This window comes from Bifidobacterium parmae (assembly GCF_002860365.1).
GTDB lineage: Bacteria > Actinomycetota > Actinomycetes > Actinomycetales > Bifidobacteriaceae > Bifidobacterium > Bifidobacterium parmae.
Map to the genome: position 1 here is coordinate 115,129 of NZ_NMWT01000003.1, position 56,621 is coordinate 171,749.

Consider the following 56,621-nt stretch of genomic DNA (forward strand, 5'->3'; position numbering starts at 1 on the left):
CATGAGACGACTCAGTTCGCCGCCGGACGCGCTTTTGCCCATCGGCAGCTGCGGCGAGCCCTCGTAGGGGGTGAACAGGAACGCGATGTCGTCGCCGCCGTTCGCGTCGAGCGCGTCGTCGCCTTCGCGCGGCGTGACGCGGATCTCCAGCGAGGCGCCGTCCATGGCGAGCGAGGAGAGCTCCTCGGTGACGCGCGAGGCGAGACGGCCCGCGGCCGCGGCGCGCGCCTCATGCAGACGCGCGGCGGCCTTCGCGGCGGCCTCGTGCAGCCGGTCGCGTTCGGCCTCCAGTTCGGCGAGCTTCTCCGGCGAGGCGTCCAGATCCTCGATGTCGAACGCGGCCTTGTCGCGCCATGCGATCACGTCCTCGATGCCAGGCCCCCAGCGGCGGGTGAGCTCGTCGAGGTCGTGGATGCGCGCGTTGAGCGTGTCGAGGTCGGCCTCGCCGACATCCTCGCCGAGATGCCCGGACAGCGTGAAGACGATGTCGGCGAGGTCGGCGTTCACCGATTCGAGTCGGTCGGCGAGCTCGTCGAACCCGCCGTCGGACACGTGGATGGAGCGCAACGCCTGCGCCGCTTCAAGGATCCGGTCGGAGGCACCGGGCGCTTCGGCGGGAGAATCGGCGAGTTCCAGCTGCGATGGGTCGAGCGCGGCGAGCGCGTGGGACACGCCTTCGGCGATGTCCGCCGCGTTCTCGATGCGGTCGCGTTTCGCCTTCAGTTCCTCCAGTTCGCCCGGATGCGGGTCGACCGCGTTGATGCGGTCGACGGATTCGCGCAGGTAGTCGGCCTGCGCACGTGCGGAGGATTCCTGCGAGCGCAGGCGTTCGAGACGGGCGTCCATGTCGGCCAGTTCGCGCCATGCCGCATGGTAGGCGGCGAGTTCGCGCCCGTCGTCGGCGGCGTGGTCGAGGAAATCGCGTTGGCGGGCGGCGGAGGCGATCCGCAGCTGTTCGGCCTGCCCGTGGATGGTGACGAGTTCGCCGGCCACGGCGGCGAGCACGGAACGCGGCACGGTCTTGCCGCCGAGCACGGCGCGCGAGCGTCCGGTGGCGCGCACGGTGCGTGCGAGGAACAGTTCGCCGTCCTCGGGTTCGACGCCGGCGCGGCGGGCGATGGCGAGCACGCCGCCGGCGAGCGCCTCGTCGTCGTCCGCGTCGTCGCCGACCGTCTCGTCCGCCGCGTCGGCGGCGTGGGTCCCGTCGTCCGTCCCGTCGACGGCGAAGATGCCCTGCGCCCATGCTTCGGACGCGCCGACGGAGATGCGTTTCGCGTTGGCCGGACCGCCGGAGATCAATGACAGTGCGCTCAGCAGCATGGACTTTCCGGCGCCGGTCTCGCCGGTGATGGCGGTCATGCCTGAGGCGGGGGTGATGACGGCGGACCTGATCGGGCCCAGGTCGCGCAGGGAGAGTTCCTCGAGCATCAGCGGCGCGCCTCCCCGTCGCCGTCATGGCGATCGTCATGACCGCCGTCATGGTGGTGGTAGTCGGAGTGGTCGGTGTACGCGGACCGGAAGTCGGCGGCGACGCCGTGCTGGGCGTGGTTCGCGCCGGCGGCGCCGCCGTGCGCTGCCTGTTCGCGCCATCCGACGACGGGCAGGTCGAATTTGGTGACGAGCCGTTCGGTGAACGGCGCGCCGGAGAGGCGTGCGAGGCGCAGCGTGCCGTGCGAGGCGCGCACGTCGACGCGCGTGCCCTTCGGCAGGGCGCGTTGGCGGCGGCCGTCGCAGCAGATCCATCCGCCGGACATCGAATCGTCGAGGATGGTGATCGTGAACGTGGAGTCGGCGCCGATGACGAGCGGACGCGCGAACAGGGCGTGCGCGGCGAGCGGCACCAGTTGGAGCGCCTTCACGTTCGGCCACATGATGGGGCCTCCCGCGGAGAACGCGTAGGCGGTGGAGCCGGTGGGCGTGGACACGATGACGCCGTCCGCGCCGAACGAGCTCATCTCCACGTCGTCGACGCTGATGGACAGTTCGACCATCTTGCCGCGGTCGGCGCGTTCGAGCGTGATGTCGTTCAACGCCCAGTTCTCGATGGGCGTCGACGCGCCCGGCAGCCACACGTCCACGTGGGCGATCATGCGCTCGTCGATCGAATAGTCGCGGGTGGCGATGCGCCGGATCGCCTCGTCCATCTGGAAGCTTTCGAACTCGGCGAGGAACCCGACGTGCCCCATGTTGACGCCGAGAATCGGCGTGCTCGTGCACCGGACGAGTTCGGCGGCGCGCAGGATCGTGCCGTCGCCGCCGAGCACGACGACGATCTCCGTGTCGTCGCCGACGACGGGCGGCTGCACGTCGAACGCGGGAGGTTCGAGGTTGTCGATGATGGAGACGTCGAATCCGGCGTCGCGCAGCCTGCCCACCACGTCGGACACGACGGTGCCGCTCTGCCTGAGCCGCGTGTGGGTCACCACCACCGCATGACGAACACCGGTCATCGACTCCCCCTTGGATGGACGGAACAGTACAACTGCCACCCATCCTAACCGAATCGAACGGATGTTGGAAACCCCGTTCCCGAACGCCGGCGCACGCGGTTTCTCGACATGCACGCCTACAATGGCTTCACATACGCCGGCGCACGCCGGGAACACCATGACAGACACGGCACGAACGGACAAGGAGGGGCGAGGGTACATGGCGGATCCCGTCTTCGACCAATCCTCCTCCAACCGGGAGGCCTCGCGCGGCTACGCGTGGTGGTTCTCCGGCAACACGTTCGCGCAGGCGGCGGACGGCGACGGACGCCCGCCGCGCCAGCGCACCATCATCCAGCATCTGGTCTCCCACCCGGGGCGCCTGACCATCATGTACTTCATCGTGCTGGTCGTCGCCGCGACGACCATGCTGCTCATCCCGCCGTCCACGCCGGAGGGCGAGACGACCACGTTCTCGACGGCGATGTTCACCGCCGTCTCCGCGCTGTCCACGTGCGGCATCTCGATCGTCAACTCGACCACGCACTGGACGACGTTCGGGCAGGCGGTGCTGCTCGTCTCCGTGCAGCTGGGCGGCATCGGCGTGATGACGTTCGCCTCGCTGATCACGCTCGCCATCAACCATCACATGAAGTCGACGCAGCGTCTGCTCACGGCGAGCGAATTGGGCACGTCGAAGCTCAGCGAGATCCGCGGCGTCCTCACCGTCGTCATCGGCACGACGATGTTCATCGAGTCCGTGACGTTCGTCGCCCTGTTCCCCGGCCTGCTCAAGGTCAACGAGGGCGACTGGCGCAAATCCCTGTGGGAGTCGCTGTTCTTCGCGGTCATGTCGTACAACAACGCGGGCTTCACGCCCGACACGGCCGGCCTGCACGTCAACAGCTGGGGCGTGGGCCTGCCGATCATGCTCTCCGCGTTCCTCGGCACGCTCGGATTCCCCGTGATCCTCAACCTGCTCAAATGCGCGCGCGGGCACGTGCCGCCGAAACGCTGGAGCCTGCACACGAAGATCACGCTCTCCGTCACGTTCATCATCGTCGCCATGTCGCTCACATGGTTCCTGCTCGTCGAATGGGACAACCCGTTCCTGTTCAAGGACGCGGACTTCAACACGCGCATGCGCTACGCGATGGTCGCCGCCGTCATGCCGCGCAGCTCCGGATTCGACCTGTCGTGGGTGCCGCAGGTAAACGAACCGACGAAGGTGTTCATGAGCGTGATCATGTTCATCGGCGGCGGCAGCACGTCCACGGCCGGCGGCATCCGCGTGACCACGTTCGCGGTGATCCTGCTCATCTGCAAGGCGTCGTTCACCGGCCACAAGGACATCAACACGTTCCACCACCGCATCCACACGAACGTGGCGATGACGGCGGTGAGCATCACCAGCACCTGCCTGCTGCTCGTGCTCGTCTCGTCCCTGTCGCTCATGCTCGTCTCCGGCGCGTCGCTGACGAACGCGCTGTTCGACTCCTGCTCGGCGTTCGGTCTCGGCGGATACACGGTGGGCGTGGCGCGCGAGGACAATCCGGCCGCGCTGGCGATCCTCGCGGCGACGATGGTCGTGGGCCGTCTCGGACCGATGACCATCGCGTATTCGATCAGCCGCCCCCGCTCGCTGGAGGCGGTGCGCTACCCGACCGAACCGATCGTGGTCGGCTGAACCTTCGCAACATACGGAAAGGACTGCAAGGCAATGGCGAAATCAGGCAAGAGCGTGCTGGTCGTGGGATTGGGCCGTTTCGGCAGCGCCGTGGCCATGACCCTCGACGCGATGGGCCAGGACGTGCTCGCCGTCGACAGGGATCCGGATCTGGTGGCCCGCTGGTCGGCGCACGTGCCGGTCGTCCAGGCGGACATGACCGACGTGCTCGCCATCGAGCAGATCGACGCCTCCCAGTTCGACACGGCGGTCGTCGCGATCGGCGACAGCGTCGAGGCGTCGGTCATCACGACCGGCAACCTGCTGGACGCGGGCGTGACCGACCTGTGGGCGAAATCGGTGTCCGTGCAGCATGCCCGCATCCTGCAGCGCATCGGCGCGCGGCACATCATCAACGCGGAGACGGACGCGGGCAAGCGCGTCGGGCATCTGGTGAGCGGCAACTATCTGGACTACATCGAGATCGAGGGCGCGCACACGGTCGTGAAGATCCACACGCCCTCGCATGCGGTGGGCCATTCCATCGAGGACGCGCAGGTGCATGAACGCTACGGCATCACCGTGGTCGGCATCAAATCGCCGGGCAAGGAGTTCCAGTACGGTTCGAAGGAGCTCATCATGCACCGCAACGACGAGCTGGTCATCATGGGCAAGGAGGACCAGATCGACCGCTTCATCCACGCCGGCAACCGCTGATCGTTCTCTCCCTCAGGCGCGCGCGTAGAGGAGGTATTCGGCGTTGCCGTGGGTGCCTTCGATGGGGCTCGGGGCGGTGGCGACGACCTTCAGGCCGTGCTCGCGCGCGCATGCGGTCACGTCGTCCAGAGCCTTGTCGCGCAACGCCGCGTCGACGACGACGCCGTGGCGGTCGAGTCCCGCACGCCCCACTTCGAACTGGGGTTTGACGAGCAGCACGATGTGCGCGCCGGGCGCGGCGATCCGCGCGATCACGGGGATCACGTAGGTGAGGGAGATGAAGGAGACGTCGGAGACGATCATCGCCGGCGCGTACGGCAGGCTGTCGGCCGTGACGTCGCGGACGTTGACGCCGCTCATCTCGATGACATGCGGGTCGCCGGCGACGCGCGGGTCGAGCTGTCCGTGGCCGACGTCGAGCGCGATGACCCGCCTCGCGCCGCGGCGCAGCAGCACCTGCGTGAACCCGCCGGTGGACGCGCCGATGTCGAGGCAGTCGGAGCCCGTCGGTTCGGGCAGTCCGTGCGCGGCGAACGCGTCGAACGCGCCGACGAGCTTGTATGCGCCGCGCGAGACGTAGTCGTCGCCCTTGTCGACGACGATGCGCGTGTGCGCGGCGTCGCCGATCGCGTACGCGGGTTTGGTCACGACCTTCCCGTCGACGGTGACGTGGCCGCCTTTGATGAGCCGTTGCGCCTTGGAGCGCGAGTCGACCACTCCCCCGGCGACGAGCCACAGGTCGAGGCGGTCGGGCATGTCGATCGGCTCGCCATCGGCCTCGTACGAGTCGATGCCGTCGTTCGTCATTCTCGTTCCCTCCCGTTCCATGGTTCCATGGCTGGTACGCCGGTGTCGTGCGTCGGTGTCAGTCGCCGATCGCGTCGAGTTCGCGCTTCAGCTCGTCGAGCAGGCCGCGCAATGCGGCGATGCGCCCGTCGTCGTCCATCTGGTCGAAGCCGGGCAGCACGTCGGCGATGTCGCCGGTCGCGGGCGCCGCCGTGGCGTCGCCCGCGTTGCCGTTCATGGTGCGGTCGTCGTTCACAGCGTGAACTCCGGCAGCGTGATCGTACTCATGTCGACGCCGGAATCGGCGGCCTGCCATGCGGCGCAGATCGCGGCGCGCAGCGCGTCCACGCTCGCCGCGTCGGAGACGGCGAGCGTGCCGGCGGCCGCGTCCAGCACGGCCTCGGCGTCGCCGCACGTCCAGCGTCCGTCGCCGTGGTCATGCGGTTCGGGCATGGTCTCGCCGAGCGCGCGCAAATCCGGCGCCACGTAGGTGGGACGCAGGTGCGCGGGCGCGAGCATCAGCTCATGCGGGTTCGTGACGCCGGTCAGCACGGCGAGGGAATCGTAGCCGCCCCGGTTGCCCGCCTCGATGTCGGTGTCGAGCCGGTCGCCGATGGCGATGGACGCGTCCTTCGGGACGAGCGACTGGCCGCCGGACGCGTTGAGTTCGCGCGCCTCGTCGTACATGTACGATTCGGGTTTGCCCGCGGAGGCGACCGGTTCGACGCCGGTGGCGGCGATGACCGCGCGGATCATCGAGCCGCAGCCGGGCGCGATGCCGAGCTCGCGCGGGATGGTCAGATCGCGGTTGGTCACGAAATACGTGGCGCCGGCCTCGACGGCGAACGCGGCGTTCGCCATCATCTGCCAGGTCATCTCCGGGAACCAGCCCTGGATGACGGCCGCGGGCTCGGCGGTCGGATCGTCGGTGACGACGAGTCCGGCACGCGTGACCTCCTCGCGCAGATGCTCCGCGCCGACGACGAGCACGGTCGAGCCGGCGGGCACGGCCTTGGCGACCATGCGGGCGGCCACCACCGAGGAGGTGATGACCTGCCAGGGTTCGACGTCGAGGTCGAAGCCCTTCAACTGGTCGGCGACGACGTGCTGGAAGCGCGACGAGTTGTTCGTCGTGTATTCGATGGTCATGCCGGCCCGTTCGGCGGCGCGGATGGACGCCGCGGCGTGCTCCACCGGGTTCTTGCCCCGGTAGACCACGCCGTCGAGGTCGAGCAGCGCGAGCTTGTAGGCTTCGGCGATCGGCTTCGTGGTGCCTTTGAGGAATCGCGTCATGCGTCCGCTCACGCCTCGGTCGTCTCGGATCCGTCGGAGGCGGTCTCGTCCGAGGTCTCTTCCGGCTCGGCGTCGGATTCGGCGCCCTCGGCGGCCTCCTCGGCCGGAGCCTGGGTCTCGTCGGTGTCGGCGGTCTCGCCGTCGGCGGACTCCTCGGACTCCTCCTGGGTCTCCTCCTCGGCGTGGGCCTCGGTCTCGGACTCGCCTTCGGCGGCGTCCTCGGCGGCGTCCTCATCCTCGGATTCGGCGGTCTCGGAATCCTCGGATTCCTCGTCGCCTTCCTCGGTCTCGTCCTCGGGCGCGTACTGGGCGTCGTCCTCGGAGATGCCGAGCTCGGCGAGCACGTCCGGATCGTCGAGATGCTCGAGATCGTGGTCGATGATCACGTCGTCGCTCTCCTCGTCCTCGTCGAAGTCCGCGTACTGGTTCTCCAGCTTCTCGATGATCTGGTCGAGGGCGATGGCCTCGTCGGAACGGCCGGCCTCCTCGAGGAACAGCTGCTCGGCCTGCAGGGCGCGCATGCGGTAGCTGCCGGCCAGACCCTTGGAACGGCCGAGCGTATGCACGATCTCGATGGCCTTGTCCCAATGCTCCAGATCGCCGAGCGCGCCGGCGTACACGAGGAACATCTCGGCCTTGGACTCGCCCTTCAGGTACTTGGCGTCGTCGGAGACGGCCATCTCGATGGCCTTCTTCGGGTTGCCGAGACCGCGCTCGCAGTCGGCCATGAACGGCAGGTAGTCGAGGTAGCCGTTCATGCGGTACGCGGTGCGGAACTCCTTGAGCGCGAGCTTGTAGTCGCCCTTGCGGTAGGCGACGAACGCGAGCGTCTCACGCGCGAAGTCGATGCGGGAGGCCTGCTTGGCGACCCACTGGGCGTGCTCGAGCGCGGCCTGCGGGTCGTCGTCGAGCAGCGTGTACGCGGCGAGGATGTGCAGGCCGATGTTCTCGGCGTGCTCCTTGGACAGGCCGCGCAGACGCTCCTTCTCGTCCTTGGAGAGCATGCCCCACACCATGCCCTTCGGCATGCGGGGCTCGTTCGGACGACGGTCGGTGTACGGGTTCTGCGAGGGGAAGCTCACCGCGCCTTCGCCGTTGCGGCGCGGAGCGCCCTCGCGACGGTCGTCGAAGCGACGGGAGTCGTCGCGCTGGTAGCGCGGGTTGCCGCCGCGATCACCGCGATCGTCACGGCGCTCGTCGCGACGGAAGTCACGATCGCCGTCACGACGGAAATCACGACGGTCATCACGATGGAAGTCGCGGCGATCGTCCTTGTGGAAGTCCTTGCGGAAGCCCTGACGCTCGCCGTCACGACGATCGTCGCGACGGAAATCACGATCGCCGTCACGATGGAAGTCCTTGCGGAAACCGCCCTTGCCGCCGCGACGGTCGTCACGGTGGAAGTCGCGGCGGTCATCACGACGGAAGCCGCCGTTGCCGCGACGCTCGCCGTCACGACGGAAATCACGATCGCCGTCACGACGGAAGTCCTTGCGATAGCCGCCGCGGCGATCATCATCGCGACGGAAGCCGCCGCGCTCGCCGTCCTTGCGGAAACCGCCCTTATGGAAGCCGCCGGACTTGCCGTAGCCGCGACGCTCGCCGTCACGACGGAAGTCACGGTCGCCGCCCTGACGCGGACCCTTGTGGAAATCACGACGCTCGCCATCGCCGTCACGACGGAAATCACGATCGCCGTCACGATGGAAGTCCTTGCGGAAACCGTCCTTGTGGAAGTCCTTGCGGTAGCCGCCGCGACGCTCGCCGTCACGGCCCTCGCCGTCGCGACGGAACCCGCCGCGCTCGCCGTCCTTGCGGAAACCGCCCTTATGGAAGCCGCCCTTGCCGCGCGGCTTGAAGCCGTTGCCGCCGCGGGAGCCGGGACGGCCGGAACCGTGGCCGTAGCCGCCCTTGCGGCCGCCGAACGACTTGCCGGAACGCTCGTTGCCTTCTGCCATGTTGTGTATGCCTTTCTCTACTACGAAAGTCTTGTGTTATGCGCGTATGCGCGACCGGATGCGGATGCGCGCCGGTTCAGCGCTTCTCGACGGCGCCGAGCGCCTTCTTGCCGCGGCGGATCAGCGCGAAACGGCCCTGGAGGAAGTCGTCTTCGCCGAGCGTCGCCTCGTCGCTCTCCACGCGCGCGTTGTTGAGGTACACGCCTCCGGACTTGATGGCGCGGCGCGCCTCGGAGACGGTCTTGAACAGGCCGGCGGCCTGCGCGGCGTCGATCACGCGCACGCCCGCATCGACGGACGGGAACACGTGTTCGCCGTTCTCGTCGACGACCTTGAAGCCGTCGAGCACCGATTCGAGCGTCGCCGCGTCGATGTCGGCCAGATCGCCGCCGCGGCCGAACAGGGCGGCGGAGGCGTCGATCGCGGCCTGCGTCGCGGCCTCGCCGTGCACGAAGCTGGTGACCTCCCAGGCGAGCGCCTTCTGCGCCTCGCGACGGCCCGGATTGGTCTTCGACTCCTCGACGAGACGCTCGATCTCCGCCTTCGGCAGGAACGTGAACGCCTTCAGGAGGCTCTCCATCTCCACGTCCGGACGGTTGATCCAGAACTGGTAGAACTTGTACGGCGAGAGCATCGTCGGGTCGAGCCAGACGGCGTTGCCCTCGGACTTGCCGAACTTCTTGCCGTTGGCGTCGGTGATGATCGGGCTGGTGAACACGTTGACGTCCACGCCGCGCACCTTGTGGATGAGGTCGAGGCCGGAGGTGAGGTTGCCCCACTGGTCGGAGCCGCCGAGCTCGAGCGTGCAGTGGTATTCGTCGTACAGGTGGAGGAAGTCGTTGCCCTGCAGCACCTGATAGCTGAACTCGGTGAAGGAGATGCCCTCCTCCGAGTTGAGGCGGCGGGCGACCGTGTCCTTGGCGAGCATCGTGCCGAGACGGAAGTTCTTGCCGACGTCGCGCAGGAAGTCGATGACGCTCATCTGCGCGGTCCAGTCGTAGTTGGAAACGAAGCGCACCGGGTTGTCGCCGTCGGTGACGAGGATGCCGCCGATCTGCTTCTTGAGGCGTTCGGCCCAGCCGGCCACCACGTCCTTCGGGTTGAGCGTGCGCTCGCCCGACTGGCGCGGGTCGCCGATCAGGCCCGTGGCGCCGCCGACCAGCGCGATCGGATGGTGGCCTGCCGCCTGGAGGTGGCGCATGTTGATGAGCTGGACGAGGTTGCCGATGTGCAGGGAGGCGGCCGTCGGGTCGAAGCCGCAATAATAGGCGATCGGCTCCCCGTTCAACGCTTCTGCGAGTCGATCGCGGTCCGTGGACTGCGAGATCAACCCGCGCCATTCCAGCTCATCGAGCAGGGTGTCGAACCCCGCTTCTTTGAAGTCGATGACGTGAGCCATAACTGGTCGCTCTCCCTATCGAATTGTGGGTATTGTCTTGGATGCGCCCGGATTCCGAGCGTCTACCAGTCTCGCATGCCGCGGCGACAGTCCCGCGCGGCACGCGTGCGTCGCGCCCGCGGCTCCGCGTGCGCCGTGCGCGCGACGCGACGTGCGCCGTGACGCACGCCGTCACCGGCCGTTGCGGCGCAGCTTCTCGAACGCCTCGCGCAGCTGCTGGAGGGCCTCGTCGTTGCGCGTCGCCTTGAGGCGCGGGAAGGACGCGATCATACGGCGCTGCTGGCGGTTGAAGGCCTTGCCGGCGGTCTCGCGGATGCGCAGCATCAGCTCGGTGGACATCTCCCTGCCGGAATGCCACGTTCCGCCGACCGTCTGACCGACCTTCTCGCCCACCTTGCCGGGCACGCCGCCGAGGCGCTCGTTCGCGCCGGCGGCGACGCCCGCGGCGAGTTCGGCGGCGCGGTCGGTCGCCTCGCCCATCGCGTCGCCGACCTTCTCGCGCATCTCGTCGAACGCGTCGCCGTACTTGGCGACGGCGGTCTGGAAGCGTTCGAGGCTCTTCTCGAAGTCGACGATGCCGACCACGGTGACCACCGCGTCGACGGTGATGGCGACGAGGAACACGGCGCACATCACGTGGATCATGACCAGAGGGATCATCGCCGTGACGCGTGCCACCTGCGGCTGGACGACGTCGACGATGGCGACGCCGCCGACGCCGAACACGATCGCGCCGAGCAGGCAGATGCGGCCGTTGAGGTTGAAGCGGAAATGCGAATAGTCCCACCAGCGGGCGTGGAACAGCTTCTCCATCGCCCAGGAGGTGAAGTATTCGAGGATGCACGCGCCCACCGAGGAGACGAGGAACACGACCACCGGATTGCGCTGGCCGCCGAACACGACGACGGCGAGCACCGCGCCCGTGCCGTAGATCGGGCACAGCGGGCCGTTGAGGAAGCCGCGGTTGACGGGTCGGCGCTGCTGCACGGAGACGAGAATCGACTCGTACACCCAGCCGCAGAAGCTGTAGAACAGGTACCACAGGAACAGGTATTCGAGGAAGAGCATCGTCATCGCGCGCGCTCCCCGCCCGTGCCGTTCCGGCCGTCGTCGTTCCGGCCGTTCGCGCCGTCTTCGGCGTCGTCCCTGCCTTTGTTGAACCGGTCGAGCGAGAACGTCTCGCGCGTGGCGGACAGCTTGTCGGCGGCGGTGACGAGCCACCCCTCCACGTAGCTGGGCGCGGTGGGCGTCATCGGGAACATGTGGCAGGAGATCGAATCGCGTTCGATCGCGTTGAGACGGAAGTCGCGCATCGCGTTGAGCAGCGCGGCGTTGCCGTGCGTGAACCCGTGCAGCCGGTGCGCGCCGCCGTCCCAGTCATGCCAGTCGTAGAGGAAATAGTCGTGCAGGAGCGCGGCGCGCACGAGCGACTTCAGGTCGACGCGGCCCCACAGGTGCGCGCGGTCGGCGAGCCAGACGGCGAGGCACGCCACGCGGATGGAGTGCGCGAACGTCGACACGTTGCCGTGCTGGTAGTTCGCGCGTTCGCGCTGCATGTTCGGATGCGCGAGCACTTCGCGCCCGTTTTCGGCGACGATCCGCCGTATCTGCGTTCGGGTGAGCAGACGTCCCACGATGTCGATCCCCTATCAATCGGTTTGCGTTCGGTGCCGATTGTACGAAGGGGACGTGTCGGGCGCGCTCGTCCGCGGGGATGATTCACAAGGCGATTGCAGACGGGCGGGTCCGGGGGTCTTGGCGGATCGCCGGGTTTGGTCGTTTCCTGGTCATTCGGCCGGCGTCTGCCGGTCCAGATAGTCGCGGTAGGCGCGGAACCCGCCTTCGAGGCTCGCCACGTCGTAGCCGCGGTCGGCGAGGATCTCGGCGACCTCCTCGCTCCACCAGCCTTCCGCGCAGAAGACGACGACGGTGCGTCCCGTCGGCACGGTCTTGAGGACCTGTGCGAGCGGGTCGAGCGGCGCGTTGATCGCGCCTTCGATCGGGTGCGCGGCCACGTCGGCCGGCTCGCGCAGGTCGAGCAGCGTGACGTCCCGCTTGTCGAGCGCGGCGAATTCTGCCGGTGTGATGCGGCGGATCTTCGATTCGCCGTCGGTCTCGGCGTCGGCGGCGTTATCGGCATGCCATGCGATGGGCATTGGTTCCCTTCTCTCTGTCAGATGGCGCAGGCGGGCTGGATGTAGCGGTCCGGGTCGAGCGCGGTGATGGTCGGGTTGTCGCCGCACACCGGACAGTCGGGCACGCGCTTGGGCAGCGGCACGCGACGAATGTTCATCGTGAGCGCGTCGACGGTGAGCATGCGCGCGACGAGCGGCTCGCCCACGCCGGCGATCAGTTTGACCGCCTCCGTCGCCTCGAGGCTGCCGATCACGCCGACGACCGCGCCGAGCACGCCCGCCTCACGGCAGGTGGGAATCTCGCCGGCCGCCGGCATGTCGCGGAAGATGCAGCGGTAGCAGGGGCCCGCGCCCGGCACGACGTCCATCACCTGTCCGGCGAAGCCGACGACGCCCGCGTGGACGAACGGCTTGCCGGCGAGCACGCACGCGTCGTTGACGAGGAACTTCGCGGAGAAGTTGTCGGTCGCGTCGATGACCAGATCGTATGGCGCGATGAGGTCCGCGACGTTGCCGGCGTCGACGAGCGTGTGATGCGTCTCGACGGTGACGTCCGGGTTGAGCGCACGGATCGCCTTGGCCGCGGATTCGACCTTCGGTTCGCCGACGGACGCGGTGGTGTGGATGATCTGGCGTTGCAGGTTGCTCAGGTCGACGACGTCGCCGTCGACGAGGCCGATGCGGCCCACGCCAGCGGCCGCGAGGTAGAGGGCGGCCGGCGAGCCGAGCCCGCCCGCGCCGACGATGAGCACGCTGGACTCCAGCAGCCGCTTCTGCCCTTTGACGCCCAACCCCTTGAGGATCAGATGCCGCGAATACCGTTCAAGCTGTTCATCCGAAAACGCCATCAGTGCAGGTACCCCGTCGTTGGGCTGGACGGCACGGCCTGGCCTTCCGTCACCTTGCCGAGTCCTGCGAGGTAGGCGGCGCGGCCCGCGTCGATGGCGTGCTTGAACGCCTCGGCCATGAGCGGGATGTTGCCGGCGGAGGCGACGGCCGTATACGCCATGACCGCGTCCGCGCCCATCTCCATCGCGTCGGCGGCCTGGCTGGGCCGGCCGATGCCCGCGTCGATGATGACCGGCACGTTCGCGTTGGCGATGATGATCTTGATGAAGTCGCGCATCCTCAGGCCCATGTTGGAGCCGATGAGCGAGCCGAGCGGCATGACGGCGGCGGCGCCCGCCTCCTCGAGCTGGCGTGCGGCGATCGGGTCGGGGAACATGTACGGCATGACGACGAAGCCCTCCTTGGCCAGCATCTCGGTGGCGCGGATGGTTTCGGCGTTGTCCGGCAGGAGGTACTTGGTCTCGTGCTCGATCTCCACCTTGACGAAGTCGGTGTGGCACACCTCGCGCGCGAGGCGGGCGATGCGCACCGCCTCCTCGGCGTTGCGCGCGCCGGACGTGTTCGGCAGCAGCGTGATGCCTTCGGGGATGTAGTCGAGCACGCTGTTCTCGGTGGTGGTGGCGCGGCGCAGCGCCATCGTGACGATCTCGGTGCCCGCATGCTCGACGGTCGCCTTGATGAGGTTCAAATCGTAGCGGCCGGAGCCGAGGATGAAGCGCGAGTGGAACTCGTGGCCGCCGAGGTTCAACGGCTTGTCTTCGACGGGCAGGATCGGCGCGGCGGTGCCGACCGGGTTGACGACCGAAGGCTGCGGCGGCAGCGGCGTCGCCTCGACGGACGCTTCGGTGACCGGATTGATGTTGCTCATGATATTCCCCTTCCTTGGGTTGATGTCTAATTGCGCTCCCGCCGGCGGGAGCAGGACCTTGATTCCTTCCCGCTCCCGCTGGCGGAATCGGACCGCGTAGCGGAGCGAGGGCGGAGTCCCTTCCCGCTCCCGCTGGCGGGAGCTGTCCGCGAAGCGGACTGAGGGTGGTCAGCGGACCGGCTCCCTCAAACCTCAGCCGCCCTGGACGAACTGGACGATCTCCATGACGCTCTGGTCGTCGAGCATCGCCTCGCCGCGCTTGTCGCGCGGGATGATCTCGCCGTTGAGTTCGATGGCGACGCGTTCGGCTCTGAAGCCGTGCGCTTCGAGATAATCGGCGACGCTGACGGGCGCGTCGAGCGTGACCTGCTCTCCGTTGACCTGCATATGTCCTCGTTCTCCCTTCCGGATGATTGGTCCGGATATCAAAAAAGGGCGCACGAAAGGAACCGTACCCTAAGTGGTGCGCCCATTCATGAACCCGGTCATGCGACCATGCGGCGCGGATGCCCGGCCACACGGCTTGGTTATCTGGTGCGAACGAGGGCGTTGGGACGTTCGAGGCTCCCGAGGCCTTGGCGAAAGAAGACGATTCCTTACGGCGGCATGACCCGCGTCAAGTTCCCCGGTCGAAGCTGGCGCTTCCTCTCAGCCTTGCGGCTCCCGTTCGTGCTGTCCCCCAGTGTAGATGTCGACGATGACATCCTCCCCGCTCCCGCTGGCAGAAACCAGACCAAGCCCTTCCCTCCCCGCTCCCGCTGGCGGAATCGGACCAAGGCATTCCCCTTCCCGCTCCCGCTGCCAGAAACTAGACCGAAGCCTTCCCTCCCCGCTCCCGCTGGCGGGAGCTGTCGTCGCAGACGACTGAGGGTGGTCAGGAGACCAGCCCCGAACCACCCTCAGTCCCGCTACGCGGTCCAGCTCCCGCCGGCGGGAGCGACGACACGCCTTAGAACGTGCCGGGCGCCTTGTACGACGGGCCGTCGGACGTGGAGTCGGCGAAGACCTTGAGCTCCTCGACCTCGCGCTTGGCGTCGGCGATCTGCTCGCGCACGCGGCCGTAGGCGGTGCCGCCCTTGCCGTTGCGGGAGTCGACGGAGCCGTGGCTGGAGAGCACCTCGCGCACGCCCGGGGCCTTTTCGGCCGGCAGGAACGCGGCGAACGTGGAGATGAAGTCCTCGTCCGTGAGGTCCCACAGCTCCTGGCCGCGGCCTTCGGCGATCTTCACGCACGCGCCGGAGAGCTCGTGCGCGTGACGGAACGGCACGCCGTTCTTGACGAGCCATTCGGCGATGTCGGTGGCGAGCGCGAAGCCGGTGGGGGCTTCGGCTTCGAGACGTTCCGCGTCGAAGCGCATGGTCTGGATCATGCCGGTGAACGCGGGCAGCAGCACTTCGAGCGTGTCGACCTGGTCGAACACGGCTTCCTTGTCTTCCTGCAGGTCGCGCGCGTACGCGGTGGGCAGGCCCTTGAGGGTGGCGAGCAGGCCGGTCAGGTCGCCGATGAGACGACCGGACTTGCCGCGCGCCAGCTCGGCGATGTCCGGGTTCTTCTTCTGCGGCATGATCGAGGAGCCGGTGGAGTAGGCGTCGTCGAGCTTGACGAACGCGAACTCCTGCGTGTTCCAGATGATGATCTCCTCGGAAAGGCGGGAGATGTCGACGCCGGTCATGGCGGCGACGAACGCGAATTCGGCGACGAGGTCGCGCGCGGCAGTGCCGTCGATCGAGTTGTCGGTCACGCGGGAGAAGCCGAGTTCGCGGGCGACGGCCTCCGGATCGAGTCCGAGCGTGTTGCCGGCGAGCGCGCCGGAGCCGTACGGGGAGGCGTTGATGCGCTTGTCCCAGTCGATGAGGCGTTCGATGTCGCGCAGCAGCGGCCAGGCGTGGGCCATGAGCTGGTGGGCGAGCAGTACGGGCTGGGCGTGCTGCATGTGGGTGCGGCCGGGCATGACGGTGCGGCCGGCCTTCTCGCTCTGGGCGATGAGCGCGTTCACGAGTTCGATGAGGAGCTTCGCGATGACGCGCGCGTGACGGCGCAGCCACATGCGGATGAGGCAGGCGATCTGGTCGTTGCGGGAGCGGCCGGCGCGCAGTTTGCCGCCGAGTTCGTCGCCGGCGATGTCGATGAGGCCGCGTTCGAGCGCGGTGGCCTCGTCCTCGTCGTCTTCGATGGGCGCGAAGGTGCCGTCGTCCACGTGGCGCTGGAGCGTGTCGAGCGCGTCCTCCATGCGCTTGAGCTCGTCGTCGGTGAGGAGTCCGGCGCGGCCGAGGGCGCGCGCGTGGGCGCGGGAGCCGGCGATGTCGTCGTCGGCGAGTCGCCAGTCGAACTGGGTGGACTTGGACAGGCGGGCGAGCGCGGCGGACGGTCCGGAGGTGAAGCGGCCGCCCCACAGGGCGAGATGTTCGGTGTTTTCGGCCATGCAGGTCTCCTAAAGATTGGTGTTCTAACGTTTCAGACCGTATGCCAGCCTATCAGCGTCGGACTACATCGCCGGAGCCGGCGGACGGTCCGTTGTACGTATCGATGTCGAATCCGCCTTCGAGGACGAACCGTTCGAGCAGACCTCTCGCGGCCATGCGAGCTTTGCGCAGAGGCAGGCTTCCATGTTCCCGTTCCCCGAAGAACGCTCGCATCTTGTCACGATCGATGCTGGACAGCAGCATATCGAAACGGCCGAATTCGTTGATGTTCATTTCGTTGACGAGTCGCAGCGTGAACTCTTCGACGAGCGAACGGTCCACGCCGAGCCGGTCGACGAGTTTGTCGATCTGCTCGTCCTTCTCACGTTTCGCATACCGGGTGATGTAGTCGCGTAGCGTGTACCCGTCCTCGACGGTCACGTCGCCGCGTTCCACGTCGTGCAGGAACAATTCGGCGAGCCTCTGCTCGTCTTTGGAAAGCGCTGCGAACGACCGGTGCAGCTGCGCGGACATTTCCGCCAACTCCGGACTGTCCTCCTTGAGTGCTTTGAGCCACTTGTCGAAGTTCGCGTTCATGTAGTCGGTGTCGATGAGTCCGGTGTCGATCGCGGTGAGGTAGCCTTCCAGCTCATAGGGTGCTTCCGGCTCGTCGTCTCCGCCGTCACCCGGACCGTTGCCCCCATCGTCGTCACTCTCGAACAATTCCTTATACCGTTGCGCGAGGATGAGGTACGTGTGTTCGTCGATCTGCGGGCGGACGATTCCAACGTGGTCCGCATCCTCGTTTCCGTCTCCATCGTTCACGACTTCGCCGTCACCGTCGATCCGGTACTCGTCCGTGTCCCAGCTGAAGCCCTGCACCTTCGCCGATTCCAGGAAACGGTTCAACGCGACGAACTCCTTGGCGAACTTGCGTTTGGTCTCCACCGATTCGGGCAGACGCATAAGATCCGTCTCTCCCCCGTCGGCGAACAGGCTGAGTATCTCCTGATACCGCGAGTCCATGGACCGGATGTTCTCGGGGAGCTTCTGCACGAACAGGTCGAGCGGTCGGTCTCCGGAATAGAGTTTTACGGCCCGTTCGATGTTGCCGTGCATGGTGTGCGGTTTGCGGTAGTAGCGAATGACGCCGAACGGTTTGTCCGGTCCGAACAGCCGGTTCGTGCGGCTGAACGCCTGGATGATGCTCTCGTATCGGATGATCTTGTCGAGGTAGAGCGTGTTCACCCATTTCGAGTCGAAGCCGGTGAGCATCTGGTCGACGACGATGAGCAGGTCGAGCCGTTGTTCCCGGTTCCTGTCGATGTTCCCGTAGGGTGCTTTGTGGGATAGACGCGAGGAGATGTCCTTCTTCATGGCGGGCCAGTCGACGATGCCGAAGTCCTTCCCGTACATCATGTTGTAGTCGGTCGTGATTTCGGCGAGCGCATCCTCTTTGACCGTGGCGCCCTCGGTGTTGTCCACGTTCGGATCGAACAGGGCGGTCACATGCAGTTCGGGCGCGAGTTCCCTGAACCGGTGGTAGTAGTCGATGGCTTCGGGGATGGAGCTGGTGGCAAGCATGGCATGGAACCTGCCGCCATGGCTGAGTATGGGGAACTGGTCGAGGATGTCGGCAACGACCATACCGGGGTGTGGCGTGTCGCTGCCGTACTGCTCCCCGCCAAGCTCATCCTCGATGCCGTGGATGATGGTTCCCGAGTCATCGACCATTGGTCCCATGGGCACCTCGGACTTGTCCATGTAACGCTCGTACACGTCGGCTTTCACGGGATCGGCGAGTGCTTCCTCGACGTTGCCGACCTTCGCCTTGTGGAGTGCCACCTGGAGGCGCACTTCGTTGTCTTTGTAGGTGGTGACCATGGTCGGGTCGAAGCCGAGCACGTTGTGGTCGCGGATACCGTCGGCGATGCTGTAGCGGTGCAGGCATTTGCCGAAAATCATGGACGTGGTGGAGTTCTTCCTCTGGTTCTCGTCGAGGATGGGAGTTCCGGTGAAACCGAAGAACAGCGCGTTCGGGAAGGAGCGGCGGATGTCCTGCAGCATGTCGCCGAACGTGGAACGGTGACATTCGTCGACGATGAACACGATCCGTTTGGCGGCCATCCGGTCGAGTTCCGCTTGGGTGACGCCGCGTTCCCCGGGTTTCACGTTGCTCATCTTCTGGATGGAGGTGACGATGAGCGTGTCCTTCGGGGCGGTGCTGGCGAGCTTGTCACGCAGCACGCCCGTGTTCTCAGTGCCTTGCACGTCGTCCTCGTTGTCGGCGAAACTGCGGTATTCCTTGAGCGATTGCGTGCCCAGTTCGATGCGGTCCATGAGGAACACGACCTTGTCGGCATCGTGCGAGTCGGCGATGAGCTGCGCCGATTTGAAGCTGGTCATGGTCTTGCCGGAACCGGTGGTGTGCCATACGTAGCCTCCGGGCCGTCCGGGTGTGGAGGGACGCTGCTCCCAATCGGTCTTGCGTACGACGTCGGAGATGGCGTTCGCCGCGATGTACTGGTAGCTGCGCAGCACCTTGAGGCATGCGTCCGCCGAGTCGGCGATGGTGTAGAAGCCGATGAGCTGGTGCGCCATGGGGATGGAGAGCAGCCCGGCGGTACCGGATGTGCCGCCGATGAACAGCTTCCACTCGTCCTTGCCGGGATTACGGCCTCCGCAGATGGGTTCATTGTTGAAATCGGCCCAGTGGAAGTAATAGCTCGGATTGAATTTGTCGGGTCCGGGGTTGGCGAAGTACACGGCGTCGTCGGGGTTCATGGCGACGAAGATCTGCACGAGACGGAACAGACCGGTGAACACGCCTTCATGCGAGTACTTCTCGATCTGGCCGGTCGCCTGACTGACGGGCACGCCGCTTTTCTTGAGTTCGATATGAATGAGCGGCATGCCGTTGATGAGGAGGACGAGGTCTCCACGCCGCGCGTGCCTCATCTTGTTCTTGGCTGGATAAACGGGTTGCTGCGCAATCTGGTAGGTGCTTTTACCGCCGGCGATCTCCTTGCGGTCGTAGATGTAGAGGCTCACTTCCTTGCCGAAATGCGCTTCATCATCCTTGTTGTCGCGGGTGATGGACACGGTGCGTCCGTTGACGAACGAGTTGAGCGCTAGCGGCGTACGAAGATTCTCGATCTGTTCGATGATCTGCGCCATTTCGCCGTCGGTCAACGGGTATTCGCCGAGCCGGTCGATGCCGCTGTTGTTGCGGTACAGGATGGTTTTCCAGTTGTCGAGCAGCTGTTGCTCGGTCGGGTATCTCAGGAGGCCGTCCTTCCACCCGTGCTGTTGGAGCACCGAAATGACGCTCTCCTCGAAATCCGATTCCTTGTCGAAGATCATGCGCGGCTTCCTTACCACTTGTGTTCGCCGGTGGCCACGAGGTGGTCGATGTCCTCGTAGGCGTTGCGGATGCTTTCCTGATGGTACATCTCGTACATGTCGTAGATCTCCTGCGTGATGCCGTGTTCGTCCCATTCACGCAGTACGTCTGAGGTGGAACGGCTGTTGTCCCCCGCGTACTGTTCCAGCAGGTAGATGAAGAAACTCATTTCACGAGTCAATCTCATCCCTCCTCAGATACAACGAGTTTCTGGGTTCTCCCGTGACCTGCTCGACCTCCCACATGTCGAAGATGCCGGCCGGAGGAAAATCCGTCATTCGCAATTCCGGATCGCGCAGCATGGCGTAGGTCTGCGAATGGATGAAGGATTCCAACGCCTTCATGGGAGGAAAACCGTATTTCTGGCATATCCGTTGGACGACCTCGTGATCGTAGTGGATCAGCAGTTCACGTTCCAATGTGGTCATGGCCGAATCACCTCGATGCAGGTCAGGGCGTCGATCGCCCGTTGCGTGCGAAAAGCATACTGGTCTTTCAGATTTTGCGGCATCAGACGTTCCAAGGTCTCTTCCGTAGTATAGATCCCTGCGAAGAACCCGTTCAGGGTAGGCATGGTGGCATCATCCGCCACCGGACCGAACACCACGTCGTAATCGTCGTTGAACGGTTCCCCGCTCCGATTCGCCGCGATATAGTCCAGCCAGTCGGCCGTCGCACCGGTGAATCCCAACGTGTCGAATTCGTCAAGCAGCCGTTCGTCGAATTCATACACGGTGACGAACGGGCTGCCTTTCCGCCGACGTCTGGCGGACAATACCGCCCACCGCGAGGCCTGCTCCAGACTGCTGGTCAAGTAGAATCCGGGGCCGAAATCCAAGCGACGATCCGAACGCAGCAGCCTCGGATTCCGGACCTCGACGTTGCTGCCATGATACAAACGCATGATGCCGGGCTCCTTCCTAGACGAACATCTTGTCGAGCATGGATTGCTTGATGTTCTTCAGCAATTCCAACTTACGCTGATGAAGGGTGATGAGGTCGTCAAGTCGGGAGAAGAACGCACCGATGGTCTGCTGCTCAACAAGAGTCGGAAGGCTCAGCACCAAGCTCTTTACAATGCTTCCGGATAAGTTCCCCTGTCCGCCCTGTAAGTATGTATCTACAATGTTTGCTTTCTCCTTGCGCAACCAGCTTGCGATGAATATTGAATCGTTCCCGGCATTAGGGAGAATGGCGAGGACGGCCTGATTTATTGCACCGTCCAGCCTTGCGATACCTACTTCTCCGCTAGTCGCACCATATAGCGCATAAAGTATTGTGCCTCGCCTCACAAGCCGCGTAGCGGAGCTGCCCAATCCTTGCTGAGTTAGGGAAAGCTCAGTTGAATCTGAGTTGATCTCAGCCGAACGAATGAACGGAATAGAACCTCCGTAATATGCCGAATTACTCACGTCAGGAGTGCCACCTGAAAACGAATCCGCGATGTCGCCCAACTTACGCTGTTCCCAAGGGTCAGCGAAACCAGCGAAACGAACCTCCGGAACGGACTCCCCCTCCTTCGGGAACATTTTTTCAAGCATCGATTTTTTGAGTACCACAAGTTTGTCATGCTTACGCTGATGAAGGGTGATGAGGTCGTCAAGTCGGGAGAAGAACGCACCGATGGTCTGCTGCTCAACAAGAGTCGGAAGGCTCAGCACCAAGCTCTTTACAATGCTTCCGGATAAGTTCCCCTGTCCGCCCTGTAAGTATGTATCTACAATGTTTGCTTTCTCCTTGCGCAACCAGCTTGCGATGAATATTGAATCGTTCCCGGCATTAGGGAGAATGGCGAGGACGGCCTGATTTATTGCACCGTCCAGCCTTGCGATACCTACTTCTCCGCTAGTCGCACCATATAGCGCATAAAGTATTGTGCCTCGCCTCACAAGCCGCGTAGCGGAGCTGCCCAATCCTTGCTGAGTTAGGGAAAGCTCAGTTGAATCTGAGTTGATCTCAGCCGAACGAATGAACGGAATAGAACCTCCGTAATATGCCGAATTACTCACGTCAGGAGTGCCACCTGAAAACGAATCCGCGATGTCGCCCAACTTACGCTGTTCCCAAGGGTCAGTGAAACCAGCGAAACGAACCTCCGGAACATTCCTCTGCTCGCTCATCGCGCACCTCCCAGCAGGGTTTTGAGTTCGGCGATGCCTTTCATGTCGAACTCATCGCCGACCAACCGGTCGAGCATGGACCCGAGTTCGGCCTCCGCGCTCGTGATTTCGTCGCACACGTCGGCATAGGTGGTCGCATACTTCTCACCGAGCGCGACAATACGGTTCACCAGATCGTCGAGAATTCCGTATGGCAGCTGCTCCAACTTGCTCTGCAACGGCTCCACCCACTTGTCTTCCAGCAAGTCGCGTGCCTGTTCGTCGCTCAATCCTTCGATGGTCGCCTTGGTCTTCTCCTCCAACGCGAGCCGTCGTTCCTTGAGGTTTTTCTTGACCTTCCGCTCCTCGTCGAAGAGCTTGCCCGCGGCCACGAGCACACGGTCAAGCTCGGTTTCGGGATGCTTGCCGATCGCCTTCACCGCCTTCTTCAGTTCGGCGGTGACGAAACCGTCACCCTCTTCGTTGATCGCGTCGGAATCCTTGTCGTCCTCATCAAGGTTCTCCAGGAGACCGTCCAATTCCTGTCCGATCTCGGCCAGACGACGTTCCTGCGCATCGATGGCTTTGAGATCGTCGGCAAGCAGATGCCGCTGCACGAGGTCGAACGGCAGGATACGGCCGGTCCAGCCATCCTGCACTTCGACGTCCTTGCCGCCCTTCTTCTTGACGACCATGTCGGGGTCCACGGCACGGACCGCATCGAACCCCTCGTTCTGCAGGGTCTCCAGGTCGATGGAGACCGTCTGCCATCCATCATCGAGCGCCTGGTACGCCTCGTACACGTCCACAAGAGGGATATCGGCGAGACGACGCATGAGATCGTCGGCGAGCGTCTCCTCCTCGGCGGCGATGATGACGTCCGTGCTCCGGTCGATGAGCGAACCACGCAGGAAACCGCGGTAGTCGGCGAACGCATCGCAATACCGGTCGATATACGCCTTCACCTGCGCGTCATCATGGACCGCCGGGGCCACCTCGGCCACTGCAATACGCGCGGCATGACCGTCAGTCGTATCGAACAGACGATCGCGCAGCCGCGGGAACACATCCCAGTACTGTTGCAGCGCGTCGATGTCGCGAACGGGGATGCCGCCGAACATGGTGGCGTAGATATCCCAGCTTTCCGCCGGTTCGGAGGAGTCCACATATCGCGGGATGTTGAGGTTGTAGTCGTTGTCGCGAATCTCCTTGATGCCCACCAGACGGCTGAACTTGTCGATGGTGCGGTTGCCGGCGACCGCGTCCACGATGCGTTTGATGTCGCTCGCGCGCAGCCTGTTGTTCTTGCCGTCCTTGGTGAAATGCTTCGAGGCGTCCACGATGAGCACACCGTCATCATTGCGATGCTTGCGCAGCACCATCACGATGGTGGGGATGCCGGTGCCGAAGAAGATGTTCGCCGGCAGACCGATGATGGCCTGGATATGGTGGTGCTCCACGAGGTTGCGGCGAATCTCGCCTTCCTCGCCTCCACGGAACAGCACGCCGTGCGGCAGGACGATGGCCATCATGCCGTCATCACGCAGATGGTACAGGTCGTGCAGCAGGAACGCGTAGTCGGCCTTGGACTTGGGCGCGATGCCGTACTCGAATCGGATGTCCTCACCGGCCTCCGGAGGCTCCCAGTTCTGCGAGTATGGCGGGTTCGAGACCACCGCGTCCACGAACAGCGGATCATAGGTCTCGTCCTTGGTCTCGTCGGTATCGAACCACGGCCAATCATCCTTAAGGGTATCGCCGTTGCGGGCCACGATGTTGTCCGGCAGGATGCCGCGCATGACAAGGTTCATGCGCGTGAGGTTGTACGTGTTCTCCTTGAGCTCCTGCGCATAGTATTTGATGTCATTCGGATTGCCGTTGCGGCGAGCCACGGCCTGACCGATATGGATGAGCAGGGACCCCGAGCCGGACGTGGGATCGTAGATGGTGATCTCCTTGCGCCCCTTCAAGTGCCCGGCGATGATCTCGCTCATCAGCTGGGAGACCTCGCTCGGCGTGTAGAACTCGCCGGCCTTCTTGCCCGCGTTCGAAGCAAACTTGTCGATGAGGTATTCGTAGATGTAGCCGAGTACGTCGTAGCCTTGACGGGCATCCATCGGAATGTCCTTGATGAGGTAGATCAGGTCGCGGGCCGCCTTGCTGCGGCTTTTCTCGTCCGTGCCGAGCTTGGAGAGGCCTGTCTGCAACGTGTCGAAGATGCCGGCGAACACGCGTTTGCGTGCCGGATCGATGTTGCGGTCGAACGCGGAGAGCGCGTCGCGCACGTCGGAGATATGGAAGTCGGAACCCTTGTCGATCCACGTGGAGAACAGATCGTCGTAGGCGATGAAGTATCCGCACATGCCACGCACGTACTTCACGGTTTCGACATTGTCCTCGACCAGTTCGGGAAGATCATCATCCGTCCAATCCTCGGCGCGCAGGCGGGCGACTTCGGTTTCGGACAGGAACTTGTAGAAGATGAAGCCGAGGATGTAGTCCTTGTACTCGTTGGCTTCGATCTTCGAACGCATCCGGTTCGCGGACTCCCAGATCTTGGCGGCCAGCTGCTGCTTATTCATTCCCTTGCTCCTTGCTTCTGTACACGTAATCGAGGGTCTGTCCGTGATCGTTCACCCATTCGGTCCAGCCGTTCTGGCTGCCGCCGAGTACGAACACCGCCGCGGCGGATGGACTGGCGAACTCGACATCATCGGCAAGCTTCTCTCTGCCTGTGCGATCTCCGAATAGACGCGCACGGGCTTCGATGGCACCCTGGTTCTTGATGACGCGACGGCCAAGCTCTACTTCGGAACCGGCGAGGACGAGGAAACGACCCGTATCCTTGTCGTACCGACCGGATGCGCGTACGCCGTTCTTTCTGGTATGGAACAACGTGCTCGTCATAATCTGCGCCGTTTCCTTGCGGTCGAGATCGTAGCCAAGTACTTTCATGCGAAACAGGATGCCGGCATGCAGATTCTCCACGCGCTGTTCCTTGTACGGGCTGAGTCTTGGATTGGGCGTCTCCAGATTATCCGTCTCATACGAGCCCTGAGAGCGCACATAGGCAATGGCCTTGGCTTCCAATGAATCAAGCACATCCCTATCGAGGTTCCAGTCCTCGTCAAGGAACATGACGGCCTTATTCCAGAAATCCTTCTTGGATTTATGACCGTCCAGTCTCAACAGCCCTTGTATGGTCTGCCCTGCGTACACCCGACTGAGTACACCATGGTCTTCATCGAGGAGATAATACACACCGCGTGCGGGAAGCTGAGGCAGTTTCCTAGCATCGGCTAGTTTATCGTGCGGCACAACAACGGTGACCAAGGATTCGCCTTCCACCCGACAGATACGGATGCCGTCTGATTCCATGTCGATAAGCTGCATGGTCATAGTGGTGAGGCGAATCATCGGCCAGAGTCCTTCACCAGCTCGTCAATGATGCAGGTCCTCACGAAAGCGGAGAAGCTCATGCCACGCAGTGCCGCCGCCTCCTTGGCGGAATCGCGAAGATTCGCAGGGATACGCATGGTGACGGGCACCACTCCGCCATCAACGAGATACGAGCGCACCTCGGTTTCACCGGCACCGCTCTCAATCAGGTCGGAGTACGCCATCGTTGCACCATACTTTCAAACTGCAATACAAATGAAGTCATTATACATCCGCTTGGGAACAGCGTAAGTTGGGTGACATCGCCTCTTTCACTAAGGGTAATGGGTACTCCAAGGCAGATTTACAGGAATCAGGGACACCGCTTTTCCTCTACGGGCGCATGTACACGCAATATCAAGCAAAGGTTGAAGCGGTAGACACCTTTGCTGAGGCAAAACCTGGAACACTCTTTAGCACGGGCAGTGAGGTTGTCGTCCCGGCCTCGGGTGAAAGCGCCGAAGATATAGCGAGGGCATCGGCAATTACCAACGCAGGCATAGCGTTAGGCGGTGATCTCAATGTTATATATCCGGAATCAGTGGCTATCCCGTTGTTTCTTGCCTATGGCCTGTCACATGGTTCTAATCAGAAGCTTCTTGCTCAGCGGGCCCAGGGGAAGACAGTAGTTCATATACATGCGAGCGATTTGGCAGGATTGATTGTGGATCTGCCAGTTGTTGAAGAGCAACAAGCCATTGGCGTACTCTTCTCTCAACTCGACGACCTCATCACCCTTCATCAGCGTAAGCCAACTAGATGCGACTCATTGGCGACGCCTTCGAGTCTTCTCTGATTGATTGGCTGATTATGGCATCCGGCATCAGCGTAAGCATGAATCGACCAGAAAGAGAGAACAGCAAATGACCGGAAACACCGCCAGCGACGGAACCCTGTTCTGCGATTACTACTCCCAGTGGGTCACTGTCTACAAAGAGGGCGCAATCCGCGAAGTGACGATGAAGAAATACAAGCTCACACAGGCTTGGCTCGGCAAGCTCATTCCGGACCTTCGGCTCGTGGACATGGATCGCGTGAACTACCAGAAACTTATCAACGGATACGCGGAGCACCATGAACGGCAGACGACCATGGATTTCCACCATCAGTTGAAGGGCGCCATTCTCGATGCCGTCGATGAGGGACTGATTCCACGCGATCCCACACGAAAGGCAATCATCAAAGGGCGTCAGCCCAGAGAGAAGAAGACGAAATACCTGAATCAGTTCGAATTGCATGCGATGCTCGCCGATCTTGAGCTGGGAACCGTACCGAGTTGGGATTGGCTGATACTGCTCATCGCGAAGACGGGACTCCGTTTCTCCGAAGCTTTGGGGCTCACTCCCGCCGATTTCGATTTCGTCCATCAGACCTTATCGGTCAGCAAGACGTGGGACTACAAGAACGGCGGCGGTTTCGTGCCGACGAAGAACGCTTCCTCCGTTCGTAAGGTGCAACTTGATTGGCAGCTCATCATGCAACTGTCCGCTCTATTGAAAGACCTTCCCGAAGATAAGCCAATCTTCGTAAACGGCAAGGTATATAACTCGACTGCGAACAATGTTCTGGCGAGGCACTGTGAACATGCGGAAGTGCCGGTGATTTCCGTACATGGTCTGCGGCATACGCATGCATCACTGCTGCTTTTCGCCGGCGTCTCCATCGCCAGCGTGTCCAAGCGTCTTGGGCATGCGAGTATGAACACCACGCAGGACACATACCTGCATGTCATTCGCGAACTGGAGAACAAGGACGTCGACATCGTGATGCGCGCCCTCTCCACCCTTATCTAACCGACAACAATCACAACCGCTTACGCTGATGAAGGGTGATGAGATCGTCAAGGCGGGAGAAGAACCGGCCAATGGCTTCCTGCTCGGGTAAAGACGGAATTGGAACAGGACATTGCGCATATTCGACAGCATTTACACCAGGCTGTCCGGAACGTTGTGAAGTGATGGCGACATAACGCTTATACGACTCACAAAGTGTTGATTGGAAAACGAACTGTGGATTGGCGGTCCCGTTCATCTTCATGCGAATCAGAAAGCCCGCAAAATAAGTAACGCCATCAGTCGCTTGGTATATATAGGTTTTCCCTACACTAGCGCCGGTCCTCGCGAACACAATGTCGCCTTCGTCAAGCCGATAATCGTCACATCGAGCAAGATCGGCATCAGGCGAGGTCAGATCATTTTTGGAGAACTGACGTGTGCCGTCATCAATATCCGTGATACGGAGATACGCGTTTCTGCCGTCATAAGGGACAGCGGAAGCATTTAGTCCATAACTGAACGACTGCGCGCACTCGCCCAACTTACGCTGTTCCCAAGCGGACGGACTGTCCTTGTACAGCACAGCAGGATGAAAGCGCTGAAATAGCAGCGACCACGGAACTTCATAAACCATTTATGAAGTTCCGCCCCTAACTTCATAAATGGTTTATGAAGTTCCCGGACCGTGTTGCACGGCAGATTGCATGACGAGACTAACCAAGATATCATTTGTATAGATTTCCGATATACAAATGGAGGCTATGATGGCATCGTCCATGGTGAACGTCCGGCTTGACGAAAGCACGAAGAAGGGCATGGCCGAGGTCTGCGGAGAACTCGGCATCAGCATGAGCGCCGCATTCAACATCTTCGCCAAGACGGTCGTACGCGAACGCCGCATCCCGTTCGAAGTGACCGCGGACCCGTTCTATTCGGCCGAGAACATGTCTCGCGTCCGCAGAGCGGCCGCGAAACTCGACGCGGGTCAAGGCACCGTCCACGAACTGATCGAGGAATGACGTGCTGCTTATCTGGACGGACGAAGCATGGGATGACTACCTCTACTGGCAGTCGCAGGACAAGAAGACGCTCAAACGCATCAACAAGATCATCAAAGACATACAACGCAACGGCGCGGCGAACGGCATCGGCATGCCCGAACCGTTACGCGGAAACCTTTCCGGCTACTGGTCTCGTCGCATAGACGACAAGAACCACATCGTGTACCGCGTCACCAGCGGCGAATCGGACAATCTTGAAATCGCCGTCTGCCGCACCCATTACGGCAACCACTGATAACAACGACCGACTCAGATCAGCCCTCCGTTTCCGCAAACACCAGCCGAAAACCAACCAATCACCCCTGCAAGCGACCGCGCACGACACGGCTCGCTTGCCAGAAAGCACAGCTGTTTATAGAATCATAATTTAGTAAATTACGATTCTATAAATCACATTTCGTCCGCGGGAAGGTCGTCATCATGTTCGTGGGAAGGACCAGGGAACTCGCCACGCTGGAAAGGCGATGGAACTCGTCGCGATTCGAGTGCGTCATCGTATACGGCCGGCGACGCGTGGGCAAGACCACGCTCATCAACCGGTTCCTCGACGGGCGCCCGTCGATCTTCTTTCCGGCCATCGAATCCAACGCGGCCCGGAATCTTGAGAACCTCAGCCGCAGCATCGCCCTGTACCGCGCCGCCGCCGGCGACGACGGTCTCGCCGACACGGCTGACGCCGCACCGGTCTATCAGGATTTCGCTTCGGCGCTGGAAGCGGTGTTCTCGCTCGCCCGACGCAAACGCCTCGCACTCGTCATCGACGAATACCCCTATCTGGCGAAGGCCGACCGGTCCATCAGCTCCGTCCTGCAACACGCCATCGACCGGCACAAGGACGATAGCCGGCTCATGATCATCCTCTGCGGCTCGTCGATGTCGTTCATGGAACGACAAGTGCTCGGATATTCCAGCCCGCTGTACGGGCGCCGCACCGCGCAGATCAAGGTGGATCCGTTCGGCTACGCCGACACGCGAACGTTCCTGCCCCGATACGGCGCCGAGGATGCGGCCATCGCATACGGTCTGACGGGCGGAATCCCGCAATATCTCAGACAAATCGACGACGCCGAAAGCATCACGGACAACATCCGTTGGAACATCATCGACCCGGACTGCTACCTGTTCGAGGAACCCGGCAACCTGCTCAAGCAGGAGCTGCGCTCGCCGTCCGAATACAACGCCGTCATCCAAGCCATCGCCTCAGGCGCCTCCCGAGCGAACGCCATCGCCACGGCATGCCACATGGAGACCGCGTCATGCGCCACGTATCTACGCAATCTCATCGACTTGGGCATCCTCTACAAGGAGACCCCGTTCGGCGAACACGCACCGCGCAAGACGATCTACCGCATCAAGGACTCGTTCTTCCGTTTCTGGTACCGCTACATACCGGCGAACCTGCCGCTGATCCAGTCAGGCAACGTGGACATCGCAGCCGAACGCATCACACGATCGATCAACGACTTCATGGGACCCGTGTTCGAGGACATCTGCACGCAATGGCTGTGGGCGCACGACACGACCGGGGAGCTGCCGTTCCTCATACTCGACTCCGGACGCTGGTGGGGAGCCGATCCCAGGACCCGCAGCCAGGAGGAGATCGACATCGTCGCCACCGGGGAGGATCCGAAGACCATGCTGTTCTGCGAATGCAAGTGGCGTAGCGTCCCGACCGGGCTGCGACAGCTCGAAACGCTGCGCAGCCGGGCCGAACTCCTGCATCCCGCGCATGGATACTATATGCTCTTCTCCAAAAACGGCTTCGACGAACATGTCACGGACCGTGCGGCGCAGGCGGACGATGTGTCGCTGGTGGATTTCAAGGACATGTAAGGCAGCGACCTCCCCGTTCCACGACCTCTCAGACCAGCCCCAGCTCCCTGAACGCGTTGGCGATGCCGTCGTCGTGGATGTCGGTGGTCTGGATGTCGCACCATCGTTCGATGCCGTGGATGGCGTTGCCCATGGCGACGGACGTGCCGGCGGCCTTGAGCATCGCCGTATCGTTGTCGGAGTCGCCCACGGCGATCGTGTCGGCGACGTCGATGCCGAGACGCGCCGCGACCTCGCGCACCGCGGTGCCCTTGTCGACGCCGTTGATGAGCAGTTCGCCGTTGTTCGGCGAGATTTTGTCGTACGAGCCGTGCACGAGCGTGAACCACGGCGAGAGGTCGCGTTTCGTCTCCTCGAACGTCACGTCCGGGTCTGGGGCGGTGAAATACGAGCCTTTGGACACGTGGATCGTGGCCCCGAGCGTGGAGCCTTCCGGCACGTCCACCTCGTCGATCCGATGCCAGAAGCGCGCGAACTCACCGCGGTCGAACGCCTTGCCCTTCGACTTCAGGTGCCGCGCGTAGCCTTCCGAGATGTACATGCCGTCCGCGCCCTGCCACTGGTACGCCTCGATGCCGTGCGCCTTGAAGTACGCGTCGGCCGCGTCCACCGCCTCGGGAGCGACGAACCGCTGGAACAGGACGCGATCGCCCATGTTCGCCTGCGCGCCGGCCACGGAGACCACGCCGTCGAATCCCAGATCGAGGATGCTCTTCTCGATCTTCGGCAGGGAGCGTCCGGTGCAGATGAACAGCAGATGCCCGTTCTCCTGCGCCTTGCGGCACGCCTCCTTCGCGGATTCGGGCACCACGTGCCTCTCGTCCGCCAACGTGCCGTCGATGTCGAGGAACACCAGTCTCTTCGCGCCCATGCCGTCTCTCCTTGTCCGTGAGTCGTCATAATCCGCCACCATCATACGTTGCGTGCACGGCGGCGCCGGACCGGTTCCGTGCCCGGCCCGGCGCCACGCTCCCCCGTCACGCTCCCCCGTCACGCCTCGGCGAGCTGCGTCGTCGCGGCGGCGACCGGCGCGGGACGGGAACGGCGGACGCGGCCGACGGCGAGTCCCAGCGCGACGAACGCGACGGCGAACAGCGCGACGATGCCGGTGCCCGTCGCCCAGCCGGCCGCGTCGACGCCGCCGGCGGACGCCGTGCCGATGCCGAGCGCATCGTCGATCGCCGTGCAATACCACCAGCCGGGCAGCATCCGCCCGACGGCGAGCATCGACTCGGGAAGCATGTCCACCGGCAGGGAGAGTCCCGAGGTGAACAGGAGCAGCAGGCCGAACACGTTGGCGAAGCCGTTGGCCATCGTGTCGCCCACGCCGGCCTCACCGAGCAGGAAGCCACAGGCGACGGTCATCAGCGCGTACACGCAGGCCGACAGGACCGTCATCGCCACGCCGGCCGGCGCGAGCGACGTGGGGTCGAGTCCGGCGGCGAGCATCAATGCGACCGCGGCGAGCAGGTAGGCGGCGACCACGACGAGCGCGAACCCGCACAGCGTGGCCATGCGCTGCATGCCCATCGTCGAGGAGCGTTGCGGCGAGGCGAACAGCCGGCGCCGCGTCTCCCCCGCGTTGAACACGCCGGATACGAGCGCCGTGCACACGGTCATCGCGAGGAACAGCGGGTAGAGTGCCGACTTGACCGTGGAGCCGAAGCCGGACGCCGTCCGCTCCGCCGCGGACGCGGCGTCGGCGTCGGCGGCCGCCTTCGCGTCGGTATGGTCGACGGCGATCGCATGGTTCGCGCTCTTGTCGCGGGCGAGCGCGCGCACGCGCGTCGTCGCGGCGGCGAGATCGTCGACATCGGGGCGCGTGACGGCGGCGTCCGTACCGGACGCGCCAGACGCGCCGGACGCGCCGACGGCGTCACCCGTGCCGCCCGCGGTCGCGCCGATCAGTTCGGTGCGCGTGAGCGAGAGGAATCCGCCGGTGGCCATCGACGCCATCGAGCCGACGCCGGACGTGTAGCTGGTGACGGTCTCGACGGCCGGAACCTTCCCGGATTCCGTGGCGGAGTCGAGCAGCTTGTCCGCGTAGCCGTCGGGGATGATGACGATGAGGTCCACCCAGTTCGACGCGACCGCCTGCTGCAGGGCTTGCGGATCGTCGGCGAGGTCGACCACGTCGTCGTCCGCGGCGAGGTATGTGCGCAGCGAGGAGGCGACGCCGCCGCGGTCGGAGTCCCGGTCGATGACGGCGACGGTGGCGCGGCCGGGCTCGTACACGTCGGCCGTGTCGTTCTTCCCGCCCAGCAGGGCGGAACCGCTGATGGCGAGCATCATCACGCCGATCAGCACCAGGTAGATGATGATGTACAGCTTGTGCGCGGCGAGCACGCGCAGCGTGGCCTTACAGGTGTTCATAGCGTTGCTCCTTGAGCATGGCGACGCCGGCGGCGAGGAACACGGCGCTCATCGCGATGAGCACGCCGCAGGTCGTGGCGAACGGACGGTAGTCGTCGTAGTAGAGGATGTCGTAGAACAGGTTCGTCACCTGCTGGGCGGGGTTGACGAGCGCGAGGACGGGCGCGTGGCGGGTGATCCAGTCGCTCAGGTCCATCGCGAACTGGCCGTACAGGCCGGAGAACAGGGAAAGCGTGCAGGGGATCGCGCTCGTCAGGCCGACCTTCACGCTGTGTTTGAGACCGGGGATCGCGCCGATCATCGTGCCGAACGCGCATGCCATGAACGAGGCGACCGCGACGGCGGCCACGGCGGCCGGTTCGCGTCCGCCCAACGGCACGTCGCACACGTAGCGGATGTAGGCGAGCGCGATGGTGAGGCTCACGTCGGAGCACAGCCAGCTGGCGAGGAATCCGGCCATGAGCTGCCGGCCGCGGCCGAGCGGCGCGACCGTGCGGCGGATGCCCAATGCGGACAGGTTCGCCTGCGCGCTGGTGACCGCGGCGATCGCATACCCCATGGCCATGAGGCAGGCCATGCCGAGCAGCGCGTAGAAATACCGTGCCGTCACGTTCGGCGTGGAGTTCGTGAGGCTGGTCTCGCGCGTCGTATCCGCGATGTTGCCGATGGACGACCAGAACGCGCGGGACTGCATCGCCTCGGGGTGTCGTTGGAGCAGGTCGCGGGTCGCCGCATCGGTTCGGTTGTACAGGTCGATCACGCTGGACAGCGCGGCCACGGTGACGGCGCCGTTCGAGTCGGTGGCCGACGTGCCGTTCATCGCCTCCGCGGCCCGTGACGACAGGGTCAGTCGGATGCGCCCGTCGCCGTCGACACGCAGATAGCCTTTCGCGGTGCCGTCGGCGAGCCTGTCGCGCGCGTCGTCGACCGTGGCGACCGTCGTGGCGTCGAGCAGTTTGGTGACGGTCACGGTCGTGTCGGTGGTGTCGGCTGTGTCGTCGGTTCCGGCGGTGTCACCGGTCGTACCGGTGCCGCTCTTGCCGGTACCGCTTTTGCCGGACAGTCCGTCGATGAACGTCTTCGCGCCGGGCGATTCCGTCCAGTTCGCGTCCTCGACGACCGCCACGGGCATGGCCTTGAGCTCGTAGCCTTCCGCCAGGTTGCCGAGCAGGCCGTTGAACAGGGTGGCGAGCGCGATCGGGAACACGATGAGCCAGAACAGCGACTGCCTGTCGCGCAGGTTCGTCTTCAGGGTCATGACGAATGTGGACCACATGGGTGCCTCCTTTCCGTGGGGCTGCGGGTTCGGCCCGCGATGCGACGGTCAGTCGCGCAGCGCCTTGCCGGTGAGTTCGAGGAACACGTCGTTCAGGGTGGGCGGCCGGCTGGTGAGGTGGCCGACGTTCACGCCGGCGGCGCGCAGCACGCCGAGCAGGTCGACGAGATTGTGGTCGCCGCGCCGGCAGCGCACGTCGAGTTCGCGTCCGTCCCAATTCGCTTCGATGACGAAGCCGAGGTCGCGCACGTGGGCGAGCGTCGCCTCGTCGAGGTCGAGCGTTTCGACGGTGATGCGTTCGCCCGTGTCGATCATGGATTTGAGTTCGTCGGCGGTGCCGAGCGCCAGATGCCGGCCGTGGTCCATGATGAGGATGCGGTCGCAGATCCGTTCGACCTCCTCCATGTAGTGGCTCGTGTAGACGACGGTCGCGCCGGCCGCGTTGAGCCGTTCGATGCCTTCGAGGATCGCGTTGCGGCTCTGCGGGTCGACGGCGACTGTCGGCTCGTCGAAGAAGATGAGGTCGGGTTTGTGCGCGACGCCGCACGCGATGTTGAGGCGCCGCAGCAGGCCGCCGGAGAGTTTGCCGGGACGGAACCGGCGGAATTCGCCAAGTCCGGCGAACTCGATCGCCTCTTCGACGAGCGGCGCACGGTCGGCCTTCTTCGGCACGTACAGCGAGCAGAAGTAGTCGATGTTCTCCTCGACGGTCAGCTCGTTGAACACGGCGACGTTCTGCGGCACGAGGCCGATGCGCCGTTTGAGCGCGTAGCTGGTCGGGGTCATCGGCTCGCCGAACACGCGGATCGTGCCCGCATCGTAGGAGAGCAGGGCGAGGATGCAGTTGATGGCCGTGGTCTTGCCGGAGCCGTTGGGGCCGAGCAGACCGAAGATCTCGCCTTGCCGGATGTCGAGGTCGAAGTGGTCGAGCGCCACCATGTCGCCGTAGCGTTTGACGAGTTTCGCCACGCTGATGGCCGGCGTCGATACCGGGGTCGCGGCGGCCGGCGTCGGTGTCTGCGCCGCGACTGCCGGCGTCGTGGTCGCGGTGGTCGTGTGGTCGTCTTTCATGTCGACTCCCTTCCGTGGGTGTTGGCTCCATCGTCCCACCCGCCGTCGCGGCGTGCCACCTGCAAACGTCACGGCTTCGCGCGGGGCCGGTGACATTCGTCACTGATCGGACGGGCGGATGGTCGGGACGGAAGTCGGGGACGTGACGCGGGAACGGCCCGTAGGTGCGGCGGTCCGGGACGTGCCGCGATGAAGCGGGTAGGCTGGAGGGTGACGGTTCGATGCGGGCGGCGGAGGATTCCATGCGGACGATGATTGGGAAGGGGTTGCTGCTCGCGCTATGCCTTACGTTCGCGCCGGTCGCGCGCGTCGCCGTGGATGCGGCGTTGGTCACGGCGATGCTCATGGCCGTGATCGTCTCCGGCCTGTCCGAATGGCTGTCCGGCAGGCGCGCGGCGTTCCTGCCGGCGACCGTGTTCTGCCTCGTTGCCGTGGTCGCTGGCGATTGCCGTCTGTTCCTGCCGCTCGTCGCCTTCGACATGGCGCGGATTCCGATAACGGGACGGCGCGGCGTCGTGCTCGGAATTCCCGCGACGGGGAAACGTGGGACCGGAAACGGACGCGGAACGCCCACGATATCGGGCTATCCGAATCATACGAATCGTTCCGGTCTTCTTTCCCACCTGATGCCGGCCGTCGTGCGATGGCTGTGGATAGTGCCGCTGGTTCCGATGATGGTCGAAGCGCATGCGGGCGGCGACGTCGTTCCGGTGGCGTTGACGGCCGTAGCGACGTGCGTCGGATTCCTGATGGGCGCGGATTCGCGCGACGTCCCGTCGCTGCGCAAGGCGTTGCGCCGTACCGAGGACCGATTGCGCGAATCGGCGCGTTCGTCCCGGCTCCGGATCGCCGATCTGGACGAGGAGCGCGCGCAGTCGGTGCGCATGGCGACGCTCGGCGAGCGCACGCGCATCGCCCGCGACATCCACGACAACGTCGGCCATCTGCTGACGCGCGCGATCATGCAGGCGCAGGCGGGGCGCGCGGTGGCCGAGGCCACCGGCGACACCGTCGCCGCGCAAGGGTTCGGCGCGTTGGGGACGACGTTGGATGACGCGATGACGATGGTGCGCCGGTCCGTGCACGATCTGGAGGACGACGGCACCGATTTCGCCGCGCAGATCGAGGACGCGGCACGGCCGTTCGCCGTCTCCGCCGGGGCATTCGGCGACACCGGCCCTGAACGGGGGTTGGAGGTGCGTCTGGAGAACGACATCGACGCGGCGCCCGCGCCGGTCTCGCGGTGTCTTGCGACGGTGATCCGCGAATCGTTGGCGAACGTGGCGCATCACAGCATGGCGTGCGAGGCGCGGGTGACGTTGCGGGATTTCCCCGCGTTCTGGCAGCTGGTCGTCATCGATTCCGGTCCCGCGGTCCCGTCGGACGACGACGCGAATCCGGCCGGCGCTCCCCCGCACGGCATGGGAATCGCCGACATCGGATCGCGGGTGCGCGCCTTGGGCGGCACCGCGTACTGCGGTCCCTACGATGGGGGTTGGCGCGTGTTCGTCTCGATCCCGAAGGCCCGTTGGATCGCGGACGACGTTGCGCGGAAGGCTTCGGATACGGGGACTCGGGGAGATCAGAGGATTCAGGAAGACCTTGGGAAGGCGGGTGCATGATGCGTATCGCGATCGTGGACGACGATCCGATCGTCTGCCAGTCGTTGGAGACGATTCTGACCGCCACGGGAGCGGCCGATGTGCTGTGGACGGCGAACGACGGCGACGACGCGGTCGGACGGTATTTCGCCGCGCCGGGCACGCGGCCGGACATCCTGCTCATCGACATCCAGATGCCGGGGCGCGACGGGCTTGATGCGGCACGGGAGATACTGGAACACGACCCGGCGGCGCGCATCCTGTTCCTGACCACGTTCGCGGACCGCGCGTACATCACGCGGGCGATGGCGTTGGGCGCGAAGGGCTATCTCATCAAACAGGACGTCACGGCGGTGGGTCCGGCGCTTCAGGCGGTCATGGCCGGCCAGGTGGTGTTGGGCTCCGACGTGCTCGGCAAACTCACCGGCGGCGGTGACACGACTGCATCCACTCCCCCGTCGCACCGGCACGGGTCGTCGGGTGGCCAGGAGAACCCCGACGAGGCGGGGTCGTGCTCGGCCGATGCGGCGGCCATGGAGTCGATGCTCAACGAGCGGGAGCGCGAGGTCGCGGCGCTCGTGGCCGAGGGACTCGACAACCGCGACATCGCGAAGAGGCTGCATTTCAGCGAGGGTACGGTGCGCAACCGGGTAAGCGGCGCGCTCGACAAGTTGGGCCTGACCAACCGCACCCAGCTCGCCATCCTGTGGATCAACACCCACCGTTGACGCGAAATCCCCGAAGCTCGTCATGCCATGACACGCATGCCATGACGCACATATATACGGTCCAAACACCCGTTTCCTGCTTTTTACAGCGTCCAATACCCGTTTGACACCCCCTGAAACGGGTGTTTGACGCTGTACATCCGGGATAACGGGTGTTTCCGCCCGGTGTTTCCGCCCAGTTGAGTCCAGTAGAGCCCGGCAAATCTCGGCAGGGCCCGGCAAATCTCGGCAGACACATGATCGGGCCGACAATCCGTCCGATACGTGCCCACGGAACACGAAAAAGGAAGCCGGCCCCTACAGGTCGGCTCCCCTTGGATTCCGGATGAGGGCCCGGAAAAGCCCTCATCCGATGATGCGTCTCACCTGACTCACTCGACGGTGTTGTCCGGCACTTCGATGCCGTTGCCGAACTTGACGTCGCGGGCGGCGGCGACACGGCTCGGCAGGCCGTAGATGTCGATGAAGCCGTTGGAGGACTTCGAGTCGAAGCTGTCGCCGGAATCGTAGGTGGCGAGGTTGTAGTCGTACAGCGAGGTGTCGGAGCGACGGCCGGTGACGACGGCGCGGCCGCCGTGCAGCACCATGCGGATCTCGCCGGACACGTACTTCTGGGTGTCCTCGATGAACGCGTTCAGGGACTGGGTGGCCGGGCTGAACCACTGCGCATCGTAGACCAGCTCGCCCCAGCGCTTGTCGATGTCGCGCTTGATGCGGTGCTGCTCGCGCTCGAGGCAGCAGTTCTCGAGCTCCTGGTGCGCGGTGATGAGGGCCACGGCGCCCGGGGCCTCGTACAGCTCGCGGGACTTGATGCCGACGAGACGGTCCTCGATGAGGTCGATGCGGCCGATGCCCTGGGCGCCGGCGCGGCGGTTCATCTCCTCGATGGCCTGCAGCGGGGTGACGTCGCGGCCGTCGATCTTGACCGGCACGCCCTGCTTGAACTCGATGACGACCTCGTCCTCGACCGGCGGGAACGCCGGATCGTCGGTGTAGGAGTAGCAGTCCTTGGTCGGGCCGTTCCACGGATCCTCGAGGAAGCCGGTCTCGATGGCGCGGCCCCACACGTTCTGGTCGATGGAGTACGGGCTCTTCTCGGTCTGCGTGATCGGCAGCTTGTGCTCCTTGGCGAACGCGATCTCCACGTCGCGGGTGAGGGCGAGGTCGCGGATCGGGCTGATGGCCTTCAGCGTCGGATCGATGGAGGCGATGGACACCTCGAAGCGGACCTGGTCGTTGCCCTTGCCGGTGCAGCCGTGAGAGATGGTGTCGGCGCCGAACTGGTGGGCGGCGCGCACGAGGTGCTTGGAGATGAGCGGGCGGGAGATGGCGGAGACCAGCGGGTACACGCCCTCGTACATGGCGTTGGCCTTGAGGGCCTTCATGCAGTATTCGTTGGCGAACTCGTCGCGGGCGTCGACCACGTAGGCCTCGACGGCGCCGCAGGCGAGGGCGCGCTGCTTGATGGTCTCGAGGCTCTCTCCGCCCTGACCGACGTCGAGGGACACGGCGACGACGTCCTTGCCGGTGCGCTCCTTGAGGTAGGAGATGGCGACGGAGGTGTCGAGGCCGCCGGAGTAGGCGAGCACGAGTCGATTGTTATCTGCCATGGGATGCCTTTCTTCAAAACAAACTGATGCAAGTATATACAGAAGTCTGTATATTTATGCACGGCGTGTCCAGCATATGTACGCGGGGTTGCGGGTGGGCCACTGAAGACCACCCTCCGTCGCTGCGCGACACCTCCCGCCGGCGGGAGGACCAGCAAGTCACTTGGAGGCGAGGGCGAGGAGCCAGTCGGCTCGGGCGACGGCGGTGTCGTCGTCCTTGCAGATCGCCATCACCGTGTCGTCGCCGGCGATCGTGCCGAGCAGGCCGGCGATCGGCTGCTTGTCGATCACCGACGCGACGTACTGGGCGGCGCCGGACGGCGTGTGGATGACGACGAGGTTGCGGGCCGCCGCGACCGAGGTCACCAGACCGGACAGCACGCGCGACATCTGCGCCTCCGCCTTGGCGGAGTCCTGCTGCTCGTCGCCCGCCGACTCATGGCCGACCGCGTAGGCCATCGTGCCGTCCGGCAGGCGCTTCTTGAACGCGTTCATCTCGTCGAGGTCGCGGCTCAGCGTCGCCTGCGTCACCGCGATGCCCTCGTCGGCGAGAATCGACGACAGCTGGGACTGCGAGGTGATGATGTGCGTGAGCAGCACCTCTTCGATGGCGCTCAGACGCGCGGCACGCGTGGCCGGACGGTGGAGGGACGGACGCGTTTGGCTCATGCGAGCAGGCTTTCGTCGCCGCGCTGCTTGCCGACCAGCCAAGTGAGCAGCGCCTTCTGCGCGTGCAGACGGTTCTCGGCCTCGTCCCACACGACGGACTGCGGGCCGTCGATCACTTCAGACGTGACCTCCTTGCCGCGGTAGGCGGGCAGGCAGTGCTGGAACAGCGCGTCCGGCTTGGCGAGCGCCATCAGCTCGTCGTTCACCTGGTAGTTCCAGAACGGCTTGGATCGGATCGCGTATTCGGCCTCCTCGCCCATGGAGACCCACGTGTCGGTGAACACGCAGTCGGCGTCCTTGACGGCCTCCTTCGCGTCGGTGGTCACGAGGATGGAGCCGCCGTTCTCGGCCGCGATGCGCTCGGCGTCGGCGACGATGTCCGGGCGGGGCAGGTAGCCCTGCGGACCGGCGACGCGCACGTGCATGCCGGCGACGGCGCCGCCGAGCAGGTACGAGTTGGACATGTTGTTGGCCGCGTCGCCCACGTAGGCGATGGTCTTGCCCTTGAGCGCGTCCACGCCGCCGCGGAACTGCGCGATGGTGAGGAAGTCGGCGAGGATCTGGCAGGGGTGGAAGTCGTCGGTCAGCGCGTTGACGACCGGGCAGGTGGCGTGGGCGGCCATCTCTTCGACGCGGTCCTGGCCGAACGTGCGCCACACGAGGCCGTAGGCCATGCGGGTGAGTACTTCGGTGGTGTCGCCGACCGGTTCGCCGCGGCCCAGCTGGGAGCCGGACTTGTCGATGACGAGCGGGTAGCCGCCGAGTTCGGCCACGCCGATGGAGAAGCTGGAGCGGGTGCGGGTGGAGGGCTTGTCGAACAGCACGGCGACGGCCTGCGGGCCGGCGAACGGCTGGTGGTAGAAGCGGTTCTCGCGGAACTTCATGCCGAGTTCGAGGACCTGCTTCTGCTCCTCGTGGTTGAGGTCGTCGTCGCGCAGCATGTGGCGCAGTTCGGGGGTCATGGTGGTTGTCCTTTCGGGTGTGCGGGTGGCGGGCGGTTGCGGTCGGTCGGGATCGACGCCGATCAGTCGTCGGGGAGGTCGCCGGGGACGGCCTTGAGGATGGCGAGCGCCTCGTCGATGTCCTTCTCGGAGACGATGAGCGGCGGAGCGAAGCGCAGGGCGTCGGCGCGCACCGCGTTGACGATGAGGCCGCGTTCGAGGCACCAGTTCATCACGGCGTGGGCGCACGGGTGGGCGAGCTCGACGGCGTCGAGCAGGCCGCGGCCGCGCGTGGAGACGTACAGCGGGTTGCCGCAGGCCATGAGGCCGTCGCGCAGCTGACGCCCACGCTCCTCGGCGTTGGCGACGAGGCCGTCCTCCTCGATCACGTCGAGCGTGGCGAGCGCGGCCGCCGCACCCAAGGGGTTCCCGGCGAAGGTGGAGCCGTGGGAGCCGGGCGTGAACAGGGCGGAGAGCTTCTCGCCGAAGGCGATCATGCCGCCCATCGGGAAGCCGCCGGCCACGCCCTTGGCGAACGTGACCATGTCGGGCGTGACGCCGCCGGACAGATCCTCGCGCTGGAACGCGAACCATGCGCCGGTGCGGCCGATGCCGGTCTGCACCTCGTCGATGATGAGCAGCGCGTGGTTGATGTCGCACATCTCGCGCACCTTCTTGACGTAGTCGGCGCCCAACGGCTTGACGCCGGCCTCGCCCTGGATGAGTTCCATGATGACGGCGGCGACCGGGCCCTTGCCGTAATGGCCGACACCGGTCTCGCTGAACGCCTCGTAGAGGGCGAACGGGTCGCCGGCGCGCACGAATTCGATGTTGGGCACGAGCGGGCCGAACGGCTTGCGGATGGCCGGCTTCCACGTGGCGGAGAGCGCGCCAAGCGTGCGGCCGTGGAAGCCGTTGGTCAGGGCGATGATGCGCGCCGGCTTGCCTCCCATCGCAGGCGCGGCGCCGGGCAGGGTGCGGCCGTACAGCTTGGCGAGCTTCAGGGCCGCCTCGTTGCCTTCCGCGCCGGAGTTGCCGAAGTACACGTGGGAGCCTTCGGGCGCGCCCGCCAGTTTGACGAGGCGCGCGGCGAGCTCGATCTGCGGCTCGGTGGCGAAGTAGTTGCTCACGTGCGCGACCTTCGCGGCCTGTTCGGCGACGGCCTTCACCCACTTGGGGTGCGCGTAGCCGATCGAGTTGACGGCGATGCCGCCGAGGAAGTCGAGGTATTCGTTGCCGTCGACGTCCCACACGCGGGCGCCCTGGCCGTGGTCCATGACGCGCAGCGGCGTGCCGAACACGTTCATGTGGACCTGGGAGTACTCCCCCAGCCACTGGGAGTCCTTGGGGCCGAGCGGTTCCGGGCCGGCGGCGGAGGTGGTGTTCACGTCAGAAGACATAGGAGCTCCTCATTTCGATGCCGTCCTCGGGCACGACCATGGTGCCGATGCCGGCGGAGGTGAAAATCTCGTTCAGGATGGAGTGCGGCTTGCGGCCGTCGATGATGTGCGCCTGGGGCACGCCGCCGTCGATGGCGCGCACGCACGCCTCCATCTTCGGGCGCATGCCGGATTCGAGGTCGGGCAGCATGTCGCGCAGGTTCTCCACGCCGATGCGGCCGATCAGCGAGTTGCGGTCCGGCCAGTCGGCGTACAGGCCGTCCACGTCGGTGAGGATGACGAGCTTGTGGGCGCCGACGGCGGAGGCGAGCGCGGCGGCCGCGGAGTCGGCGTTCACGTTGAGCACTTCGGTGGCGTCGTCCTCGTTCGGCGCGACCGAGGAGACGACGGGGATGCGGCCCGCGTTGACGAGGTCCTCGACGGCGGAGGCGTCGACGGAGACCACGTCGCCGACGAGGCCGATGTCGGTGGCCTTGCCGTCGATGACGGGCCTGCGCTGCATGGCGGAGAACAGGCCGCCGTCCTCGCCGGAAAGCCCGACGGCGAGCGGGCCGTGCGCGTTGATGAGGCCGACGAGCTCACGCGAGACCTTGCCGGTCAGGACCATGCGCACCACGTCCATCGCCTCGGGCGTGGTGACGCGAAGACCACCCTTGAACTCGGACTTGATGCCGAGGGCCTTGAGCATCTGGGAGATCTGCGGGCCGCCACCGTGCACGACGATCGGATGCAGGCCCACCTGGCGCAGGAACACCATGTCCTCGGCGAAGCACTGCTTCAGATGCTCGTCGATCATCGCGTTGCCGCCGTATTTGACGACGATGCGCTGGCCGGCGAACTCCTCGAGCCACGGCAGCGCCTCGATGAGCACTTCGGCCTTCTGGTCGGCGCGCAGGTCGGTGTGCACGTCGAAGTGGAATCCGGGGCCTTTCAGTTCGGTAGACATCTTCTTCTTTCGTTTCTTGCCGTCCCCGCTGGCGGGGGCTGTCATGCTCGGCATGACTGGGGGTGGTCGGATTCCCACCCCCAGTCCGACATTCGTCGGACAGCTCCCGCCCGCGGGAGCATGACTTGTTGTGGGGTCAGCTTTCGTAGTCCGCGTTGATGTGGACGTATTCGTGGGTGAGGTCGTCGGTCCAGACGGTCGCCTCGGCGTCTCCGGCGTTGAGGTCGATGTCGATGTGGACCTCGCGCGGGGTCATGTCGACCTCGGAGCGGTCGCGTCCGGCGCCGCCGTTCTCGCAGATGCGCACGCCGTTGACGTCGACGGTCACCTTGTCGGAATCGTAGGGTGCGACTTCCGGCGGCACGGTGCCGAGCGAGGAGACGATGCGCCCCCAGTTCGGGTCGTTGCCGCTGATCGCGCACTTGAGCAGGTTGGAGGCGGCGACGGCTCGGCCACAGGCGAGCGCCGCGTCCTCGGTGGTGGCGCCGGTGACGGTGATGCGGATGTCGTGGCTGGCGCCTTCGCCGTCGCCGATGATCTGGCGGGCGAGGGAGGCGCAGGCGTCCTTGACGAGCTTGTTGAACTCGTCCTTGTCGGGTTCGACGCCGGAGGCGCCGGAGGCGAGCAGGAGCACCGTGTCGTTGGTGGACATGCAGCCGTCCACGTCGATGCGGTTGAACGAGTGTTCGGCGGCGACGGCGAGCGCCGCCTGGAGCTGTCCGGCGGAGACGACGGCGTCGGTGGTGATGACGCACAGCATGGTGGCCAGCTGCGGGGCGATCATGCCGGAGCCCTTGACCATGCCGCCGATCCTCCAGCCGCCCGCGCCTTCGAGTTCGACGGTCTTCGGCTTGGTGTCGGTGGTCATGATGGCGTGGGAGGCGTCCGCGCCGGCTTCCGGCGTGGCGGAGAGCGCCGCGTGGGCGGCCTTCGCGCCGTCGAGCACGTGGTCGAGCGGCAGCAGTTCGCCGATGAGGCCGGTGGAGCACACGGCCACGTCGTCCGGTTCCGCGCCGACGAGCGCGGCGACGGTCTCGGCGGTGGCCTTGGACTGCGCGTAGCCTTCGGCGCCGGTGCACGCGTTGGCGCCGCCGGAGTTGAGGATCACGGCCTTGACGTGGCCGTCGGCGACGACCTTGCGCGACCACTGGACGGGCGCGGCGCAGAAACGGTTGGAGGTGAACACGCCGGCGGCCGCGTCGAGCGGGCCGTTGTTGACGACGAGCGCGAGGTCCTTCTTGCCGGCGACGGCGGAGATGCCCGCCTCGACGCCGGATGCGGCGAATCCTTGTGCGAATGTGACGCTCACGGGGCGACTCCGATCTTGGTCAGGCCCTGGTCTTCGGGAAGGCCGAGGGCGATGTTCAGGGACTGCACCGCCTGGCCGGCGGTGCCGCGGTTGAGGTTGTCGATGGCGGCGAACGCGATGATGCGGCCGGCCTTGCGGTCGGTGACGACCTGGATGTGGGCGGCGTTCGAACCGATGATGTTCGCCGTGGCGGGCAGGGCGCCTTCCGGCAGCAGCACCATGAAGTCCTGGCCTTCGTAGGCGTGGGCCCACACGTCGCGGATCTCCCCGTCGCTCATCGTCTTCGCCTTGTCGGTCATCTTCGCGCTCACGCAGGCGAGGATGCCGCGCGACATGGGCGCGAGCACCGGCGTGAAGCCGAGCGTGAAGCCGTCGGCGGCCGCGGCGTCGAGGCCGGCGGCGTGCGCGAGGTTCTGCAGGATCTCGGGGATGTGGCGGTGCGTGCCGCCCACGCCGTACGGCAGGGCGGAGCCGAACGCCTCGGCGGCGAGCAGGTTGGTGCGCTTGAGGTTCTTGCCGGCGCCGGAGTAGCCGACGACGAGGTCGGCGACGATGTCCGTGTGCTCGACGAGGCCTTCGGCGACGCCGGGCTGCAGGGCCAGCGTGGTGGCGGTCACGTTGCAGCCGGGGCCGGCGATGCGCTTGGTTCCGGGCAGTTCGGCGCGCTGACGCGTGTACGAGCCGTCGGCGGCCTTGCCGGTGATGAGCTCGGGCATGCCGTAGGTCCAATGCTCGTAGAAGTCACCGCCGTAGAACTCGTCCCACGCGCTCTTCTCCTCGAGGCGGTGGTCGGCGCCGAGGTCGACGACGACCGCGTCCGGGTCGAGCTGGGACGCCAGCTTGCCGGAGGCGCCGTGCGGCAGCGCGAGGATGATCACGTCGTGACCGTTCAGGACCTCGGGGGTGGTGTCTTCGACGGTCAGATCCGCCAGCTGCGGGATGTGCGGCATGTGCTTGCCGAGCTTGTCCCCCACCGAGGAGTGGCCCGCCACGCAGGTCACCTCGAACGCGGGATGGGCGGCCAGAATGCGCAGCGCCTCGCCTCCCGCATAACCCGTGGCACCCGCCACGGCCACCGTGTATTTCGCCATATCACGTCCTTCACTTCATGGGCAATACCCACGAGCATACATACCTATGCAGACTATTGCATAATTATGTAATCACGTGTCGAGACGGCGCGCGGACGGTGACACGCATCCCGCCGTCGCCGTCCACGCGATCGGCGTGGTCACGTGGTCATCGTGTCTCCGGAACCGGAACCGCCGCCGACCATGTTGAGCATCTGGTTGGTGAGGTCGGTCACGTCGATGCCGTTGACCCACATCCAGATCTGCACCGCGGTGGTGATGAGGTTGATGACGATCGCGGCGATGGCGAGCCCGCGGCCCTTCATATGGAAGGTGCCGGTGCGCCACACGGAGATGACGCCCATGACGGTCGGCAACAGGGGCACACTGAAGACGAGGGCGAACACGAAGGCGATGATCGCATAGGAGTCCCAACGCCCGTACAGCGGGTTCTGGTTGGGGTCGTTCACGTCGATGCCGTAGAAGTAGCGCGGCGTATGGCCGTCGTTCGCGCCGTTGCCCGGAACCGTCGGATTACCGTTCGGATTCCCGTTCGGCGCATAGGGGCCGTTCTGCGGATACGGGCCGTTCGGCCCCTGCTGTCCGTACGGCCCCTGCGGCCCTTGCGCCCCGCCATACGGGCCGTTCTGCCCGTATCCGCCGGGATACGCCGCGCCCGGCGTGCGCTGCGGCATCCGCTGCCGCGCCGCCTGCGCGGTCTCCCCCGCATCGTCCTTCTGCGGCTCGGGGTCGGGTGCGCCGTACAGGTACGGGTTGTAGTCGGGGCCGAACTGGCTCAGCATCGCGCCGTAGTCGGGTTGCGCGTACTGCCCGTACTGCGGCTGCCCGGATACGACGGGACCCGGTGAGCCCGCCCCCGGTGCGACGCCGTTCCCTCCCGTCTGCTGTGCGGGATCGTTCGGCTGCTGTCCGGGTGCGCTCATCGGGTCCTCCTCGTGTTGCACCTTATGTTAACTTATGTCGTTTCGCTTTCGGCCCAGCGGTTCATGGCCGCCGGGCCGAAAGCCAGGCCGAAAAGCCGTCCGGAACGGGCCGGAACGCGGCCGGCGGCTCAGGCGCGCAACTGTGCGCCGAGCTCGGCGGCCTTGTCGACGATGGCCTTGCGGATCGCCTCGCTGTCCTCGGCGGACAGGGTCTTGTCCGGCGAACGGAACACCACCGCGAAGGCGAGGGACTTCTTGCCCTCACCGACCTGCTCGCCGGTGAACACGTCGAACAGTTCGATGGATTCGAGGTTCGCGCCGGCGGCCTCGCGCACCACGTCCTCCAGCTGGGCGGCGGTCACCTTGTCGTCCACGGTGAATGCGAGGTCCTGCTTGACGGGCGGGAACGTGGAGATCGGCTTGGCCTGCACCGGCTTGCCGTCGAGCGTCGAGAACAGCGCGGTGAGGTTCAGTTCGAACGCGGCGGAGTGCTCGGGGAAGCCGAGCGCCTCGTTGACGTGCGGGTGGAGCTCGCCGACGAAGCCGACGAACGTGCCGGCGGCGTTCACACGGGCGAAACGGCCCGGATGCCACTGTGCGGGCACGTCGGCGGCGGCCGGCTGGTCGAGCTCGATGGCGGCGCCGAGACGGTCGGCGATGCGGTGCACGGCCTCGACCGCGTCGGACCAGTCGACCGGACGCTTGCCGCCCAGCCAGCCGGTGTTCTCGGCGAGACCGGTCAGGATGCCGGCCACGTGGTCGGGCTGGTCGGGCAGGCCGGCGTCGAGCGCGGCGAGCTGCTCGGGCGTGGGCTTCACGCCGCCGGGCAGGGCCGGGATGGCGGGCGCGTCCGGGTTCCACAGGTACACGTGGCCGAGCTCGTAGAGCGACACGTTCTCGATGCCACGGCGGATGTTGCGCTGCACGGTCGCGGCGAGCGTGGGCAGGATGTGGCGGCGCAGGTACGGGCGGTCGCCGTACAGCGGGTTCGCGATCTCGACGCTGACCTTCTTGGTGGCCTCCGCGTCGTAGCCGAACGCCTTGTAGTCGTTGTCGCCCACGAACGGGTAGCTCAGGGCCTCCACCATGCCGTATTCGGCGAGCTCGTCGGCGACGCGGCGACGGCGCAGCTGGTCGGCGGTCAGGCCGACCGCGCCCTTGACCGGCGCCGGCGGCACGGTGACGGGGATCTCGTCGTAGCCGACGAGACGCGCGACCTCCTCGACCAGGTCGCACGGCTCGTTCAGGTCCGGACGCCAGGTGGGCGGGGTGACGGAGAATTCGCCGTTGCCGCCGCCGGCCACGGTGCAGCCGATGTCGGTGAGGATGTCGGAGATGGCGTTCACGCCGGTGTCGAGACCGGCGACGCGCTTCACCTCGGAGGCCTTGAAGTGGATGGCCTTGCGGCGGTGCGTGTTGTTCACGTCGGTCGGCTTCTCGCTGGCCTCGCCGTCGCCGTACTTGATGAGCAGGTCGGCGGCCATCTGCGCGGCGGCCGGCTGCAGCTGGTAGTCGACGCCGCGCTCGAAGCGGCGGGACGCCTCGGACGGGATCTTGTGGCGGCGGGCGGAACGGGCGATGGACACCTGGTCGAAGTGCGCGGCCTCGAGCAGGATGTTCTTCGTCTCGGCGGTCACCTCGCCGTACAGGCCGCCCATCACGCCGGCGAGACCGATGATGCGCGAGGCGCGCTGCCCGTTCGGCGAATCGGTGATGAGCAGGTCCTCGGGGCTGAGCTCGTGCTCCTTGCCGTCGAGGGTGACGAGCTTCTCGCCCTCGTTCGCGCGGCGCACGACAATCGGGCCTTCGAGCTTGTCCATGTCGTAGGCGTGCATCGGCTGGCCGAGGTCGAGCATCACGTAGTTGGTGACGTCCACGGCGAGCGAGATGGAGCGCACGCCGGCGCGGATGAGACGGCGGCGCATCCAGTTCGGCGTGCGCGAGGTCGGGTCGAAGCCGCGGATGGCGCGCGCATAGTAGCGGTCGCAGCCGGGCACGCCGTGGATCGGGTTGTTGTCGTCGATCTCGACCTGGATGTCCGGCACGGTGCCGGAGGCCTCGCCGGCGGCGACGGGCACGCGGGCGTTGAGCTCCTTGACCGGGTCCGTGTACGCGGCGCCGGTGGAGTGGTGGTATTCGCGGGCCACGCCGCGGTAGGACAGCGTGTAGCCGCGGTCCGGCGTGATGTTGATCTCCAGCAGCGGCTGGTCGAGGTGCAGCAGGTGCATCGCGTCGTCGCCGGGCTTCAAGGCCTCGTATTCCTCGGGCGTGAAGCCGTAGTGGCGCAGCAGGATGATGCCGTTGTGGTCGTCGCCGAGGCCGAGCTCACGCTCGGAGGCGCACATGCCGTTGGAGATGTGGCCGTACGTCTTGCGCGGCTCGATGCGGAAATCACCGGGCAGGACGGCGCCCGGCAGGGTCACGACGACCTTCTCGCCGGCGGCCATGTTCGGCGCGCCGCAGATGATGCCGCGCGGCACCTTGTTGCCGTTCTCGTCGGTCTCGTTGTATTCGTCGCCGACGTCGACATGGCACCAGTTGATGATCTTGCCGTTCTTCTGCGGCTCCGGGGTGGCGTCGACCACGTAGCCGACGACGATCGGGCCGGTCACCTGGGAGGCGTGGATCTCCTCCTCCTCGAGGCCGACCTTGACCAGGTCCTTGGCGAGCTGCTCGTAGGTGAGGCCGGACGGAACCTCGACGTGCTCCTTGAGCCAATCGATATCAACCATAGGCATGGGTAATCACTCCCCCATCACAAACTGTTCGGCGAAACGCACGTCGCCCTCGACGAGGTCGTGCATGTCGTTGATGTCGGAACGCAGCAGCAGCGTGCGCTCCATGCCCACGCCGAACGCGAAGCCGGTGTACTCGTTCGGGTCGATGCCCGCGGACTTGAGCACGTTCGGGTTGACCATGCCGCAGCCGCCCCATTCGAGCCAGCCCGGGCCGCCCTTCTTGTCGGGGAACCACAGGTCGAGCTCGGCGCTCGGCTCGGTGAACGGGAAGTAGCTCGGACGCAGACGGGTCTTGGCCTCCGGGCCGAACATGGCGACGGCGAGCTTGTCGAGCACTCCCTTGAGGTCGGCCATGGTCAGGTGCTTGTCGACGGCGAGCGCCTCGCACTGGTGGAACACCGGGGTGTGGGTGGCGTCGAGCTCGTCGGTGCGGAACACGCGGCCCGGGGAGGCGATGTACAGCGGCACGCCGCGCGACAGCAGGGCGCGCACCTGGTCGGACGAGGTCTGCGTGCGCACGACCATGTTGGAGCCGACGAAGCCGGCGGCGTCCTTCGCCTGGTTGCCCTTCACGTAGAAGGTGTCCTGCATCTGGCGGGCCGGATGGTCCGGGCCGAAGTTGAGGGCGTCGAAGTTGTACCATTCGGCCTCCACTTCGGGGCCGGCGGAGATCTGCCATCCCATGGAGATGAAGAAGTCCTCGACGTCCTCCATGAGCTTGGCGAGCGGGTGGCGCGCGCCGAGCGGCTTGCGCGCGACCGGCAGCGTCATGTCGACGGTCTCGGCGGCGAGCGCGGCGGCCTCGGCGGCCTCCTTGAGCTCCTTCTCCTTGGGGCCGTAGGCGCGGCCGAAGTCGGCGCGCAGCTTGCCCATGAGCTTGCCGGCGTCCTTCTTCTGGTCCTTGGGCAGTGCCCCGATGGCCTTGCTGGCCTGCGTCATCGCCGAGTCGGCTCCGGCGTATTCGCTCTTGATGGCCTTCAATTCCTCCAGCGTGGAGGCGTTCTGGATTTTCGCGATGCCTTCGGCGACCGCATCGGTCACCGCTTGCGCATCGAATAGCGCTTCTGCCACGAGCACCCTTTCCTTTATATCTGCTTCACTGACGTGCATTGCACGTGGGGAGACACGCGAAAACACGCGTTTCCCCAAGCGTTGTCCAACATCACATTGTCACGGTATGACTCGACATGGCCGCCCGGTTCCATCACGTGGTCGCGGGGCGGTCGGCGCATGGTCGGCATGCGACCGACATGCGGCCGGCACATGTCCATGCGTCTCAGCGTCCGCTCATGGCGAGGCTCATGAGCATGACCGCGGCGGACGTGCCGAGGTTCAGCGATTCGGCCTTGCCGTACAGCGGGATCGACACGATGCGGTCCATGCGTTCGAGGATGGCGGCGGGCAGTCCCCTCGCCTCGTTGCCGAACAGCACGGCGTCGCCGCGCACGCCGTTCGCGCCGCGCGTCGCGCCCGCCGCGTCCGCCGCGCGTTCGGCGAGCACGTCGGGCAGCGTTTCGGGCTTGCGTTCCGGCGTGCCGTACACGTCGGCGGCGATGGTGTTGAGATCGTCGCGTTCCATCCACTTGAGGAAGGTGCCGGTGTCCATGCGGAGCACGGGGATGTGGAACAGGGATCCGGCGGTCGAACGGATGACCTTCGGGTTCAGCGGGTCGACGCATTCGTCGACGAACACGACCGCGTCGCATCCGGCGGCGTCCGCGGCGCGGATCACGGTGCCCGCGTTGCCCGGGTCGCGCACCTGCCAGAACGCGGCGATGAGCGGGCGTTCGGAGAGACGGACGGCGGAGATCTCCGTGTGGAGCGTCTCGATGTCGCCCACGGCGACGATGCCCTGCGCGTCCTTGCTGATCTTGGCCATCACCTCGCGTGTGACGTGATGCACGTAGATCGGCGTCTTGCGGGATTCCTGCGACTTGTCGACGATCACGGCGAGCGTGTCGGACAGGTACGGTTCGCCGTCGGGGTCGACGTCGATCGCGACGTACAGGTCGCTCACCACGTCGGGACGCCATGTGACGGCCTCGCGCACGGACTGCGGGCCTTCGATGAGGAAACGGCCGGAGCGTTCACGGCCGGCCGGGCGCGCGAGTCCGGCGACGCGCTTGATTCGGTCGGATTTCGGATTGTCGATCACTGCATGGTTGATGGGCATGCCCTCCACCCTACCGTCACGCCTACCGCGCCGCGGCACCGGGCACGGGGCACCGGGCCGCGGCCGTCGGCTTTCATCCGAACGGCGATGTCATGAAAGCATGTGCTCGGCGTCGACCAGGTGCAGGTTCTCCTCCAATGTGGCTTTACGCCGGGTCGTCTCGCTTGCGGGATGTTTGGTGAACAGATAGAGAATCCGCTCTCCCGCCTCCTTGACCAAAGGCGATCTGCTTTTGAGCGTATCGATGGTTTCGGTTTCGTTCACGTTCTCTCGCCACTTGCATTCGCCCAGCAACACCTTATGGTTGAACGAGTCCGCCATGACGATGTCGATGTCGGCCTGCTCCCGTCGCATCGGATCGTTGCCCCACCACTTGCCCATGTCGGTCGGAACGAACTCGTCCTGGCCGTCATCGTAATGCTTCAGCAACCACTGCAGACACATGGTCTCGAACTGCTGTCCGACATAGGTGTCGAACGCCGGGCCTTCGGTGCCGATACGGCCTGCCGCGCGCCCACGCCGCGCATCGATCATCTGCGTGGACGGCGCGACGAACCGATACCAGTATGCGAAGAACGGATCGCGGAGCTTCCACAACCCCTTGCGGGAACGAATCGGATTCTCGCCGAACGGGACCTGCCGTTCGATGATCTTCAACTGTTCGAGCGTACGAAGATACGCGCCTATCGCATTCTGTTCGACGCCGGCGTATTCGGCGATCTCCTTCGGCCGGGTCCGCCCCGAACCGATCGCATCCAGCACGGAACTATATGCGGCCGGCTCGCGCAGCTCCTGACGAAGGAGCATCATGGGTTCCTGATAGAGCAGACCGGATTGGCTGAAGCATTGCACCATGACGTTCTCCTGGAACGTCATGGCCGAATCGATCTGCTCCAGATAGTAGGGCGTGCCGCCGAACACCGCGTAGTACTGGATGCGGTCCTTCCAGTCCGCGTTTCCGGGCATCATGCGACACGCGTCGAACAGGTCGAACGGCTTGAGCTGGATCTGCGCGTTCCGCCTGCCGTACAAAGGACTGTGGTAGCCGAGTACTTTGCCCTCCATGAATCCCTCGTTGCTGCCGCACAGAATCATCATGACCCGGGTGTCCTTGAACTGGTGGTCGATGGCTATCTGCAGCACGGACGGCAGACCGGGTTCCACGGAGGCCGCATACGGGAACTCATCGAACACGAACACGAACCGTCGTTTCTCCTCCTTGGCTTTTCGGGCGACGTACGAGAACGCGTCCTCCCAGGTTCGGAACGGCCCGCTGTCCTCGGTCTCCCCGAAAAACCGGCGGGCCTCCGAGGAAAAACCACGCAGGTTCATCGCCGCGCTCTGTTCTTTGGCCGTGAACCACAGCGTCGGGCGCTCCTCGCAGAATTTCGACAGCAACGCGGTCTTACCCACGCGGCGACGCCCATATACCACGATCATCTGGAATTTGCCCAGCGAATAGTGGTGGTCCAGCACACCGAGTTCCTCGTCCCTGCCTACGAATCCCATACGCCCTTCGCTCCTAACCACAAGGTCATCTTCATTAATATTATAGCGACAACATTAAGGAAGATAACATTAAGAATGTTTAATGTTAGTAAGACAACATTAATTGCAATCACGTCTTTTGACGATCACGACGACCGAATCAGCTCACCGTATGGCTCCTCTCCGGTTCGGCGATGCAGTCGGCACTCACCAGATCGATGCCCGATCGAATGCGTCATGCAACGCTTTCCGCAAGTCCACCACTCTGCGTGTCCGATTGTTCTTCGATCTTGTTCCATCTTCTGCCGTAGAGCGACCGTCCGTCGGCGTTCAGGGAGACGACGGTATGGTCGTCTACGATCCGCTGCGTTTTCTCGGAGTACGATCCACGTTTGTCGAAAGCGATGAACACCTGCTTGTCCTGCACGTCCGTCTTCGCATACAACGCCATGATGGATTCGATCGGCTCGTCTCCAATGTTCTTCAGCAGCGTCGAATCATGGATGAGCACCGGAAGAGCCGTATGCTCCAGAACCGTCAGATCGAGGAGAACAACGTCCTTCGCGCGGGTGCCGGCACCGGTGTCCCGTTCAGTGCCGAAGGTATACGACTGCTTTCCGTTCCGCGTCTCCGATATGTGCAGCTCAGGTGGATTGTTCCCGGCATCGACGGCATCGTTCAGTTGTCTCAACGAGGCATTGACTGTATCGGCCATCTGCTTGATGAGCAGCGGCCTTCGTGCCCGCAATGCCTCGGAAGCCTCCTGCATCGTCGTTTTCAGCGTTTCCGTCTTGTCCCAGGCACCGATCTGCGCCTGCAACCGTTGGATGACGCCGTTCAGCTCACCCGCTTTGTTCCACTCCTCCGTGCTCAGCGTTCCGGTCTGCCCCATATCGGCGAGTTCGGTCCTCAATCGGTTGATCTGATTGTCGACGGCACCGATCATCAATCGGTACTGTTTCTTCTGCGAGGCGAGCTCGTCACCGAGGATCTCGGTCAGTTTGTGGTGAAAGGCCTCTATCTCCCCTATTCTTCCGGTATCCACATTCGGGAAGAACTGCCGCAACGCCTCGATCTGCCGGACATCGACATCGTGCCGGGAGATTCCCGCCCTGTCGATGATGCCGATTTTTGCGGACAGCAGATCACGCTTCTGCAGCAGTTCGCTGATCGTCGCTTTGAGTTCGATAACGCGCTCTAATGCGGCGATGCCTTCCTCGAACAGTTTCTGATCGGCCGCCAATTTAAGGTCGCTGAGTTCCCGCTCGGCCGTCTCCAGCCGCACTTGTGCGCTTCTGCGATCCTGTTTGTTTTTCAACGATATGTAATCGGAAAGACGGCATTGGCCAACTTCTTCGTGAATGACTCATCATTTGAAGACATCTTGCGGAGGGTTTCCTTCGACACTTGAGATGGATCAGCAGACGTGCCCATACGATTCCCCGACACTCTGGTGAGCATCGAGATGACCTCGGCCACTTGCTCACCGTCAAATCGATGCTCGAACTCGACAAGAAAGCCGGCATCTACAAACCCGGCAGGGGGTACTTCAAGAACCCGTCCCGCATCGACCTCGAGAAAGCGGTTAAAGGCGACTCGATCATGTTCGGAGGGAAGAATGCTTCCGGTACCTTCATGTACGTGCTGAACGCTGATGGACGCATCATCTTCGGAGCAAGGCGCAACCCGTACAACTCGAAGGGGCGCTCACCACATCCCACGCTGCTTGGAGGCAAGGACCCAATCGTGCAGGCTGCCGGTCTCCTGACTATCCGAGGTGGAAAAATCGTGTCCTTCGACGACCAGAGTGGCCACTTCAGGCCGAGTTCCAAATCCATGGACAAGGTAGAGACGGCACTACGCAAAATCTACAATATAAACCACAAACTGTTCAGCAGCACATTTATCTGGAGGAAAAAATGAGTAAGATACCCGAACTCGAGAACCGGATTAAATCGTTCTTTGGATATAGCTCCGACTCGGAGCCCTATGAGAAATGGGAAACTTTAGCAGAGCAGACGACACATCTTGTGGACGAATACGGGTGGAATACCGTCCAACAGGCGTTCTTCCGCTATGTGCAGACCGAATGCAAAACCTCGGACGACATCGCCCGAGTTGCATTCGCTTACGAGGGACTTGGATGGAACAAAAAACCTGTCCCCAATCCGTACGAATTCCTTGGCTACCTCTACTACAAAGCCGGATTCCAAAAAGCCCCGTACGATGCCGCGCGAGCCCTCGACGACCTGTGCATCACCGTCCTGCCCGCATCCGGATACCCGGAGGCGAACATCTACTACCATCCCTATTACGCGGCGGAAGCCGACCCCAAGATGATCGACGCCGTCGAACGCTGGCGTCAACGCGAAAGCGGCAAAACCGACGAAGACGGCAGCCCGACGAACGACTCCAAAGAGCCGCCCGAGAATCCCAAACAACAGGAGAACCAATGACCGCACACGAACTGCATCAGGACGCGTTCGACATCCCTGGACTACGCGAAGTCCCTGCGGATGACGGCGACCGGCCACCGGATGCACAACCGATGGCGCAACGTCCGCCGCGCCGCAAAGCGGAATACGCAGAATCGGCTTGGCCAATACCGCGCACGAACAACGATTCAATCAGTTTGGCGCGCTGCGCCTGAGAAATCTGCCGTCACGATTCGGACAAGACAAGAAGAGACCGTCCCTCCCCACCGGCCATCCCAAAAGTCTTCACTTTCGGACTTCCGTCACCGTCAGCATACGTTCCACCAAGTCAATCATAAGGTCCTTCTCGCCGGGGTCGCTTACCGCGATCAACAACGTGATGGCGGCGAGGTCGTTGTTGGTGACGACCGGTTTTCCTCCATCGCCGAAGGCGTCGGCGTTCCCATCGAGGAATCCCACGAACGAAGCCGCCGCCATACGCTTGTTGCCATCGGCGAACGGATGATCCTTCACCATGAAATACAGCAGATGGGCGGCCTCATCCTGGGATTCGGCGCGAGAGCGTGCGCATCGTAGTCACGGAGCATATTCAACCCGGGCAGGTAACTCGACACCACATCGGCGATGCCGGAGGCAAGCCGGTCTTCACTGCGGGCCAGCACCTTGACGACCTTCTCCAGCTGGTTCAGGCGTCGCTCGTTGACGGCGTATCCCTCCATTAGATATTGCCGCAACACGCCGGTGGCCCACCGGCGGAAACTGGTGGCGCGCCGTGAATTGACCCTGTATCCCACCGAAATAACCATGTCCAGGTTGTACACATTCACTGTGCGTCTGACCCGACGGGTCCCCTCGACACGAACCTGTTCCATTTTGGAACAAGTTGACCCATCAAGCTCGCCATCAGAGAGAGTATTGGACACGTGTTTTCCTATGGCTTGACTTTTCGTGCCGAATAGTTCCGCCATCTGTGCCTGGGTCAGCCACACGGTATCACCTTGCACGTTGACCTCAAGCTGCACCGAGCCGTCATCGGATCGGTAGAGTTCGATGTCCCTGCTCGTCATCGTTCGCTCCAATCATTCCGCGCCCATTGAAGGGCCGCCATCCATCGATTACGAACGAGTCTACGAATCGGCCCGGTGACCGGAACATGTATACCGGTTTTGATTCCCCCACCGGCGTGTCGCCATACGGCGAACCGTGCCCGGACGGTGTGAACCGCCGAGACACGGCCGCCTCGCGCCCGCGGTCACGCGCCTTGGAAGGAGAAATGCCAGTTGCCGGTGGCGACGGCGACGCCGAGCGCGATGAACGGGATCACGAAGCAGATCGCGCAGAACACCGCGTCGATCGGATGCAGACGCGAGACGCGCGCCGCCGAGCGCGGGCCTTCGCCGCCGAAGCCGCGCGCCTCCATCGCGGTGGCGAGCTTCGTGGCGCGCCGGATCGACAGGACCAGCAGACCGAACGCCTGCGAGAACGCGCGTTGGATCGCGTTGCCGTCGCCGAGCCCGCGCGAGCGGCGCGACAATCCCAACGCGCGCCAATCATCCTGCAGCAGCGTGAACATGCGCATGCCGGCGAGACCGCCGTACACGAACCGGGGCGAGAGATGCAGGATCTGCACGAGGCCGTCGGCCAGGTCGGTCGGGTCGAGGCCGAGCGCGAGCACCACGCCGGGGATGGCGATGGCGAGCACGCGCAGGAACGTGGCGCACGCGAGGTATACGGAGCC

The 56,621-nt window shown here is 64.5% G+C and carries 55 protein-coding genes (2 of these 55 only partly in view); 12 read left to right on the forward strand and 43 right to left on the reverse strand.

The annotated features are described in order from the left end of the window. Both Uis4E_RS01940 and Uis4E_RS01945 read right to left on the reverse strand, forming a co-directional pair. Positions 1–1,428: the 5' portion of a DNA repair protein RecN gene (locus Uis4E_RS01940; RefSeq protein WP_101621604.1), read on the reverse strand. The gene continues 447 nt to the left of window position 1, outside the view; only the first 1,428 of its 1,875 coding nucleotides appear in the window; it begins with the start codon at positions 1,426–1,428; the stop codon falls past the left edge of the window. Beyond that, on the reverse strand, positions 1,428–2,450 hold the full coding sequence (locus Uis4E_RS01945) for an NAD kinase (protein ID WP_207764529.1): 1,023 nt from the start codon (positions 2,448–2,450) through the stop codon (positions 1,428–1,430). Before Uis4E_RS01945 ends, Uis4E_RS01940 begins: the two co-directional genes overlap by 1 nt. A 199-nt stretch (positions 2,451–2,649) precedes the next feature. On the opposite strand from Uis4E_RS01945, the gene Uis4E_RS01950 reads away from it, so the two are divergent. Together Uis4E_RS01950 and Uis4E_RS01955 are read left to right on the forward strand one after the other, a co-directional pair. Then, positions 2,650–4,116, forward strand: a complete 1,467-nt coding sequence (locus tag Uis4E_RS01950; RefSeq protein ID WP_101621606.1) for a potassium transporter TrkG — start codon at positions 2,650–2,652, stop codon at positions 4,114–4,116. A gap of 33 nt (positions 4,117–4,149) precedes the next feature. Beyond that, positions 4,150–4,812: a potassium channel family protein gene (locus Uis4E_RS01955; RefSeq protein WP_034526317.1), complete on the forward strand. Its 663-nt coding sequence runs from the start codon at positions 4,150–4,152 to the stop codon at positions 4,810–4,812. Positions 4,813–4,824: 12 nt separating this feature from the next. Here the strand turns inward: Uis4E_RS01955 and Uis4E_RS01960 are convergent, their stop codons facing one another. The 20 genes from Uis4E_RS01960 to Uis4E_RS02050 form a co-directional block, all read right to left on the reverse strand. Then, on the reverse strand, positions 4,825–5,619 hold the full coding sequence (locus tag Uis4E_RS01960; protein ID WP_423734900.1) for a TlyA family RNA methyltransferase: 795 nt from the start codon (positions 5,617–5,619) through the stop codon (positions 4,825–4,827). Between the two features lie 58 nt (positions 5,620–5,677). Further along, positions 5,678–5,836 carry a hypothetical protein gene (locus Uis4E_RS11795; RefSeq protein WP_165784806.1) on the reverse strand — a complete coding sequence of 53 codons (159 nt, stop codon included), beginning with the start codon at positions 5,834–5,836 and terminating at the stop codon, positions 5,678–5,680. A gap of 14 nt (positions 5,837–5,850) precedes the next feature. Beyond that, the gene (locus Uis4E_RS01965; RefSeq protein ID WP_101621607.1) at positions 5,851–6,891 is read right to left on the reverse strand and encodes an HAD-IIA family hydrolase; all 1,041 of its coding nucleotides are present in this window, start codon (positions 6,889–6,891) and stop codon (positions 5,851–5,853) included. Positions 6,892–6,899: 8 nt separating this feature from the next. Beyond that, positions 6,900–8,849 (reverse strand): tetratricopeptide repeat protein, encoded by a 1,950-nt coding sequence (locus tag Uis4E_RS01970; protein ID WP_101621608.1) that lies wholly within the window; start codon positions 8,847–8,849, stop codon positions 6,900–6,902. 76 nt (positions 8,850–8,925) lie between these two features. Beyond that, positions 8,926–10,248: a tyrosine--tRNA ligase gene (gene tyrS / locus Uis4E_RS01975; protein ID WP_101621609.1), complete on the reverse strand. Its 1,323-nt coding sequence runs from the start codon at positions 10,246–10,248 to the stop codon at positions 8,926–8,928. 171 nt (positions 10,249–10,419) lie between these two features. Next, positions 10,420–11,316: a putative ABC transporter permease gene (locus Uis4E_RS01980; RefSeq protein WP_101621680.1), complete on the reverse strand. Its 897-nt coding sequence runs from the start codon at positions 11,314–11,316 to the stop codon at positions 10,420–10,422. A 2-nt stretch (positions 11,317–11,318) separates the two neighbouring features. Then, positions 11,319–11,882, reverse strand: coding sequence for an HD domain-containing protein (locus tag Uis4E_RS01985; protein WP_101621610.1), 564 nt, complete (start codon positions 11,880–11,882; stop codon positions 11,319–11,321). Positions 11,883–12,035: 153 nt separating this feature from the next. Beyond that, positions 12,036–12,404, reverse strand: a complete 369-nt coding sequence (locus Uis4E_RS01990) for a rhodanese-like domain-containing protein (RefSeq protein ID WP_101621611.1) — start codon at positions 12,402–12,404, stop codon at positions 12,036–12,038. A 17-nt stretch (positions 12,405–12,421) separates the two neighbouring features. After that, positions 12,422–13,231, reverse strand: coding sequence for a thiazole biosynthesis adenylyltransferase ThiF (gene thiF, locus Uis4E_RS01995; protein ID WP_101621612.1), 810 nt, complete (start codon positions 13,229–13,231; stop codon positions 12,422–12,424). Next, entirely contained in the window at positions 13,231–14,100 is an 870-nt protein-coding gene (locus Uis4E_RS02000) for a thiazole synthase (protein WP_101621613.1), read from the reverse strand. The genes thiF and Uis4E_RS02000 overlap by 1 nt, the downstream gene beginning before the upstream one ends. Positions 14,101–14,292: 192 nt before the next feature. Further along, a complete protein-coding gene (gene thiS / locus Uis4E_RS02005) occupies positions 14,293–14,487 on the reverse strand; it encodes a sulfur carrier protein ThiS (RefSeq protein ID WP_034526307.1) in 195 nt (64 codons plus the stop codon). Between the two features lie 562 nt (positions 14,488–15,049). Further along, entirely contained in the window at positions 15,050–16,522 is a 1,473-nt protein-coding gene (gene argH, locus Uis4E_RS02010) for an argininosuccinate lyase (protein WP_101621614.1), read from the reverse strand. Positions 16,523–16,574: 52 nt separating this feature from the next. Further along, complete coding sequence (locus Uis4E_RS02015; protein ID WP_101621615.1) at positions 16,575–19,865, reverse strand: type I restriction endonuclease subunit R, EcoR124 family; 3,291 nt, start codon at positions 19,863–19,865, stop codon at positions 16,575–16,577. An 11-nt stretch (positions 19,866–19,876) separates the two neighbouring features. After that, positions 19,877–20,074, reverse strand: a complete 198-nt coding sequence (locus Uis4E_RS02020; RefSeq protein WP_207764530.1) for a DUF3791 domain-containing protein — start codon at positions 20,072–20,074, stop codon at positions 19,877–19,879. Between the two features lies 1 nt (position 20,075). Next, positions 20,076–20,333, reverse strand: a complete 258-nt coding sequence (locus Uis4E_RS02025) for a hypothetical protein (RefSeq protein ID WP_101621617.1) — start codon at positions 20,331–20,333, stop codon at positions 20,076–20,078. Further along, positions 20,330–20,809 (reverse strand): DUF3990 domain-containing protein, encoded by a 480-nt coding sequence (locus Uis4E_RS02030; RefSeq protein WP_101621618.1) that lies wholly within the window; start codon positions 20,807–20,809, stop codon positions 20,330–20,332. The genes Uis4E_RS02025 and Uis4E_RS02030 overlap by 4 nt, the downstream gene beginning before the upstream one ends. Positions 20,810–20,825: 16 nt before the next feature. Then, a complete protein-coding gene (locus tag Uis4E_RS02035) occupies positions 20,826–22,025 on the reverse strand; it encodes a restriction endonuclease subunit S (protein WP_101621619.1) in 1,200 nt (399 codons plus the stop codon). After that, the gene (locus Uis4E_RS02040; protein WP_101621620.1) at positions 22,022–24,586 is read right to left on the reverse strand and encodes a type I restriction-modification system subunit M; all 2,565 of its coding nucleotides are present in this window, start codon (positions 24,584–24,586) and stop codon (positions 22,022–22,024) included. Before Uis4E_RS02040 ends, Uis4E_RS02035 begins: the two co-directional genes overlap by 4 nt. Continuing rightward, a complete protein-coding gene (locus Uis4E_RS02045; protein ID WP_101621621.1) occupies positions 24,579–25,421 on the reverse strand; it encodes a GIY-YIG nuclease family protein in 843 nt (280 codons plus the stop codon). Before Uis4E_RS02045 ends, Uis4E_RS02040 begins: the two co-directional genes overlap by 8 nt. Then, entirely contained in the window at positions 25,418–25,627 is a 210-nt protein-coding gene (locus Uis4E_RS02050) for a YlcI/YnfO family protein (protein WP_101621622.1), read from the reverse strand. Before Uis4E_RS02050 ends, Uis4E_RS02045 begins: the two co-directional genes overlap by 4 nt. A gap of 68 nt (positions 25,628–25,695) precedes the next feature. Here Uis4E_RS02050 and Uis4E_RS02055 point away from each other — a divergent pair, with 68 nt between their 5' ends. Beyond that, positions 25,696–26,238 (forward strand): restriction endonuclease subunit S, encoded by a 543-nt coding sequence (locus Uis4E_RS02055; protein WP_101621623.1) that lies wholly within the window; start codon positions 25,696–25,698, stop codon positions 26,236–26,238. A 67-nt stretch (positions 26,239–26,305) separates the two neighbouring features. Further along, positions 26,306–27,235 (forward strand): site-specific integrase, encoded by a 930-nt coding sequence (locus tag Uis4E_RS02060; protein ID WP_101621624.1) that lies wholly within the window; start codon positions 26,306–26,308, stop codon positions 27,233–27,235. A 10-nt stretch (positions 27,236–27,245) separates the two neighbouring features. Here the strand turns inward: Uis4E_RS02060 and Uis4E_RS02065 are convergent, their stop codons facing one another. Further along, a complete protein-coding gene (locus Uis4E_RS02065; protein ID WP_101621625.1) occupies positions 27,246–27,851 on the reverse strand; it encodes a restriction endonuclease subunit S in 606 nt (201 codons plus the stop codon). Positions 27,852–27,978: 127 nt separating this feature from the next. On the opposite strand from Uis4E_RS02065, the gene Uis4E_RS02070 reads away from it, so the two are divergent. From Uis4E_RS02070 to Uis4E_RS02080, 3 genes are all read left to right on the forward strand, one after another. Then, positions 27,979–28,236, forward strand: a complete 258-nt coding sequence (locus tag Uis4E_RS02070; protein WP_243394273.1) for a type II toxin-antitoxin system RelB/DinJ family antitoxin — start codon at positions 27,979–27,981, stop codon at positions 28,234–28,236. A 1-nt stretch (position 28,237) separates the two neighbouring features. Next, the gene (locus Uis4E_RS02075) at positions 28,238–28,513 is read left to right on the forward strand and encodes a Txe/YoeB family addiction module toxin (protein ID WP_101621626.1); all 276 of its coding nucleotides are present in this window, start codon (positions 28,238–28,240) and stop codon (positions 28,511–28,513) included. A 185-nt stretch (positions 28,514–28,698) separates the two neighbouring features. Beyond that, complete coding sequence (locus Uis4E_RS02080; RefSeq protein WP_101621627.1) at positions 28,699–30,111, forward strand: ATP-binding protein; 1,413 nt, start codon at positions 28,699–28,701, stop codon at positions 30,109–30,111. A gap of 28 nt (positions 30,112–30,139) precedes the next feature. Here the strand turns inward: Uis4E_RS02080 and Uis4E_RS02085 are convergent, their stop codons facing one another. From Uis4E_RS02085 to Uis4E_RS02100, 4 genes are all read right to left on the reverse strand, one after another. Next, entirely contained in the window at positions 30,140–30,982 is an 843-nt protein-coding gene (locus Uis4E_RS02085) for an HAD family hydrolase (RefSeq protein WP_101621628.1), read from the reverse strand. 119 nt (positions 30,983–31,101) lie between these two features. After that, on the reverse strand, positions 31,102–32,484 hold the full coding sequence (locus Uis4E_RS02090) for an ABC transporter permease (protein ID WP_101621629.1): 1,383 nt from the start codon (positions 32,482–32,484) through the stop codon (positions 31,102–31,104). Next, positions 32,471–33,760 carry an ABC transporter permease gene (locus tag Uis4E_RS02095; RefSeq protein ID WP_101621630.1) on the reverse strand — a complete coding sequence of 430 codons (1,290 nt, stop codon included), beginning with the start codon at positions 33,758–33,760 and terminating at the stop codon, positions 32,471–32,473. The genes Uis4E_RS02090 and Uis4E_RS02095 overlap by 14 nt, the downstream gene beginning before the upstream one ends. A 48-nt stretch (positions 33,761–33,808) precedes the next feature. After that, positions 33,809–34,927 carry an ABC transporter ATP-binding protein gene (locus Uis4E_RS02100; protein WP_423734901.1) on the reverse strand — a complete coding sequence of 373 codons (1,119 nt, stop codon included), beginning with the start codon at positions 34,925–34,927 and terminating at the stop codon, positions 33,809–33,811. Between the two features lie 146 nt (positions 34,928–35,073). Here Uis4E_RS02100 and Uis4E_RS02105 point away from each other — a divergent pair, with 146 nt between their 5' ends. Both Uis4E_RS02105 and Uis4E_RS02110 read left to right on the forward strand, forming a co-directional pair. Next, on the forward strand, positions 35,074–36,453 hold the full coding sequence (locus Uis4E_RS02105) for a sensor histidine kinase (RefSeq protein WP_101621682.1): 1,380 nt from the start codon (positions 35,074–35,076) through the stop codon (positions 36,451–36,453). Then, a complete protein-coding gene (locus tag Uis4E_RS02110) occupies positions 36,453–37,160 on the forward strand; it encodes a response regulator transcription factor (protein WP_165784811.1) in 708 nt (235 codons plus the stop codon). The genes Uis4E_RS02105 and Uis4E_RS02110 overlap by 1 nt, the downstream gene beginning before the upstream one ends. A 371-nt stretch (positions 37,161–37,531) precedes the next feature. On the opposite strand, the gene Uis4E_RS02115 is transcribed toward Uis4E_RS02110, so the two are convergent. The 13 genes from Uis4E_RS02115 to Uis4E_RS02175 form a co-directional block, all read right to left on the reverse strand. Beyond that, complete coding sequence (locus tag Uis4E_RS02115) at positions 37,532–38,770, reverse strand: argininosuccinate synthase (RefSeq protein ID WP_101621633.1); 1,239 nt, start codon at positions 38,768–38,770, stop codon at positions 37,532–37,534. Between the two features lie 159 nt (positions 38,771–38,929). Next, positions 38,930–39,439 carry an arginine repressor gene (locus Uis4E_RS02120; protein WP_101621634.1) on the reverse strand — a complete coding sequence of 170 codons (510 nt, stop codon included), beginning with the start codon at positions 39,437–39,439 and terminating at the stop codon, positions 38,930–38,932. After that, positions 39,436–40,401, reverse strand: coding sequence for an ornithine carbamoyltransferase (gene argF / locus Uis4E_RS02125; protein WP_101621635.1), 966 nt, complete (start codon positions 40,399–40,401; stop codon positions 39,436–39,438). Before argF ends, Uis4E_RS02120 begins: the two co-directional genes overlap by 4 nt. A gap of 62 nt (positions 40,402–40,463) precedes the next feature. Then, entirely contained in the window at positions 40,464–41,780 is a 1,317-nt protein-coding gene (locus Uis4E_RS02130; RefSeq protein ID WP_101621636.1) for an acetylornithine transaminase, read from the reverse strand. Then, positions 41,770–42,726 (reverse strand): acetylglutamate kinase, encoded by a 957-nt coding sequence (argB, locus tag Uis4E_RS02135; protein WP_101621637.1) that lies wholly within the window; start codon positions 42,724–42,726, stop codon positions 41,770–41,772. The genes Uis4E_RS02130 and argB overlap by 11 nt, the downstream gene beginning before the upstream one ends. 136 nt (positions 42,727–42,862) lie before the next feature. Continuing rightward, positions 42,863–44,035 carry a bifunctional glutamate N-acetyltransferase/amino-acid acetyltransferase ArgJ gene (gene argJ, locus Uis4E_RS02140; protein ID WP_101621638.1) on the reverse strand — a complete coding sequence of 391 codons (1,173 nt, stop codon included), beginning with the start codon at positions 44,033–44,035 and terminating at the stop codon, positions 42,863–42,865. After that, complete coding sequence (gene argC / locus Uis4E_RS02145) at positions 44,032–45,126, reverse strand: N-acetyl-gamma-glutamyl-phosphate reductase (RefSeq protein WP_101621639.1); 1,095 nt, start codon at positions 45,124–45,126, stop codon at positions 44,032–44,034. Before argC ends, argJ begins: the two co-directional genes overlap by 4 nt. A gap of 140 nt (positions 45,127–45,266) precedes the next feature. Continuing rightward, positions 45,267–46,049 (reverse strand): collagen-like domain-containing protein, encoded by a 783-nt coding sequence (locus Uis4E_RS02150; protein WP_101621640.1) that lies wholly within the window; start codon positions 46,047–46,049, stop codon positions 45,267–45,269. 128 nt (positions 46,050–46,177) lie between these two features. Next, complete coding sequence (gene pheT, locus Uis4E_RS02155; protein WP_101621641.1) at positions 46,178–48,787, reverse strand: phenylalanine--tRNA ligase subunit beta; 2,610 nt, start codon at positions 48,785–48,787, stop codon at positions 46,178–46,180. A gap of 6 nt (positions 48,788–48,793) precedes the next feature. After that, positions 48,794–49,897, reverse strand: a complete 1,104-nt coding sequence (gene pheS / locus Uis4E_RS02160; protein WP_101621642.1) for a phenylalanine--tRNA ligase subunit alpha — start codon at positions 49,895–49,897, stop codon at positions 48,794–48,796. Positions 49,898–50,063: 166 nt separating this feature from the next. Next, complete coding sequence (locus Uis4E_RS02165) at positions 50,064–50,960, reverse strand: TrmH family RNA methyltransferase (protein WP_101621643.1); 897 nt, start codon at positions 50,958–50,960, stop codon at positions 50,064–50,066. A 90-nt stretch (positions 50,961–51,050) separates the two neighbouring features. Continuing rightward, positions 51,051–52,469, reverse strand: a complete 1,419-nt coding sequence (locus tag Uis4E_RS02170) for an ATP-binding protein (RefSeq protein ID WP_101621644.1) — start codon at positions 52,467–52,469, stop codon at positions 51,051–51,053. Positions 52,470–52,683: 214 nt separating this feature from the next. Continuing rightward, positions 52,684–53,733: a DUF2326 domain-containing protein gene (locus Uis4E_RS02175; protein WP_101621645.1), complete on the reverse strand. Its 1,050-nt coding sequence runs from the start codon at positions 53,731–53,733 to the stop codon at positions 52,684–52,686. A 194-nt stretch (positions 53,734–53,927) separates the two neighbouring features. On the opposite strand from Uis4E_RS02175, the gene Uis4E_RS02180 reads away from it, so the two are divergent. The 3 genes from Uis4E_RS02180 to Uis4E_RS11630 are packed head-to-tail and all read left to right on the forward strand — an operon-like array spanning position 53,928 to position 55,098. Continuing rightward, positions 53,928–54,371: a hypothetical protein gene (locus Uis4E_RS02180; RefSeq protein WP_165784807.1), complete on the forward strand. Its 444-nt coding sequence runs from the start codon at positions 53,928–53,930 to the stop codon at positions 54,369–54,371. Then, complete coding sequence (locus Uis4E_RS02185; RefSeq protein WP_133125377.1) at positions 54,368–54,904, forward strand: hypothetical protein; 537 nt, start codon at positions 54,368–54,370, stop codon at positions 54,902–54,904. The genes Uis4E_RS02180 and Uis4E_RS02185 overlap by 4 nt, the downstream gene beginning before the upstream one ends. Continuing rightward, on the forward strand, positions 54,901–55,098 hold the full coding sequence (locus Uis4E_RS11630; protein WP_133125378.1) for a hypothetical protein: 198 nt from the start codon (positions 54,901–54,903) through the stop codon (positions 55,096–55,098). Before Uis4E_RS02185 ends, Uis4E_RS11630 begins: the two co-directional genes overlap by 4 nt. 70 nt (positions 55,099–55,168) lie before the next feature. Here Uis4E_RS11630 and Uis4E_RS12135 read toward each other — a convergent pair whose 3' ends face one another. The 3 genes from Uis4E_RS12135 to Uis4E_RS02200 all read right to left on the reverse strand — a co-directional run. Then, positions 55,169–55,399 carry a Fic family protein gene (locus Uis4E_RS12135; protein ID WP_243394274.1) on the reverse strand — a complete coding sequence of 77 codons (231 nt, stop codon included), beginning with the start codon at positions 55,397–55,399 and terminating at the stop codon, positions 55,169–55,171. Beyond that, positions 55,393–55,950 (reverse strand): virulence RhuM family protein, encoded by a 558-nt coding sequence (locus tag Uis4E_RS02195; RefSeq protein WP_101621649.1) that lies wholly within the window; start codon positions 55,948–55,950, stop codon positions 55,393–55,395. Before Uis4E_RS02195 ends, Uis4E_RS12135 begins: the two co-directional genes overlap by 7 nt. Positions 55,951–56,135: 185 nt before the next feature. Then, positions 56,136–56,621, reverse strand: partial view of an energy-coupling factor transporter transmembrane component T family protein gene (locus tag Uis4E_RS02200; RefSeq protein ID WP_243394275.1) — the 3' portion only. 342 nt of this gene lie beyond the right edge of the window; the window shows 486 of its 828 coding nt (coding positions 343–828); the start codon falls outside the window, past its right edge — the gene reads right to left on this strand; it ends in the stop codon at positions 56,136–56,138.

Bases quoted from the DNA above. Each gene is read 5' to 3' on its own strand.
- Uis4E_RS01945 (WP_207764529.1), bottom strand. From the start codon at position 2,450: ATGACCGGTGTTCGTCATGCGGTGGTGGTGACCCACACGCGGCTCAGG.
- Uis4E_RS01950 (WP_101621606.1), top strand. From the start codon at position 2,650: ATGGCGGATCCCGTCTTCGACCAATCCTCCTCCAACCGGGAGGCCTCG.
- Uis4E_RS01955 (WP_034526317.1), top strand. From the start codon at position 4,150: ATGGCGAAATCAGGCAAGAGCGTGCTGGTCGTGGGATTGGGCCGTTTC.
- Uis4E_RS01960 (WP_423734900.1), bottom strand. From the start codon at position 5,619: ATGACGAACGACGGCATCGACTCGTACGAGGCCGATGGCGAGCCGATC.
- Uis4E_RS11795 (WP_165784806.1), bottom strand. From the start codon at position 5,836: ATGAACGGCAACGCGGGCGACGCCACGGCGGCGCCCGCGACCGGCGAC.
- Uis4E_RS01965 (WP_101621607.1), bottom strand. From the start codon at position 6,891: ATGACGCGATTCCTCAAAGGCACCACGAAGCCGATCGCCGAAGCCTAC.
- Uis4E_RS01970 (WP_101621608.1), bottom strand. From the start codon at position 8,849: ATGGCAGAAGGCAACGAGCGTTCCGGCAAGTCGTTCGGCGGCCGCAAG.
- tyrS (WP_101621609.1), bottom strand. From the start codon at position 10,248: ATGGCTCACGTCATCGACTTCAAAGAAGCGGGGTTCGACACCCTGCTC.
- Uis4E_RS01980 (WP_101621680.1), bottom strand. From the start codon at position 11,316: ATGCTCTTCCTCGAATACCTGTTCCTGTGGTACCTGTTCTACAGCTTC.
- Uis4E_RS01990 (WP_101621611.1), bottom strand. From the start codon at position 12,404: ATGCCCATCGCATGGCATGCCGATAACGCCGCCGACGCCGAGACCGAC.
- thiF (WP_101621612.1), bottom strand. From the start codon at position 13,231: ATGGCGTTTTCGGATGAACAGCTTGAACGGTATTCGCGGCATCTGATC.
- Uis4E_RS02000 (WP_101621613.1), bottom strand. From the start codon at position 14,100: ATGAGCAACATCAATCCGGTCACCGAAGCGTCCGTCGAGGCGACGCCG.
- thiS (WP_034526307.1), bottom strand. From the start codon at position 14,487: ATGCAGGTCAACGGAGAGCAGGTCACGCTCGACGCGCCCGTCAGCGTC.
- argH (WP_101621614.1), bottom strand. From the start codon at position 16,522: ATGGCCGAAAACACCGAACATCTCGCCCTGTGGGGCGGCCGCTTCACC.
- Uis4E_RS02015 (WP_101621615.1), bottom strand. From the start codon at position 19,865: ATGATCTTCGACAAGGAATCGGATTTCGAGGAGAGCGTCATTTCGGTG.
- Uis4E_RS02020 (WP_207764530.1), bottom strand. From the start codon at position 20,074: ATGAGTTTCTTCATCTACCTGCTGGAACAGTACGCGGGGGACAACAGC.
- Uis4E_RS02025 (WP_101621617.1), bottom strand. From the start codon at position 20,333: ATGACCACATTGGAACGTGAACTGCTGATCCACTACGATCACGAGGTC.
- Uis4E_RS02030 (WP_101621618.1), bottom strand. From the start codon at position 20,809: ATGCGTTTGTATCATGGCAGCAACGTCGAGGTCCGGAATCCGAGGCTG.
- Uis4E_RS02035 (WP_101621619.1), bottom strand. From the start codon at position 22,025: ATGAGCGAGCAGAGGAATGTTCCGGAGGTTCGTTTCGCTGGTTTCACT.
- Uis4E_RS02040 (WP_101621620.1), bottom strand. From the start codon at position 24,586: ATGAATAAGCAGCAGCTGGCCGCCAAGATCTGGGAGTCCGCGAACCGG.
- Uis4E_RS02045 (WP_101621621.1), bottom strand. From the start codon at position 25,421: ATGATTCGCCTCACCACTATGACCATGCAGCTTATCGACATGGAATCA.
- Uis4E_RS02050 (WP_101621622.1), bottom strand. From the start codon at position 25,627: ATGGCGTACTCCGACCTGATTGAGAGCGGTGCCGGTGAAACCGAGGTG.
- Uis4E_RS02060 (WP_101621624.1), top strand. From the start codon at position 26,306: ATGACCGGAAACACCGCCAGCGACGGAACCCTGTTCTGCGATTACTAC.
- Uis4E_RS02065 (WP_101621625.1), bottom strand. From the start codon at position 27,851: ATGGTTTATGAAGTTCCGTGGTCGCTGCTATTTCAGCGCTTTCATCCT.
- Uis4E_RS02070 (WP_243394273.1), top strand. From the start codon at position 27,979: ATGATGGCATCGTCCATGGTGAACGTCCGGCTTGACGAAAGCACGAAG.
- Uis4E_RS02080 (WP_101621627.1), top strand. From the start codon at position 28,699: ATGTTCGTGGGAAGGACCAGGGAACTCGCCACGCTGGAAAGGCGATGG.
- Uis4E_RS02085 (WP_101621628.1), bottom strand. From the start codon at position 30,982: ATGGGCGCGAAGAGACTGGTGTTCCTCGACATCGACGGCACGTTGGCG.
- Uis4E_RS02090 (WP_101621629.1), bottom strand. From the start codon at position 32,484: ATGAACACCTGTAAGGCCACGCTGCGCGTGCTCGCCGCGCACAAGCTG.
- Uis4E_RS02095 (WP_101621630.1), bottom strand. From the start codon at position 33,760: ATGTGGTCCACATTCGTCATGACCCTGAAGACGAACCTGCGCGACAGG.
- Uis4E_RS02100 (WP_423734901.1), bottom strand. From the start codon at position 34,927: ATGTCACCGGCCCCGCGCGAAGCCGTGACGTTTGCAGGTGGCACGCCG.
- Uis4E_RS02105 (WP_101621682.1), top strand. From the start codon at position 35,074: ATGCGGACGATGATTGGGAAGGGGTTGCTGCTCGCGCTATGCCTTACG.
- Uis4E_RS02110 (WP_165784811.1), top strand. From the start codon at position 36,453: ATGCGTATCGCGATCGTGGACGACGATCCGATCGTCTGCCAGTCGTTG.
- Uis4E_RS02115 (WP_101621633.1), bottom strand. From the start codon at position 38,770: ATGGCAGATAACAATCGACTCGTGCTCGCCTACTCCGGCGGCCTCGAC.
- Uis4E_RS02120 (WP_101621634.1), bottom strand. From the start codon at position 39,439: ATGAGCCAAACGCGTCCGTCCCTCCACCGTCCGGCCACGCGTGCCGCG.
- argF (WP_101621635.1), bottom strand. From the start codon at position 40,401: ATGACCCCCGAACTGCGCCACATGCTGCGCGACGACGACCTCAACCAC.
- Uis4E_RS02130 (WP_101621636.1), bottom strand. From the start codon at position 41,780: ATGTCTTCTGACGTGAACACCACCTCCGCCGCCGGCCCGGAACCGCTC.
- argB (WP_101621637.1), bottom strand. From the start codon at position 42,726: ATGTCTACCGAACTGAAAGGCCCCGGATTCCACTTCGACGTGCACACC.
- argC (WP_101621639.1), bottom strand. From the start codon at position 45,126: ATGGCGAAATACACGGTGGCCGTGGCGGGTGCCACGGGTTATGCGGGA.
- Uis4E_RS02150 (WP_101621640.1), bottom strand. From the start codon at position 46,049: ATGAGCGCACCCGGACAGCAGCCGAACGATCCCGCACAGCAGACGGGA.
- pheT (WP_101621641.1), bottom strand. From the start codon at position 48,787: ATGCCTATGGTTGATATCGATTGGCTCAAGGAGCACGTCGAGGTTCCG.
- pheS (WP_101621642.1), bottom strand. From the start codon at position 49,897: ATGCACGTCAGTGAAGCAGATATAAAGGAAAGGGTGCTCGTGGCAGAA.
- Uis4E_RS02165 (WP_101621643.1), bottom strand. From the start codon at position 50,960: ATGCCCATCAACCATGCAGTGATCGACAATCCGAAATCCGACCGAATC.
- Uis4E_RS02170 (WP_101621644.1), bottom strand. From the start codon at position 52,469: ATGGGATTCGTAGGCAGGGACGAGGAACTCGGTGTGCTGGACCACCAC.
- Uis4E_RS02185 (WP_133125377.1), top strand. From the start codon at position 54,368: ATGAGTAAGATACCCGAACTCGAGAACCGGATTAAATCGTTCTTTGGA.
- Uis4E_RS11630 (WP_133125378.1), top strand. From the start codon at position 54,901: ATGACCGCACACGAACTGCATCAGGACGCGTTCGACATCCCTGGACTA.
- Uis4E_RS12135 (WP_243394274.1), bottom strand. From the start codon at position 55,399: ATGGTGAAGGATCATCCGTTCGCCGATGGCAACAAGCGTATGGCGGCG.
- Uis4E_RS02195 (WP_101621649.1), bottom strand. From the start codon at position 55,950: ATGACGAGCAGGGACATCGAACTCTACCGATCCGATGACGGCTCGGTG.